47 protein-coding genes and 2 pseudogenes are annotated in these 57,671 nt (G+C 63.4%); 14 read left to right on the forward strand and 35 right to left on the reverse strand.

The features are described from left to right. Positions 1 to 253 precede the first annotated feature (253 nt). Positions 254 to 1,316 (forward strand): annotated as a pseudogene (locus ABEA12_RS06655) (integrase core domain-containing protein); the annotation flags it as partial. Between the two features lie 1,696 nt (positions 1,317 to 3,012). Here ABEA12_RS06655 and ABEA12_RS06660 read toward each other — a convergent pair. The 6 genes from ABEA12_RS06660 to ABEA12_RS06685 form a co-directional block, all read right to left on the reverse strand. Beyond that, a complete protein-coding gene (locus ABEA12_RS06660; RefSeq protein WP_210100791.1) occupies positions 3,013 to 3,798 on the reverse strand; it encodes a GntR family transcriptional regulator in 786 nt (261 codons plus the stop codon). 155 nt (positions 3,799 to 3,953) lie between these two features. Further along, the gene (locus tag ABEA12_RS06665; protein WP_210100792.1) at positions 3,954 to 4,355 is read right to left on the reverse strand and encodes a cytochrome c oxidase subunit 4; all 402 of its coding nucleotides are present in this window, start codon (positions 4,353 to 4,355) and stop codon (positions 3,954 to 3,956) included. A gap of 2 nt (positions 4,356 to 4,357) precedes the next feature. Beyond that, a complete protein-coding gene (gene ctaD / locus ABEA12_RS06670; protein WP_210100793.1) occupies positions 4,358 to 6,076 on the reverse strand; it encodes an aa3-type cytochrome oxidase subunit I in 1,719 nt (572 codons plus the stop codon). A gap of 6 nt (positions 6,077 to 6,082) precedes the next feature. Next, a complete protein-coding gene (gene ctaC / locus ABEA12_RS06675) occupies positions 6,083 to 6,958 on the reverse strand; it encodes an aa3-type cytochrome oxidase subunit II (protein ID WP_210102556.1) in 876 nt (291 codons plus the stop codon). Between the two features lie 205 nt (positions 6,959 to 7,163). Continuing rightward, on the reverse strand, positions 7,164 to 7,538 hold the full coding sequence (locus tag ABEA12_RS06680) for a HesB/IscA family protein (RefSeq protein ID WP_210100794.1): 375 nt from the start codon (positions 7,536 to 7,538) through the stop codon (positions 7,164 to 7,166). Between the two features lie 109 nt (positions 7,539 to 7,647). After that, positions 7,648 to 9,057 (reverse strand): dipeptidase, encoded by a 1,410-nt coding sequence (locus ABEA12_RS06685; protein ID WP_210100795.1) that lies wholly within the window; start codon positions 9,055 to 9,057, stop codon positions 7,648 to 7,650. A gap of 70 nt (positions 9,058 to 9,127) precedes the next feature. Here ABEA12_RS06685 and ABEA12_RS06690 point away from each other — a divergent pair, with 70 nt between their 5' ends. Beyond that, positions 9,128 to 9,709 carry a DUF3043 domain-containing protein gene (locus tag ABEA12_RS06690; RefSeq protein ID WP_210100796.1) on the forward strand — a complete coding sequence of 194 codons (582 nt, stop codon included), beginning with the start codon at positions 9,128 to 9,130 and terminating at the stop codon, positions 9,707 to 9,709. Between the two features lie 128 nt (positions 9,710 to 9,837). On the opposite strand, the gene ABEA12_RS06695 is transcribed toward ABEA12_RS06690, so the two are convergent. Next, entirely contained in the window at positions 9,838 to 10,929 is a 1,092-nt protein-coding gene (locus tag ABEA12_RS06695) for a quinone-dependent dihydroorotate dehydrogenase (protein ID WP_210100797.1), read from the reverse strand. Between the two features lie 381 nt (positions 10,930 to 11,310). On the opposite strand from ABEA12_RS06695, the gene ABEA12_RS06700 reads away from it, so the two are divergent. Next, a complete protein-coding gene (locus ABEA12_RS06700; RefSeq protein WP_210100798.1) occupies positions 11,311 to 12,192 on the forward strand; it encodes an alpha/beta hydrolase in 882 nt (293 codons plus the stop codon). Positions 12,193 to 12,201: 9 nt separating this feature from the next. On the opposite strand, the gene ABEA12_RS06705 is transcribed toward ABEA12_RS06700, so the two are convergent. From ABEA12_RS06705 to leuA, 3 genes are all read right to left on the reverse strand, one after another. Next, positions 12,202 to 13,014: an isoprenyl transferase gene (locus tag ABEA12_RS06705; RefSeq protein WP_210100799.1), complete on the reverse strand. Its 813-nt coding sequence runs from the start codon at positions 13,012 to 13,014 to the stop codon at positions 12,202 to 12,204. After that, positions 13,011 to 13,763 (reverse strand): DNA repair protein RecO, encoded by a 753-nt coding sequence (gene recO / locus ABEA12_RS06710; RefSeq protein ID WP_210100800.1) that lies wholly within the window; start codon positions 13,761 to 13,763, stop codon positions 13,011 to 13,013. Before recO ends, ABEA12_RS06705 begins: the two co-directional genes overlap by 4 nt. A gap of 86 nt (positions 13,764 to 13,849) precedes the next feature. Further along, positions 13,850 to 15,592 carry a 2-isopropylmalate synthase gene (gene leuA, locus ABEA12_RS06715; protein WP_210100801.1) on the reverse strand — a complete coding sequence of 581 codons (1,743 nt, stop codon included), beginning with the start codon at positions 15,590 to 15,592 and terminating at the stop codon, positions 13,850 to 13,852. A gap of 476 nt (positions 15,593 to 16,068) precedes the next feature. Between leuA and ABEA12_RS06720 the strand changes: the two genes are divergently transcribed. Next, entirely contained in the window at positions 16,069 to 16,854 is a 786-nt protein-coding gene (locus tag ABEA12_RS06720; RefSeq protein ID WP_210100802.1) for an isocitrate lyase/PEP mutase family protein, read from the forward strand. Positions 16,855 to 16,997: 143 nt separating this feature from the next. Here ABEA12_RS06720 and era read toward each other — a convergent pair whose 3' ends face one another. Genes era through ABEA12_RS06740 form a run of 4 tightly spaced genes read right to left on the reverse strand, consistent with a single transcriptional unit; the run spans position 16,998 to position 20,861 of the window. Then, on the reverse strand, positions 16,998 to 17,969 hold the full coding sequence (gene era, locus ABEA12_RS06725; RefSeq protein ID WP_210100803.1) for a GTPase Era: 972 nt from the start codon (positions 17,967 to 17,969) through the stop codon (positions 16,998 to 17,000). Then, complete coding sequence (locus tag ABEA12_RS06730) at positions 17,966 to 19,276, reverse strand: hemolysin family protein (RefSeq protein WP_210100804.1); 1,311 nt, start codon at positions 19,274 to 19,276, stop codon at positions 17,966 to 17,968. The genes era and ABEA12_RS06730 overlap by 4 nt, the downstream gene beginning before the upstream one ends. Further along, complete coding sequence (gene ybeY / locus ABEA12_RS06735) at positions 19,276 to 19,749, reverse strand: rRNA maturation RNase YbeY (RefSeq protein WP_210100805.1); 474 nt, start codon at positions 19,747 to 19,749, stop codon at positions 19,276 to 19,278. The genes ABEA12_RS06730 and ybeY overlap by 1 nt, the downstream gene beginning before the upstream one ends. Next, positions 19,746 to 20,861 (reverse strand): PhoH family protein, encoded by a 1,116-nt coding sequence (locus ABEA12_RS06740; protein ID WP_425571753.1) that lies wholly within the window; start codon positions 20,859 to 20,861, stop codon positions 19,746 to 19,748. Before ABEA12_RS06740 ends, ybeY begins: the two co-directional genes overlap by 4 nt. Positions 20,862 to 21,295: 434 nt before the next feature. On the opposite strand from ABEA12_RS06740, the gene ABEA12_RS06745 reads away from it, so the two are divergent. Continuing rightward, the gene (locus ABEA12_RS06745) at positions 21,296 to 22,183 is read left to right on the forward strand and encodes a GerMN domain-containing protein (RefSeq protein WP_210100806.1); all 888 of its coding nucleotides are present in this window, start codon (positions 21,296 to 21,298) and stop codon (positions 22,181 to 22,183) included. 174 nt (positions 22,184 to 22,357) lie between these two features. On the opposite strand, the gene ABEA12_RS06750 is transcribed toward ABEA12_RS06745, so the two are convergent. Genes ABEA12_RS06750 through hrcA form a run of 3 tightly spaced genes read right to left on the reverse strand, consistent with a single transcriptional unit; the run spans position 22,358 to position 25,345 of the window. Continuing rightward, a complete protein-coding gene (locus tag ABEA12_RS06750; RefSeq protein WP_210100807.1) occupies positions 22,358 to 23,161 on the reverse strand; it encodes a 16S rRNA (uracil(1498)-N(3))-methyltransferase in 804 nt (267 codons plus the stop codon). Further along, a complete protein-coding gene (gene dnaJ, locus ABEA12_RS06755) occupies positions 23,158 to 24,282 on the reverse strand; it encodes a molecular chaperone DnaJ (RefSeq protein WP_210100808.1) in 1,125 nt (374 codons plus the stop codon). The genes ABEA12_RS06750 and dnaJ overlap by 4 nt, the downstream gene beginning before the upstream one ends. A gap of 49 nt (positions 24,283 to 24,331) precedes the next feature. Next, the gene (hrcA, locus tag ABEA12_RS06760) at positions 24,332 to 25,345 is read right to left on the reverse strand and encodes a heat-inducible transcriptional repressor HrcA (protein WP_210100809.1); all 1,014 of its coding nucleotides are present in this window, start codon (positions 25,343 to 25,345) and stop codon (positions 24,332 to 24,334) included. 280 nt (positions 25,346 to 25,625) lie between these two features. Here hrcA and ABEA12_RS06765 point away from each other — a divergent pair, with 280 nt between their 5' ends. Together ABEA12_RS06765 and ABEA12_RS06770 are read left to right on the forward strand one after the other, a co-directional pair. After that, positions 25,626 to 26,483, forward strand: a complete 858-nt coding sequence (locus tag ABEA12_RS06765; protein ID WP_210100810.1) for a DUF3097 family protein — start codon at positions 25,626 to 25,628, stop codon at positions 26,481 to 26,483. 213 nt (positions 26,484 to 26,696) lie between these two features. Next, complete coding sequence (locus tag ABEA12_RS06770) at positions 26,697 to 27,110, forward strand: DUF4870 domain-containing protein (protein WP_210100811.1); 414 nt, start codon at positions 26,697 to 26,699, stop codon at positions 27,108 to 27,110. A gap of 77 nt (positions 27,111 to 27,187) precedes the next feature. Here the strand turns inward: ABEA12_RS06770 and hemW are convergent, their stop codons facing one another. After that, the gene (gene hemW / locus ABEA12_RS06775) at positions 27,188 to 28,417 is read right to left on the reverse strand and encodes a radical SAM family heme chaperone HemW (RefSeq protein ID WP_210100812.1); all 1,230 of its coding nucleotides are present in this window, start codon (positions 28,415 to 28,417) and stop codon (positions 27,188 to 27,190) included. A 2-nt stretch (positions 28,418 to 28,419) separates the two neighbouring features. Beyond that, complete coding sequence (gene lepA / locus ABEA12_RS06780; RefSeq protein ID WP_210100813.1) at positions 28,420 to 30,264, reverse strand: translation elongation factor 4; 1,845 nt, start codon at positions 30,262 to 30,264, stop codon at positions 28,420 to 28,422. 133 nt (positions 30,265 to 30,397) lie between these two features. Here lepA and ABEA12_RS06785 point away from each other — a divergent pair, with 133 nt between their 5' ends. Next, entirely contained in the window at positions 30,398 to 30,982 is a 585-nt protein-coding gene (locus ABEA12_RS06785) for a type II toxin-antitoxin system PemK/MazF family toxin (protein ID WP_210100814.1), read from the forward strand. Positions 30,983 to 31,007: 25 nt separating this feature from the next. Here ABEA12_RS06785 and ABEA12_RS06790 read toward each other — a convergent pair whose 3' ends face one another. Beyond that, on the reverse strand, positions 31,008 to 31,292 hold the full coding sequence (locus ABEA12_RS06790; RefSeq protein ID WP_345467146.1) for a helix-turn-helix transcriptional regulator: 285 nt from the start codon (positions 31,290 to 31,292) through the stop codon (positions 31,008 to 31,010). A gap of 254 nt (positions 31,293 to 31,546) precedes the next feature. Next, complete coding sequence (locus ABEA12_RS06795) at positions 31,547 to 31,879, reverse strand: hypothetical protein (protein ID WP_345467149.1); 333 nt, start codon at positions 31,877 to 31,879, stop codon at positions 31,547 to 31,549. A gap of 373 nt (positions 31,880 to 32,252) precedes the next feature. Here ABEA12_RS06795 and ABEA12_RS06800 point away from each other — a divergent pair. The 4 genes and pseudogenes from ABEA12_RS06800 to ABEA12_RS06815 form a co-directional block, all read left to right on the forward strand. Then, positions 32,253 to 33,386: pseudogene (locus tag ABEA12_RS06800) on the forward strand (FAD-dependent oxidoreductase); the annotation flags it as partial. A 273-nt stretch (positions 33,387 to 33,659) separates the two neighbouring features. Then, on the forward strand, positions 33,660 to 33,968 hold the full coding sequence (locus ABEA12_RS06805) for an aromatic-ring hydroxylase C-terminal domain-containing protein (protein WP_345467252.1): 309 nt from the start codon (positions 33,660 to 33,662) through the stop codon (positions 33,966 to 33,968). A 373-nt stretch (positions 33,969 to 34,341) separates the two neighbouring features. Next, entirely contained in the window at positions 34,342 to 34,602 is a 261-nt protein-coding gene (rpsT, locus tag ABEA12_RS06810; protein ID WP_210100815.1) for a 30S ribosomal protein S20, read from the forward strand. 217 nt (positions 34,603 to 34,819) lie between these two features. After that, positions 34,820 to 35,602: a phosphatase PAP2 family protein gene (locus ABEA12_RS06815; RefSeq protein ID WP_210100816.1), complete on the forward strand. Its 783-nt coding sequence runs from the start codon at positions 34,820 to 34,822 to the stop codon at positions 35,600 to 35,602. A gap of 25 nt (positions 35,603 to 35,627) precedes the next feature. Here ABEA12_RS06815 and holA read toward each other — a convergent pair whose 3' ends face one another. The 8 genes from holA to ABEA12_RS06855 form a co-directional block, all read right to left on the reverse strand. Continuing rightward, the gene (gene holA / locus ABEA12_RS06820) at positions 35,628 to 36,626 is read right to left on the reverse strand and encodes a DNA polymerase III subunit delta (RefSeq protein WP_210100817.1); all 999 of its coding nucleotides are present in this window, start codon (positions 36,624 to 36,626) and stop codon (positions 35,628 to 35,630) included. A 93-nt stretch (positions 36,627 to 36,719) separates the two neighbouring features. Beyond that, entirely contained in the window at positions 36,720 to 39,224 is a 2,505-nt protein-coding gene (locus ABEA12_RS06825) for a ComEC/Rec2 family competence protein (protein WP_210100818.1), read from the reverse strand. Further along, positions 39,221 to 40,027 (reverse strand): ComEA family DNA-binding protein, encoded by an 807-nt coding sequence (locus ABEA12_RS06830; RefSeq protein WP_210100819.1) that lies wholly within the window; start codon positions 40,025 to 40,027, stop codon positions 39,221 to 39,223. The genes ABEA12_RS06825 and ABEA12_RS06830 overlap by 4 nt, the downstream gene beginning before the upstream one ends. A 97-nt stretch (positions 40,028 to 40,124) precedes the next feature. Then, a complete protein-coding gene (locus tag ABEA12_RS06835) occupies positions 40,125 to 41,348 on the reverse strand; it encodes a DegV family protein (protein ID WP_210100820.1) in 1,224 nt (407 codons plus the stop codon). 25 nt (positions 41,349 to 41,373) lie between these two features. Further along, a complete protein-coding gene (leuS, locus tag ABEA12_RS06840; RefSeq protein ID WP_345467157.1) occupies positions 41,374 to 43,890 on the reverse strand; it encodes a leucine--tRNA ligase in 2,517 nt (838 codons plus the stop codon). Between the two features lie 877 nt (positions 43,891 to 44,767). Further along, positions 44,768 to 46,285 carry a glycerol kinase GlpK gene (gene glpK, locus ABEA12_RS06845; protein ID WP_210100821.1) on the reverse strand — a complete coding sequence of 506 codons (1,518 nt, stop codon included), beginning with the start codon at positions 46,283 to 46,285 and terminating at the stop codon, positions 44,768 to 44,770. Positions 46,286 to 46,671: 386 nt separating this feature from the next. Then, complete coding sequence (locus ABEA12_RS06850) at positions 46,672 to 46,815, reverse strand: hypothetical protein (protein ID WP_345467161.1); 144 nt, start codon at positions 46,813 to 46,815, stop codon at positions 46,672 to 46,674. Between the two features lie 236 nt (positions 46,816 to 47,051). Beyond that, positions 47,052 to 48,758, reverse strand: coding sequence for a glycerol-3-phosphate dehydrogenase/oxidase (locus tag ABEA12_RS06855; RefSeq protein ID WP_210100822.1), 1,707 nt, complete (start codon positions 48,756 to 48,758; stop codon positions 47,052 to 47,054). 232 nt (positions 48,759 to 48,990) lie between these two features. Between ABEA12_RS06855 and ABEA12_RS06860 the strand changes: the two genes are divergently transcribed. Both ABEA12_RS06860 and ABEA12_RS06865 read left to right on the forward strand, forming a co-directional pair. Then, positions 48,991 to 50,022: a sugar-binding transcriptional regulator gene (locus tag ABEA12_RS06860; RefSeq protein WP_210100823.1), complete on the forward strand. Its 1,032-nt coding sequence runs from the start codon at positions 48,991 to 48,993 to the stop codon at positions 50,020 to 50,022. Between the two features lie 9 nt (positions 50,023 to 50,031). Beyond that, positions 50,032 to 51,048 carry an alpha/beta fold hydrolase gene (locus ABEA12_RS06865; protein WP_210100824.1) on the forward strand — a complete coding sequence of 339 codons (1,017 nt, stop codon included), beginning with the start codon at positions 50,032 to 50,034 and terminating at the stop codon, positions 51,046 to 51,048. Positions 51,049 to 51,083: 35 nt separating this feature from the next. Here ABEA12_RS06865 and ABEA12_RS06870 read toward each other — a convergent pair whose 3' ends face one another. The 6 genes from ABEA12_RS06870 to mihF form a co-directional block, all read right to left on the reverse strand. Further along, positions 51,084 to 53,123, reverse strand: coding sequence for a primosomal protein N' family DNA-binding protein (locus tag ABEA12_RS06870; RefSeq protein WP_210100825.1), 2,040 nt, complete (start codon positions 53,121 to 53,123; stop codon positions 51,084 to 51,086). Between the two features lie 193 nt (positions 53,124 to 53,316). Further along, a complete protein-coding gene (gene metK, locus ABEA12_RS06875) occupies positions 53,317 to 54,522 on the reverse strand; it encodes a methionine adenosyltransferase (RefSeq protein WP_210100826.1) in 1,206 nt (401 codons plus the stop codon). A gap of 181 nt (positions 54,523 to 54,703) precedes the next feature. Further along, on the reverse strand, positions 54,704 to 55,993 hold the full coding sequence (gene coaBC, locus ABEA12_RS06880; RefSeq protein WP_210100827.1) for a bifunctional phosphopantothenoylcysteine decarboxylase/phosphopantothenate--cysteine ligase CoaBC: 1,290 nt from the start codon (positions 55,991 to 55,993) through the stop codon (positions 54,704 to 54,706). Between the two features lie 63 nt (positions 55,994 to 56,056). Beyond that, entirely contained in the window at positions 56,057 to 56,320 is a 264-nt protein-coding gene (gene rpoZ, locus ABEA12_RS06885; protein ID WP_210100828.1) for a DNA-directed RNA polymerase subunit omega, read from the reverse strand. A 108-nt stretch (positions 56,321 to 56,428) separates the two neighbouring features. After that, on the reverse strand, positions 56,429 to 57,007 hold the full coding sequence (gene gmk, locus ABEA12_RS06890; protein ID WP_210100829.1) for a guanylate kinase: 579 nt from the start codon (positions 57,005 to 57,007) through the stop codon (positions 56,429 to 56,431). An 11-nt stretch (positions 57,008 to 57,018) separates the two neighbouring features. Continuing rightward, positions 57,019 to 57,354 carry an integration host factor, actinobacterial type gene (mihF, locus tag ABEA12_RS06895; protein WP_210100830.1) on the reverse strand — a complete coding sequence of 112 codons (336 nt, stop codon included), beginning with the start codon at positions 57,352 to 57,354 and terminating at the stop codon, positions 57,019 to 57,021. Positions 57,355 to 57,671: the final 317 nt, after the last annotated feature.

The raw sequence follows: 57,671 nt of genomic DNA on the forward strand, positions 1-57,671 counted from the left end.
AGTAGCCGCATGATGACACGATGATCCGTCATCGTTTCTCCTCGAAGGGTCAAAGCGCAACACCGGGTGTGTTGCAGCTCAGACCAGAGAATCACGTCCAGGGTGCCGGTTCCCTGTTCGTGGCGATACAGTTCCACTTACGTGGACTGTCCTGTCTCAGCGCATCGTGGACACACGATCTTATGACATCGTGGACACCATGTCTCAATACACCGTAGACAGTTCTTGCAGGTTCCTCTGGCAGTTTCAAGGCATGAACAACCCACTGCCACCGCGCATACGCGCCATGATCATCAACTACGACCCCACCCAGCCCGACGCCCTGACGATCAGCGAATTCTGCAAAACCCAGAAGATCTCCCGCAGCATTTTCTATCGGATCCGCTCCCGGGCCTCCACCGAGTCCGCATCAGCCCTCCACCCGCGTTCCAGGGCACCTCACCACCCTGCACGGCGCTACGGGCCCGAGGTCATCAACGAGCTGGTCCGCATCCGCAAACAGCTCAAGAAAGATGGGTGGGACTACGGACCGAAAACGATCCACCACGAAGCGACCATCCAAGATGGTTTCCCCGGCGGACAGGCCCCCTCGATTGCCACGATTGCCCGGCTGCTCGCAGGTGTGGGCCATGTTGACCGGAACCCGCGCAAGCGACCGAAATCCTCGTATCTGCCCTTTGCCCGGTCCACGGCCATGGCCTTGTGGCAGCTGGACGCCTTCGAATATCGCACGGGCGACAGGAAGGTGGGCACCGTCTACCAGCTGATCGACGATGCGACACGTTACGACGTCGGGTCATGGGCGTACCGGCAGCACGAGAACAGCCATGACGCCCACGACCTGCTCGCCCGGGCCATCAAGTCCCATGGGGCACCTCAGGAGCTGCTCAGTGACAATTCAAAGGCATTCAACCAACTGCGCAGCGGCACGATCGGTGCGGTGGAGATCTTCCTTGCCTCCAAGGGGACCATGCCGATCAGCGGCCTTCCGGGCCGGCCCACGACCCAGGGCAAGAACGAACGCTCACATCAAACCCTGCGGCGCTTCCTGGACGCCAACAAGCCGAAGGACCTTGCCGACCTGCACAGGCTCATCACGCGCTATCGCGAGCATTACAACCGGCGCAGGCCGCACCAGTCGCTGAATCAGTCCACACCCGAAATCGCCTGGCAGACCCTGGAGCACACCCCGGCGAGCGAGCCGTTGCACTTGTCGGTGCTCGAAGCCAAGGCCGCAGAGTATCTGAGCAAGCGCAGGCTCAAGCAGGTCGCCCTCGGCACGGCGAGCGTTGCGGTCTCCAAGTCTGGCGAGATCATCGATGCCGGGTTGTTCCCGGAACCCGCCACGGGCCTGGCAGCGAATCAGGTCCTGATTGAGATCGTGAAAGACCAGCGCAAGGTCTTCTACCAGGGCCAGCAGATTTCCGTCCCCTCGACTTTGGCGGGTCGTCGGTATTGCCGCACCGTCACCGATGAGGAATTTCTGGTGTCGGATCCCGATACCGGCGAAGTGGTCATGTCCTTCCCGTTGCCGATGATGGCCATGCACAAGAACGGCAAGTTCATCGCCTCTTACTCGATCCGGGGAATCCAGATCATGAATGCGACGGTGCACTGGGAACGCAAGGCCGAGAAATACCGGTCAGAATACGCGCTTCGGGAAGCGCAAATGCCCGAAATCTTCACTCGAGATTGAACCTGGGCGTGGGGAACCCACGAACCATCGGGCCGGTGTTGGATGGCTTGTGGTATTTGTGCACAAAGTCATGAGATCGGTTGTCAACGAAGTGATGAGTTTCAGTGTCCACGATGTTGCGAGATTACACACCACTTACGTGGACTGGCAGTTTCAAATACCGCTATTTAACAAGTGCCGCAGATTTGGGTTGAAGCCGGTTCAGGACGCAGGAACGATAGATCCTCGCCAGCATTGGCCCCTCGAGCACCGACCCCAAAAGTGGATTCGCCTTGGAAAGCCGTCGACGCGCCCGGGGCACCTAGGCTGCCGTTGACAGCTGATCCCCACGAGCAGTGGGATGGCTATCACCCCCACGATTCACCACACGGAAGGGCCGCGCCATGGGACCGTCAGTCGTATCCTTCCGCAATCTGGGTGAACAGGAACGCTGCGGTGGAGGGTCCGGATACGTGCCTTGATGGGATGATGCCCGCTATTGCCTCGATTGAATATTTGACTGTTTGGGGGCCAGCAATATTGCGAGTGGGGACCACCGTGGGAAAACGCGGATATTCTCCGTGAGAGCCACCAGTGGCATTGTTGGGAGCCACTTTGCCGGAGCTGTGCTGGGTGCCACGACGTGACCAAGGCCGGTCCGGACCGGTCACCTCTGCATGGACGCAGAAGGGTCGGCTCCTGTGTCCATGCAGATGATGGTCATGGACCTTGACATCCACCACACCATCGGACCCTGAGCGGGAAAGCACACGTGAAGCAAGAGGATCAACTCCCACCCAAATCAAGTTGAACCCGCTCAAGGCCTGTGGCTCCCACGCAGGGAGGTGCCGGTCCCCAACGGCAATATCAGTGGCCCCGAACGGCAATAACAGGTGGTCCCCAAAGCATCGAATACTCACGATCGAAGGCTGGACCAGTAGTTCACTGATTCCGCTGGGCGAAAGCCACCATGGGCTCCTCTCCACGAAGACCCCCAAATGGTCCAGCACGAACGGAGCGGCCACCGGCCTGGGCCGAATCAAGCAAGTCGCTTTTGCCCTTCGTCCTCGCCAAGTGTCAACGAAGAAAGGAGCGATCGGGATTTCCTGGATCCGTGTCCGCACAGCACGAAGAATGCTATCTGGGTGGATACCCCGCTCCGAGAGTCGGATCTGAAACGTGGCTCAAGGCCCCGTTCGGCTGCAGATCAACATGCCCTTCGGTCCAGAACGATGTTGGCCGTGTTGGGATCTCGCGCGAAATTCGCGCCATGCAGGCACGGAGGATCCGCCCGATGCCGCGGAACCGGCCGCGGCAGGCCCCTGGGTGCCCGAGGACTACCGCATGGTGGTGTAGCGCGGACTGCGGCTTCCCTGGCGCTCCAGGGGCACAAAAAGCTTGTAACGGTCCGAACGGTAGAGCGAAACCGAATAGTCGACCAAGCCCTCGCCGACGAACGCGTACCGCGTAATGCGCAGCAGCGGGTAGCCCACATCGACGTGGAGCAGCCTGGCGTGCTCGCTGGTTGCCGCGGCGCTCTCGATCTGGTCCTCCCCCCACTCAAGGATCAGGTTGTAGCGCTCGTGGAGCGATTGGTAGAGGGAGGTCGGTGGCGGATCGTTGAGGAACCCCGGGACCAGCTCGCTGGGCAGGAAGTTCTCGTCCAGGCTCATGGGCTTTCCGTCGGCAAGCAGAAGACGGCTGAACCGGATCACCGGGGCCCCTTCGTCGATCTCCATGTGCCGCGAAAGGGAACCGGATGCCGGGACTTCCTCGAAGCGCAGCACGTGGGCGTCGGGAACCATACCGCGCCTGACCATTTCCTCGCTGTAGGAGTTCAACCGGACCTGCAGATCGACCTTGGGGTGGGCCACGAAGGTACCGACGCCAACGACGCGCTTGAGGACTTGGTCCTCGACCAGCGAATCAATCGCCTGGCGCAAGGTCTTGCGGGCTACGTTGAACCCCTCGGCCAGTTCGCGTTCAGGCGGCAGTCGGTATCCGGGCTGGCAGATGTTCCGAGCGTGGTTACGGAGGATCTCGCGTATCTGTCGATACTTGCTGACCTTGGACGTCGGATCGATCGTTCCCATGACAACCGGTTGGGGCGCATAGGGTTTCATCTCGTGCTCCGTAGTCGTTGGGGCCGCCTCATGCAGACCGGTGCTTTCATTCTCACGTATTCGGCAGTTGCCGCAACGCAGAAAGCGGCGTCTTGATCCCCGCGAGGGGAAAAAGACACCGCTTTCGATGCTTCACCTACTGGTGTGCGCCCGGATCAGTGGGCGTGGTTGCCGCGGCTGAACTCGTAAACCCAGCCAACCAGGCCGATGATCGCGAATCCGGTACCGATGTACAGGACCCAGAACCCGATTGCCAAACCGGCAAAGCCGATCGCCGCACCAGATCCCAAGATGAGCGGCCACCAACTCCACGGTGCGAACATGCCGATGGCGCCCGCATTTTCGTGGATGTCGCCGTCAACGCGATCCTCGGGCCGTAGCCCGACGCGCTTGGAGGTATGCAGCAGGTACCAGCCGACCATGAACGACATGCCTGCAAGCAAGAACATCGCCAGGAAGCCAACCGGCTCCTGCCACTCGACCATGAAACCGTAAACGATTCCCACCGGCGTGAAGAAGAACACTCCGCCGAGAAAGAGCCAGGATTCTACTTTCATCTCTACATATCCTTCTGGTCTGCCGGGCCGAAGATCTTGGCCACAGCGGTATCCGGGGTCGAGCGTGAGCTCAGTTCCGGGTGGTGAAGGTCAAGAGCCGGGCGTTCGGAGCGAATGCGCGGGATGGAATGGAAGTTGTGGCGTGGTGGTGGGCAAGAGGTTGCCCACTCCAGTGATGCGCCGAAGCCCCACGGGTCATCCACGGTGACCTTCTTGCCATGACGGTGCGTAATCCAGACGTTCCAGAAGAACGGGATCATCGAAACACCAAGGATGAAGGCGAAAACGGTGGAGAACTGGTTCATGGTGGTGAACCCGTCTTCAGGCAGGTAGTCCGCGTAACGACGCGGCATGCCGATGACGCCCAACCAGTGCTGGATCAGGAACGTGCCGTGGAAGCCCACGAACAACAACCAGAAGTGGATCTTGCCAAGGCGCTCGTTGAGCATCTTGCCCGTCCACTTGGGCCACCAGAAGTAGAAGCCGGCGAACATCGCGAAGACGACGGTTCCGAAGACCACGTAGTGGAAGTGTGCGACCACGAAATAGGTGTCGGTCACGTGGAAGTCCAATGGCGGTGCTGCCAGGATGATTCCGGTCAGGCCACCGAAAAGGAAGGTGACCATGAAGCCGATGCTCCACATCATCGGTGTCTCAAACGTGATCGAACCTCGCCAGAGCGTTCCGATCCAGTTGAAGAACTTCACGCCCGTCGGCACGGCGATCAACATCGTCATGAAGCCGAAGAACGGAAGCATGACCGTACCGGTAGCGTACATGTGGTGGGCCCACACCGATACTGACAACGCCGCAATCGAGATGGTCGCAAAGATCAGGCCCTTGTAGCCGAAGATCGGCTTGCGGGAGAAGACCGGGAAGATCTCGGAGACGATGCCGAAGAACGGCAGCGCAATGATATAGACCTCCGGGTGGCCGAAGAACCAGAACAGGTGCTGCCACAGGACCGGGCCACCTGCCTCGGGGTCAAACACATGAGCACCGAATCTTCGGTCTGCACCGAGTGCGAACAGTGCAGCAGCCAGCGGCGGGAACGCCATCAGGATGAGAATACCGGTGATCAGCGTGTTCCAGGTGAAGATCGACATGCGCCACATCGTCATGCCCGGTGCACGCAGACAGATGATGGTGGTGATGAAGTTGACGGCGCCCAGGATGGTGCCGAAGCCCGAAAGCGCCAAGCCGAAGACCCACAGGTCTCCACCCACGCCGGGGCTGAAGGTGGTGTTGGACAACGGTGCGTAGGCGAACCAGCCGAAAGAGGCTGCACCCTGCGGTGTCAGGTAGCCGGCCAGCGCGATGGTCGAACCGAAGGAGAAGAACCAGAATGCCAGTGCATTCAAACGCGGGAAGGCCACATCCGGTGCACCGATCTGCAACGGCATCATGACGTTGGCGAATCCGGCAAAAAGCGGGGTTGCGAACATCAACAGCATGATGGTGCCGTGCATGGTGAACAGCTGGTTGTACTGCTCCTTGGTCTGCAGGATCTGCATACCCGGTTCGAACAGCTCGGCGCGGATGACCAAGGCCATCACACCGCCGATGCAGAAGAACACGAAGGAGGAGATCAGGTACATGTACCCGATCGTCTTGTGGTCAGTTGAAGTGATCCAGTTGACGAACATCCGTCCCTTGGAGATCGGGACCACGCGCGGCGCGAGGGTTATTGCCTCGTCTGTGGCGTATTCATAGGTAGTCACGACGGATTAATTTCCTTCCGAGGTGTTGGCTGAAACCGAATTGACTTCGCCCGGCTTGCGGTCCTGGTCTTCACCGATCTGGCCGTCCTCAAGGGTGGTCAGGTGATTCAGGAATTCGCCTTCAGGAACTACCTTCACGTTGAAGAGCATTTCCGAGTGGTATTCGCCGCAAAGCTCTGCGCATTTACCGTCGAATTCACCTTCAACCTGTGGCGTCAGGTAGATGTAGTTGGTCTTGCCGGGGATCATGTCCAGCTTCTGCAAGAATGCAGGAACCCAGAAAGAGTGGATGACGTCGCGGCTGTTCAGCTCGAGCGTGACAGTCTTTCCAACCGGCAGGTACAGGGTCGGCAGGCCTTCTTCGAGGCCCTCCTCGCCGGTCAGGTGCGCCTGAACGGTGGCGTCGTACTTCTCCTGGCCCTTGTAGCTGTAGTTGTAGTCCCAGGCCCACTGCTTGGCGCGGATGTCAACGACAAGTTCGGAATCCACTGGCGTATTGATAGCCTTTTCGGTGCTGTCCGAGAACGTAAAGAACGTCAAGATCATGACCAAAGGCACTGCCGTGTAGAAAATCTCGATTGGCAAGTTGTAGCTGAGCTGGCGCGGGTAGCCAGTGTCGGTCTTGCGACGCCGGTAGGCAATGATGCACCAGAGCATCAGGCCCCACGTCAAGATACCGACGATAAGTACGGTGATCCATGTGTTGACCCAGAGATCCTGGATCATACCGGTGTGATTGGTGGTGTCACGAGCGACGTTAGGAAGCCAACCTCGCTGGACTTCCGCTGTACAACCCGTCAACAACAATGCACCGGAACCAGCAATAGCCACTACTTTGGCTACGCCTTTCCGGCGGCTGCTGGTTCGGTCTTGCGAACTCACAGACGGCCCTTCCTCTTTGTTGGTGCTGAATGAATCTTCGACGCCCAACGCCCGGACTCAAGTGAATCAACGGTGATGAGGTCGAAGAAAACCATAGTTTTACTACTTATCGTAGAGCTTACCCTCTTGGGTGCTCCAATCCCGACCAAAACACCGCCCAGGCACGAAGATGTGTCAACGTCTGGGCGGTGTATTTAGTTCCGGTTTAGTGGAAGGAATCTCCGCAGGCGCAAGAGCCGCCGGCTGCGGGATTGTCGATGGTGAAGCCCTGCTTGGAAATGGTGTCCTCGAAGTCGATCGAAGCACCGTCTAGGTAGGGGACACTCATCTTGTCCACAACGACCTCAACGCCGTCGTAGTCCTTCACTGCGTCGCCTTCCAGCAACCGCTCGTCGAAGTAAAGCTGGTAAATCAAGCCCGAGCATCCCCCTGGCTGAACAGCGACGCGCAACCGGAGATCGGTGCGTCCTTCCTGCTCAAGCAGTGAACGGACCTTCTCCGCGGCGACATCCGACAGGGCTACCTCATGGCTCGAAAGCTCTGGTGTATCTGCGACGGCCTCATTGGCTGCAGTTGTCATCTCTGATCCTCCATATGCTGCTCACTTGGGCTACGCCTCAAGCGTCGCCCCTCATTTGTCAATACTACGGCGTTTGCGCGAATACTGCCCAGCCGCCCTCCGGTGGACTCTAGAGCCCGTTGTTGTTCAAGCGTGACAAGAGCAACGCCTCGGCCAAAATCGCGTGTCGGAAGTCGCCCAGGTGCAGGGATTCGTTGGCCGAGTGCGCCCGAGAGTCGGGATCTTCGACCCCCGTGACCAGGATCTGCGCCGCAGGGAAGACTTCCAACAGATCTGAGATAAACGGAATTGAGCCGCCGATCCCTGTTTCCACCGCAGGGACCCCCCACGCTTCGCCCAAGGCCCAAAGGCTCGCCTGCGCGGCGGCAGCGGAAGTGTCGGTGGAGAAGGACTGCCCGGCCTCCTCGGCATGCAACGTGACCTCTGCACCACCGAGGTCCTGGCTCATGATGTGCGCACGGACGGCCTCGGCGGCGGCCTGCGGATCCTGGCCCGGTGCCACGCGCAGGCTGAACTTGAAGCGGGTGGAAGGCAACAAGGTATTGGAGGAGACCGCGACGGAAGGGATGTCCATGCCGATGATCGACAGTGCAGGCTTGTTCCAGAGCCGGTCGGCGATGTTGCCGCTGCCGGCAAGGCTCACCGAGTCCAACACCGAGGAGTCGGCGCGGAACGCCGACTCGGGATAGTCGACGGCGGCGCTTTCGTTGGAGACCAGGCCCTGGATCGCAACGTTGCCTTGGGCATCATGGAAAGTGGAGATCAGGCGTGCCGCTACGGTCGGCGCATCGAGCACCGGTCCTCCGAACATCCCGGAGTGCACTGCATGGCCTAGGGTCCGTACCTCCACCACTCCCCCGACCATTCCGCGCAGCGATGTGGTCAACGCCGGAACACCGACCTTCCAGTTGCTGGAATCGGCCACGACGATGACGTCGGCCTCAAGGCGGTCCCGGTGCGTCTCCAGGAAATTGCGGAAGCTTGGGGAACCGGCTTCCTCCTCCCCTTCGAGGAAGAACGTGACTCCGAGACCGAAGTCGGAAACTGTTTCGAGCACCGCACGCAGTGCGGCGATATGCACCATGATGCCGGCCTTGTCATCGGCGGCACCTCGCCCAAAGAGCCGGCCGTCGATCTCGGTGGCCTCAAAAGGCTTGGTGTTCCACAGCTCTTCGTCGCCCGGAGGCTGTACGTCATGGTGCGCGTAGAGCAGGATGGTGGGCTTGCCGTCCCGGGCCGGACGGTTGGCCACAATGGCAGGTCCACCCATGGTGCCGTCTTCGGCGGGCACGCGCAGGATATCAACCTGTTCCATTCCAGCCTCGCGCACCAGCTGCTCCACTGCTTCGGCACTGCGGTCCAGTTCGCTGGCATCGAAGGATTCCCAGGCGATTCCGGGAATCGCGACCAGCTTGCTCAGTTCCAAAACGATGCGGTCGAAGTCCCTATCGACGTGTGCGCTCAACTTATCGCGGTCCACGCCGAAAGACGCCGTGTTGGAGGTGTTATTGGTAGTCATGGTTGAAAGCCTACAACCGGCCCGTGTGCCCGATGCCAGCGGCTTGCCGCTCAACGGCTAGACTGGAGGGGTGTTTGGACGCAAGAAAGATCAGGCAGCTTCCACGGGAGCGCCCACAGAAGAGACCACAAAGCCCGTCGGCAAGAATGCCCCTACCCCGAAGCGCAGTGCGCAGCAGGCGCAAAACCAGCGCCCTTTGGTGCCCTCGGACCGCAAGGCCGCGCGCTCCGCTGAGCGTGCCCAGAGAGTCGAGGCGCAGAACCGCATGCGGCTGGCGAACGAGACCGGCGACGAGCGTTTCATGGCCGCCCGTGACCGCGGCCCGCAGAAACGCTTTGCCAGGGACTACGTCGACCGTCGGTTCATGGTCGGGGAGTATCTCATGTTCGCGGTGTTCGCGTTCCTGATCATCTCGTTGAGCCTCTCTAGGTTCCCGCAGGTCACGATGAACATCACCTATGCGTTATGGGTCCTGGTGGCAGCGGTGGCAATTGACTCCTTCATCATGTCCCGCGGACTGAAGAAGGCCTTGGTTGCTCGCCACGGTTCGGTGGATCGCGGCGTGATGTACTACGGGATAATGCGCGGACTGCAGTTCCGCAAGATGCGACTGCCCAAGCCCCAGGTTCGCCGCGGGGAAGACCCCCGATAGAAGCCATGCAAACGCGTTCACGATAACCACACCAAAGCGTGTGGCCCCGGATCCGGAATCATGTTCCAGGACCGGGGCCACACGCTTTTTTGTTGGTTGTCCCGGGCCGTCCGCAGCCAGGGGTCCTGCTACTTCCGGGCCAGGGAACCGCCCTGGGAGATGACCCGGGCCAGGGCCTTGTTGATCCGGCGGACCCAGAACGGTCCTTCATAGAGAAATGCGGTGTAGCCCTGGACCAGGTCTGCGCCGGCCTGCAGGCGTTCGATGACGTCTTCGGGGCTGTCGACCCCTCCCACGGAAATGATCGTCATCCCGGCGGGCACCTTTTCACGCAACACCTTGAGCACCGCCAGGGAGCGGGCTTTCAGCGGGGCACCGCTCAGTCCCCCGGCGCCCAGCTCGGCAACCTTGAAGGCATCGGTGCTCAGCGGCTCACGGGCAATGGTGGTGTTGGTGGCGATGATGCCGTCCAGGCCCAGTTCGGTGGCCAGCGTGGCCACCTCTTCGATGTCCTGATCGGCCAGGTCCGGTGCGATCTTCACCAGCAACGGGAGGTGTCCCCCGGCAACGCGGTCGGCCTCGGCCCGCACCGCTTGAAGCAGGGGGCGCAGCGTTTCCGCGCCTTGGAGCAGTCGCAGGCCCGGGGTGTTCGGCGAAGATACGTTGACTACCAGGTAGTCGGCATGGGCTGCCAGTTCGCGGGTGGAGACGAGGTAGTCCTCAACGGCATCGGCAAGTTCAACGGTCTTGGTCTTGCCGATGTTCACCCCGATGACCGGACGATGCGTGCCAAAGCGCTCGGACAAGGCCAGGCGCGCGGCACGGATCCTCGGGGCCACGGCCCGGGCCCCGTCGTTGTTGAATCCCATCCGGTTGATCACGGCTCCGTCTTGGACCAGGCGGAAGAGCCGGGGCTTGTCGTTGCCGGGCTGGGCCGAACCGGTGATCGTCCCGACCTCCACATGGCCGAAGCCAAGGTCGGCCAATGCCAGTATCCCTGCGCCTTCCTTGTCGAACCCCGCAGCCAGGCCGAAGGGTGAAGGGAACTCGATGCCCATCACGTTGCGGCGCAACGAAGCATCCGGGGCGCACATCCGCCGGGCAATTGCGGACACGCCGAACTTTTCCGCCAGCCGCAGGGCATCGAAGGATAAGTGGTGTGCCTTCTCGGGATCCATCTTCGTGAAAACGAGCCGGAAAATCGTGGGGTAGATGCGCATGAACCCCAGTCTTCCCGGTCTCCGGGCCCCAAACAACTTCAAGTTCGTTATGCTCAACACATGTCGTCTGCATCCTCGCTCGGAGCCCTCCCCGTGCCACTGCTGGAGAACGATCCAAGCGTCACATGGCCAGACTGCTCCAAGACCACGGTGCCCGGGGTTTGGGAACCGGACATCCTGGGCGAGGGATACACCTACACCACGCTGCCGCTCGGAGAGGACTACGAAGGAGAACTTTGTGCCACCTTGGTCCACTACCAGCCACCTTCCCGACGGCCGGCACATGTCAGGGAAACGCGACGGTCGCCGTTGCCCGATGTTCTTCACCGCCTCTTTAGTCCAGTCCGAGCGGGCGCACCGCACCCGGGAGGCCGAGAATCGATGAGATCCAGAGGCTCAGTTGGCTTCGTGCTGGCGCTGCACGGTTGGAGCGACTACTTCTACAACACCGAACTGGCAAAGTATTGGACAGATCACGGGTACAGTTTCTACGCACTGGATTTCCGGAGGTATGGTCGAAGCCTGCGGGCCCACCACCTCAACCCAGGTTTCACGTCCGACCTTGGGGAATACGACGCGGATCTCGAAGCAGCCTTGGCGATGATCCGTTCATTGGAAGCCCCAGACACCCCGGGAGTATGTGTGGCGCACTCCACCGGTGGGCTGGTGGCCAGCCTCTGGGTCAACAGGTTCCCCAAGGCATTCAACGCGCTGATCCTGAACAGCCCATGGCTGGAAATGCAGGGCAGCTACATGGTTCGGTACGCGGCGCAGGGAGTTGTCGAACCCCTGGCATGGTTGCGTCCACGCGCCAAGCTGCACCTGCCTGAATCGGACGGCTACTGGCGATCCCTCAGCGCCCTGGCGCATGGCTCCTGGGACCTGCATCCCCTATGGCGGCCGCCGTGCTCGTTTCCCGTCACCGCAGGGTGGATCGCTGCGGTGCTTGCCGGGCACCGGGAGGTCGCGCACGGTCTGGACATCAAGATCCCGGTCCTCGTGCTCACCTCCAAATCAACGCGCCTGGGTACGACATACGACGAGGCAATGCTGCACCACGACTCCGTCCTGGAGGTCAGGGTGGTGCGTGAGCGTTCGCTGGGACTCGGGGCAGAAGTCACCAACGCCGTGATCGACGGATCAATGCATGACGTGTTTTCGTCCCTGCCCAGGCCACGGGCGCTCGCCTATGCCGCGATCGACCGCTGGGGCATCGGATACCTTCCGGGACGCCGCGGACGCCGTAGAGCTGACAGACGGTAGACGCAGCTGCTACGCGTCGGCAGCAGGCTTATCAATCGCTCCGCCGTAGCGGCGATCCCGGCTGGCGTATTCCTGGACGGCGGCCCAGAGGGTCGTGCGGTCCACGTCGGGCCACAATTCATCGATGAAGACCATTTCAGCGTAGGCGGACTGCCACAGCAGGAAGTTCGAGGTGCGCTGTTCGCCGCTGGTGCGCAGGAACAGGTCGACATCGGGCATCTCGGGCTCGTCCAGGTGCTTAGCCACCGTTTTCTCGGTGACTTGGGACGGCTTCAGGGTCCCGGCGGCGACCTGCTCGGCAATCGCGCGTACCGCATCCGCGATTTCCGCCCGGCCCCCGTAGTTCACGCACATGGTCAGCTGGCAGCTTTGGTTCCCGGCAGTGAGCTCCTCGGCGGCTTTGAGCTCGTTGACCACCGAGCGCCAGAGCCGTGGCTCGCGCCCGGCCCAACGGATCCGCACGCCCCAGCCGTTGAGCGTGTCGCGTTGCCGGCGCAGCACGTCGCGTGAGAAGCCCATCAGGAAGCGCACCTCCTCGGGGCTGCGCTTCCAGTTCTCTGTGGAGAACGCGTAGACAGAGACGTACTTGATGCCCATCTGCACCGCGCCGGCCATCACATCCAGCAGCGCCGCCTCACCCGCCCGGTGGCCCTCGGTGCGGGCCAGTCCGCGCTGGTTGGCCCAGCGACCGTTGCCATCCATCACGATCGCCACGTGCTGTGGCACCAATAGGGGTTGGATGCGTGGCATCGGTGCATCCTGCGGACGAAGCGCGGGGACTCTTGGTCCTGGTTTGCCGGTGATCTTGGGGGTCTTGCTCATGTTCGCTCCACGAGTTTAAGGGATTTGACCACGCGTTCAAGGTGGAATTGCAGGTAATTGGCAACGATTGGCGCCGCCTGGGCGCGTGTTGCGCCATCGGCGCCATCAACGGTCTCCCAGTCTCCGGCAAGCAAGGCGGCCAGCAAGGTGACCGTCGCCGGTGACGGAGACATGGATCCGGGAGGACGGCAATCATGACAGACCACCCCGCCCAAGGGCACGTTGACCGCCCGGTGCGGTCCCGCTGCGCCGCACCGTACGCAATGGGTGAAGCTCGGGGCCCAACCGGCGGCCGCCAGGGCGCGCAAGAGGTAGGAGTCCAGCACCGTACCCGGTTCGTGGCCGCCGCGGGCAAGGGTGGCCAAGGCGCCATGCAGCAATCTGTATTGCGCACCGAGGGAATCGGCATCGGCATCGGTGAGCCGTTCGGCGGTTTCAAGCATCGCCGCCCCGGCGGTATAAGCGGGATAGTCGGCCACCAATGCCTGCCCGTACGGGTGGCGCAGCTGCGCCTGGATGATGGTGTGCAGGGAACGCCCGGCAACGATCTGCGCCTCGACCTCCATGAACGGCTCGAGCGTGGCACCCATCCTTGACCGGGTGCGCCGCACGCCCTTGGCCACGGCGCGCAGCACCCCGAACTCGGGACTCAGCAACGTGATGATCCGGTCCGCTTCCCCCAGTTTGTGGGTGCGCAGGACAATACCGCGGGTGCGGTAGCTTTTCGCTGCAAATGATGAACGTGGCACGTAACCAATGATCCCAGACAAAGCGCGGAGGTCGGTGCACGGGCGTACGCCCGTGCACCGACCTCCATGGCGTGGAACCCGAAGCCCTAGGCGATGTCGCGCACCGCACGGTTGACCGCGGAGATCACGGCCTTGAGCGAGGAGATGGTGGTGTTGGTGTCAACGCCCACTCCCCAGAGCACCCGCTCACCCACGGCGCATTCGACGTAGGCCGCCGCAGCGGCGTTTCCGCCCTCGGAAAGCGCATGTTCGGTGAAGTCCAGCACCCGCGCGTCAACGCCCTCGGCGCCGAGGATCTGCACCAACGCGTTGATCGGGCCGTTGCCGGTGGCCGATCGGCGATGCGGTACACCGTCGATGACCAAGGTTGCGGTGAGTTCGAAACTGCCGTCCTCGGCGGTGTCGGCGGTCACGGAGCCGAGCTTGAAGCGGCCCCACTCCTCGCCGTTGGATCCCTCGGTCACCGGCAGGTACTCGTCCTGGAAGGCTTCCCAGATCGCGGCCGAGGAAACCTCCCCGCCCTCGCCCTCGGTCTTGCGCTGGATGACGCCTGAGAACTCGATTTGTGCGCGGCGCGGCAAATCCAGGGAGTGCTCGCTCTTGAGCAGGTACGCGACCCCGCCCTTGCCGGACTGCGAGTTCACGCGGATCACTGCCTCGTAGGAGCGTCCGATGTCCTTGGGATCCACCGGCAGGTACGGGACCGCCCATTCGATTTCATCCACGGTCTTCCCGGCGGCCTTTGCATCGGCCTCCATGACCTCGAAGCCCTTCTTGATGGCATCCTGGTGGGAGCCGGAGAACGCGGTGAAGACCAGGTCCCCGCCGTAGGGGGAACGTTCGGGAACAGGCAGCTGGTTGCAGTATTCGACCGTCCGGCGGATCTCGTCCATGTCGGAGAAATCGATCTGCGGGTCGATGCCCTGGCCGAACAGGTTCATGCCCAGGGTGATCAGGTCGACGTTGCCGGTGCGCTCACCGTTGCCGAACAGGCATCCTTCGATGCGGTCGGCCCCGGCGAGGTAACCGAGCTCGGCGGCTGCAACCCCGGTGCCACGGTCGTTGTGCGGGTGCAGCGAGAGTACGATCGACTCGCGGTTTTGAAGGTTCCGGTGCATCCACTCGATCGAGTCTGCGTAGACGTTCGGGGTAGCCATTTCGACGGTCGCCGGCAGGTTCAGGATCATCTTGTTCTCCGGGGACGCCTCCAACACCTCAGCCACGGCGTCCGAGACGCGCTTTGCGTACTCCAGTTCGGTTCCGGTGAAGGACTCCGGGGAGTACTCGTAGGTGATCCTGGTGCCGACCATCTGTTCTTCGAACTTCTTGCACAGCCGTGCCCCGGTCAATGCAATGTCGAGGATCCCGTCCTGGTCCTGATTGAAAACCACGCGGCGCTGGAGCACCGAGGTGGAGTTGTAGAGGTGGACGATTGCCTGCTTGGCGCCCTCGAGTGATTCATAGGTGCGCTGGATCAGGTGTTCGCGGGCCTGGGTGAGGACCTGGATCGTGACGTCCCCGGGAATCCGGTCCTGCTCAATGAGCTGGCGGACGAAGTCAAAGTCCGTCTGCGAGGCGGAGGGGAAACCTACCTCGATCTCCTTGAAGCCCATCTTCACCAGCAGGTCGAACATCTTGTGCTTGCGCTCGGGACTCATAGGGTCGATGAGCGCCTGATTGCCGTCGCGCAGGTCAACAGCGCACCATCGAGGGGCGGAGGTGATGTAATTGTCCGGCCACGTGCGATCGGGCAGCGAGACGTTGATCTGGTCCTGGAAGGGCACATATTTGTGGATGGGCATTCCAGAGGGCTTTTGCATGTTTTGCATTTCAAGGGGCCTTTTCTGTGGTGGTGAGAAGGTAGGCCGTGACAATGGGTGACTCCGCAGCGAGGGGTCGGCCGAAGGACGCGTTAGAGTCCTGTGTGGTTCTCGCCGCGGCGGCTTAGGAGAAGTAGTCCGAAATGCATCTTCTCAACGTAGCACCGCAGCCGGGCTGCCCGTGATTTGTCGAACAATTATTGCGGGGCCTTGTCACAAAACCTCGAGTGTTCGGACCGCTGACGCAACAGGCACGCCGGGTCGGGACTAGCTTGCCGCCATGCATAGCTGTGGGGTGAGCCAAACACATGCATGGTCTCTGACGAGGACTTCCCTCAACACACAAACGGCGCTGCTTGGGTTGGACGGCAACGAGCGTGAGGATGGAAATATATATTTGCATGGACCTGCTCGAATCAACGGTGGGACTCGTAGAATTAGGAGCCCCAGGCCACCGGCCTGACTGGCATGGCTTGGGAAGTAACATGACAACGTTCCGGGAACTACACGATGCAAAAGAACCTTTTTTCCTGCCCAATGCCTGGGATGTCGGATCGGCACTGGCCTTCGTCGCAGAAGGTTTTGGTGCCGTAGGGACGTCAAGTTTCGGCGTCGCAGCCGCTGCTGGGTGGCCCGACGGCGGCCGGGCGAGTAAAGCGGCGACAAAGGCACTGCTTCAGCAGCTGAGCCGACTGCCGGTCCACATCACGGCGGACATTGAGGATGGCTATGCCGACGATGCCGAGGACGTCGCGTCATTCGTTGCTGAGCTTGCCGAAATGGGCGTTGCCGGAATAAACATCGAGGACAGCAGACTCGGGCATTTGGTTGCCCCGACGGTTGCAGCCGCCAAAATCATCTGTGTCAAGCGGCGGACCCCGGAAATCTTTGTCAACGCGCGGGTGGATAATTTGTGGTTTTCCGAAGAAGCTACCGTTGACGCGGTAGTGGAGCGTGCCCGGATCTACGCCGAGGCAGGGGCCGACGGGATCTTTGTCCCGGGAATCGCTGACCCGGAGCACATCGCCCGTCTCACGGCGGGCGTCGATCTGCCAGTCAATGTCTTGGCGCATCCAACTTTGACCGTACCCGAGCTAGGAGGACTTGGCGTCAGACGTGTGAGTTCAGGATCCCTGCCCTACCGTTGTTCAGTGGACGCCGCCGTGCGAGCGGCCACCAACTTGCGTGATGGCCATTCAACCCCTGTGGCCACCGGATACTGGGCGATGCAGTCGCGCTTGGCGGAATACCGCCAGGAACCCTCAGGGTGAGTTGACTTCTGTCCTTGGCCTCGCAAAGGAGAGGCTGACTTTGATGGGCCTAGGGGCGCCAAACGCTCCTGCAAGGACCGCAACGTCCGCGGCCCGGCGGCACCGAGGGTCCATTGGGTGCCGCCGTAGATCCACTTCCGTGCCTAGAAGCCGAGCTTGCCCAGCTGCTTGGGGTCGCGCTGCCATTCCTTGGCGATCTTCACGTGTAGGTCAAGATACACGCGGGTGCCCAGCAGCGCCTCGATGGCCTTGCGCGAGCGTGTTCCCACATCGCGAAGCCGCGCCCCGCCCTTGCCGATGATGATGGCTTTCTGGCTGGACCGCTCAACATAGAGGTTCACCCGCACATCCAGCAGCTGCTTGTCCTCCGGGCGTCCCTCGCGCGCAACAATCTCCTCCACGACCACCGCCAGGGAGTGCGGAAGTTCATCGCGCACCCCTTCGAGGGCGGCCTCGCGGATGAGCTCGGCGACCATGATGGCCTCGGGCTCGTCGGTCAGTTCGCCGTCGGGATACAGCGGCGGGGAGAGCGGCAACTGGGCCACCAGCACGTCGGCCACCTCGGAGACCTGGAAGTCGCCGGTCGCCGATACCGGCACCACGGCGGCCCAGCCGCCCTCACCGAGGGTTTCGACGCCCAATGCGGTCACGGCGAGCAGCTGGGCCATCAGGGCAGCCCGGTCCACGGTGTCGGCCTTGGTCACGATCGCAACGATCGGCTTCTTTTGCAATTGGGCCAGCTGGGCCGCGATGTACCTGTCGCCGGGACCGATCTTCTCATTGGCCGGAAGGCAGAAGCCGATGGCGTCGACCTCGGAGAGGGTGTCTGCGACCAGGTCATTGAGGCGCTGGCCCAGCAACGTGCGTGGACGGTGCAGGCCCGGGGTGTCCACGAGGATCAGCTGGGCGTCCTCGCGGTGCACGATCCCGCGGATGGTGTGCCGGGTGGTTTGCGGCTTGGCCGAGGTGATGGCGACCTTCTGTCCCACCAGCGCATTGGTGAGCGTCGACTTGCCCGCATTCGGGCGGCCCACGAAGGAGGTGAATCCGGCGCGGAAGTCCTCTGGCCAGCCTCCGGTGGGCAGCAGCTCTGGCTTCTTGATGTTCCGGCTCATGATTGCTCCTTGTGATGCCCTGCATCCTTGTTGGCGTGTTGTGCGCGTGTGTTGAATTTTTCTTCTGCCTTGCACACCAGGATCTTGCCGATCCGGTTGCTTCGTCCGCTCAATGAGAGGACCTTCAAATCGATGCCTTGGAAGGTGGCATGGGATCCGAGCACCGGCACCGATTCAAGCACCTTGCCCAGCAGCCCGCCGACCGAGTCGACCTCGTCCTCTTCGATCTCGATGTCGAAAAGCTCGGCCAGTTCGTCGATGGAGGTGTGCGCCCGGACCACGAAGTTCCCGTGTCCCAGGTCCTCGATGTCGGCCCTGGCCCTGTCGTACTCGTCGTCGATCTCCCCCACGATTTCCTCGATGAGGTCCTCGAGGGTGACAAGGCCCGCGGTGCCGCCGTACTCGTCGATGACGATGGCCATGTGCGTGGATTCCTGTTGTAGCTCGGGCAACAGCTCAGCCACCGATTTGGATTCCGGGACGTACCGGGCCGGTCGGGCCAGGGCATCGACGGTGCCGGTGGAATCCGGGCTCAGGTACAACTTGTAGGCCACGTCCTTGAGGTAGACGATACCGAAGATGTCATCGGCGTCCTCCCCGATGATCGGGACCCGCGAGCGGCCCGAGGCCAGGAACAGATCCATTGCCGCGTTCAGGGTCTCACCGCGCTCGATGGTCTTCATCTCGGTGCGCGGCACCATCACGGAGCGGACGTAGGTGTCTCCCATGTCGAAGACGGAGTTGATGATGTCCGCGGCCTCGTCCTCGAGCTCATCGCCCTCGGTGGCCCTGTCCACCAAGTCGCGCAGCCGTTCCTTGGAGAGGAACCCCTCCTCCTCGGAGACCGAAGCCGGGCTCATGGCCTTGCCGATTCCCACCAACCAGGTCGGGATCGGTCCCAGGACAACGCGCAGAAAACGGATCATCGGCGCGGTGTGGCGCACGAATGACTCTGCGTGGCTTCGACCGAAGCGCCGCGGGGATACCCCGACCAGCACGAAGCTGACGGCGGCCATCGTGATGGTCGCCAGCAGCCCGATCAGCCAAATGTTTTCCAGGCGGTCATAGAAGAGCAGTGCCACGGCAACCGCCGAGGCCGTCTCAAACCAGATGCGCCAAAAACGCACGGCATGCGTGTGGCTCAGGGTGTCAGCCAGGATGTTGCTCAGGTACCTCTTTTTCGATTCGCTGCGCAGGGCCTCGGCCTGTTGGCGCGAGAGATAAAGGTATGCCGACTCGGCAGCGGCAAGCATGGCAGCGCACAGGATGAAGGCCAGCGCACACAACGCGAGAATTGTCGCGGTCACTAATCCATCGTCTCCCGGGGAGCGGGGCGGCCCAGGAAGGCTTCGAGAAGCTGGCGCTGCAGGGCGAACATGAGCTCCTTCTCCTCGAGCTCGGCATGGTCGAAGCCCAACAGGTGCAGCATGCCGTGGGTGGCCAGCAGCAGGATCTCGTCCTGGACCGAATGCCCGCCGGTGTTCGCCTGGGTGGTGGCGACCTGCGGGCAGATCACGATGTCTCCGAGCATTCCGGCCTCGCTAGGGGAACCGGGGGCCCCGGGACGAAGCTCGTCCATCGGGAAGCTCATCACGTCGGTGGGTCCCTCGAGATCCATCCACTGGACGTGCAGCGTGCTCATCGGCTCCTCGTCGAGCAAGATGATGGACACGTCCGTTTCGGGATGGACATTCAGTTCGGCTAGGACGTGGCGCCCCAAGGCGCTGATCTGCTCCAACTGCGCCTCTATGGCGGATTCGTTGTTGACCTCTACGCTCATGGGGCCTGCTCCTGGTTTGGTGACCCGTTCTCACGGTGTTCTGCTTTGGCTGGTGTTCCGGGGTTCCGTGCGGCCGTGCCAAGTCGCCGGGCACGCGCCTTGGAACGGTTGAAGTTGGGGTCCTGTCGTTCTGTCCAGCGCTCGTAAGCGGTGACGATCGAGCCGACGAGCCGGTGGCGGACCACGTCGGTCGCGTCAAGTTCGCAGAAGGCGATGTCGTCCACGCCTTCGAGGATCTCGGCGACCACGCGCAGCCCGGACTTGGTGCCCCCGGGCAGGTCGACCTGGGTGATGTCCCCGGTGACCACGATCTTGGAGCCCAAGCCCAAGCGGGTCAGGAACATCTTCATTTGTTCCGGGGTGGTGTTCTGAGCCTCGTCAAGGATGATGAAGGCGTCGTTCAAGGTGCGTCCGCGCATGTAGGCCAAGGGAGCGACCTCGATGGTTCCGGCCGCCAGCAGCCGTGGCATCGAGTCAGGTTCGATCATGTCGTGCAGCGCATCGTAAAGGGGACGCAAGTAGGGATCGATCTTGTCTGTCAGGGTCCCGGGCAGGAACCCGAGCTTCTCCCCTGCCTCGACGGCGGGGCGGGTGAGGATGATGCGGCTGACTTCCTTGGCCTGCAGCGCAGCCACGGCCTTAGCCATCGCCAGGTAGGTCTTGCCGGTGCCGGCGGGACCGATGCCGAAGATCACGGTGTTCTCGTCGATCGCATCGACATATGATTTCTGGTTCACCGTCTTGGGACGGATCGCCCTGCCCCTGCCGGAGAGGATCTTCAGCCCCAGGGCAGACGAGCCGGATTCGGCACCGGTGTTCTCCAGCATCCGCACTAGCTGCTCGATGGTCTGGGCGGAGATCCTGGTGCCGTTTGTGGCCAGCGTGCGTGCCTCGGTGATGACCCGCAGTGCCTTGTGCGCCTGGGTTGGATCACCGTTGACCCGTAGTTCGTTGCCGCGTACGTGCAACTCCACCGACGGGTAGGCCCCGGTGATCACGCGCAGCAATTCATCGTGCGCTCCGAGCGTCGCAACCATTTGGTCCGAACTGTCGAACTGGACCAGCGCGTCGGTTCCCCGGCGCCTGCCCTCTTGGCTCACATGTTGGTCCATATAACTGTTGCTGCCTCCGCATTCCGTGCCGGCAAATGGCGCCACGGTACTTCCGCTGCCATGGTTCCCCACACGCCATCAATCCTATCGTGATATCCGCGCCCGGGGACCGGCGAATGGCTCGCTCTACCATGTGACGTCCGCAAGGGTGCGCGCTGGCGATTGCCCGGGAATTTCTGCCACTGGCACTGCACGGCACCAAGTGCAACGATTCGGGAACAACTTCGACGAAGATATATCAATCGGGCAACGGTCCTGCGAAATCATCGGATTCGGGCCCCTCCGCACATCGTGTTGTGCCAAGCTTGACTTGTCTTCGCCTGCGGCACTCCCCCCCCGCATTGGCGATCCTGCTAGTCCCCGTCTCACTTGAGAGAGCCTTTTCAATTCAGATGCATCGTTCCCGTCGTTCATCCCGAACCCGCATAGCTGTTTTGGGTCTCACCTTGGTTCTTGGCGCCTTGGCCGCTTGCGGCCTGGGTGCCCCGGGCGATAAATATTCGATGCCCACCGGTGCCACCAGTGCCAACACCAAATCCCCGCTGTCCAACGTGGGGATGGAGTCCTTGAGCGCGAGCAGGAACATCCCGGTCTACTGGTTGGGCAAGACCGACGGAACCGTATCGCTGTACCGCGAGTTTGTGCAGGTCGCCGGGGCCTCGGATCCTATCGCCGATTCAGTGCGCTACATCCTCGCGGAAAAACCCGAGGACCCGGATTATTTCAGCGTCTGGCACCCGAGTGAAACCGTTGGTGCATCGGTGAGCCCTGACAACGTGATTACGGTAGATATCTCGGCCAAGGCATTCAGCTCGAAGCTCGACCTGGGATTGGCGGAGCGCGCCATCGCCCAGTTGGTGTTCACGGCAACGGCCGCCGCCTCAAACGCCGGAATCCTCAGCGAAGGCCTCGAGCCCAGCGTACGCATCCTGGTTGACGGGCAGCCGGCCTACGATGCCTTTGGCCATGTCCCGCTGGACCACAATTTCGTGCGGGACCCCAAGCTCGCTGCGCCGCTGTGGGTCATCGACCCGCAGTACGGTACGACAAAGAAGGCCGGACGGGTTACTTTCCACGGTGTCAGCGCCAAGTTCTCCGGCGGTGAAAACTGGAAGATCACCCGTCGCGACAGCGAAGAGGACCCAAAGCCCGTCGTAGCCAGGGGAACCCTGGAAACAGGAGGCCAATCGCTGGACCACAACGAATTCTCCTTCAGCCACGTGCTTGCTCCCGGGGACTACACCTTCTCCCTGTGGGGCGTTGACGCCCAGAGCAAGAAGCCTCTCGCCAAGGAGACCAAAAACTTCACGGTCACCGAGTAACCCGGCCGCTAACGGTTATACCTGCAGCCAAGCCACCGGCGCAAGGACGGAATCCGGACATCGAACCCACGGGACCGCACCACTAAAAGAAAAAGATCCCGGGTACGGAGGGCGTAAACAGCCTTCCGGACCCGGGATCCGCGCTTTGCGAAAGCGACTGGCGCATCACTGGCCCTAGAGCTGGCCCAGCAAGTGCCGGGTCAGCACCACGGCGGCGGGGCCGGCGGTCGAGGCACGCAGCACATGGTGGCCCAGCAGAGCCACCTTGGCACCCGCCTCCACGAACTTTTCCAACTCGGAATCGCTGATCCCGCCTTCGGGGCCCACCACCAACTGGATTTCCGGGCGCTGGGCGTGCTCTGCCCCCTGGGCCGGCCCAAGTCCCGCGAACCATGTGGCCACCGTCGCGGAGAGTGGTTCGGTGCCGCGTTCATGCAGGACGATGACCAAGGCGGGCCCGGGGGCGCAATCACAGCGGGCAAACTCGCCAGCCAGCTCGGTGCTGCTGAGCATCCCGCGCACCTCGGGCAGGAAAGTGCGCCGGGATTGCTTCAGTGCCGCAAGCACCGTCGCTTCCCACTTGGCCAGTGCCTTGGCGGCCTTGGCCTCGTTCCAGCGCACGATGGAGCGCTCCGATTGCCAGGGACGCACGGCGTCTATGCCCAGCTCGACAGCGGATTCCACGGCTTGGAGGTCACGATCGCCCTTGGCCAGGGCCTGGACCAAGGTGATCGACACCGCTGCCGGCTGCTCGATATCCAAGTGGCGCACTATCCCGTCAAGCGCGGCCTTCTGCGTGCCGGTGACCTCGGTGACAGCACGCACCCCGCTTCCATCGACAAGGTTGATCATCTCCCCGGGGCGCACACGCTTGACCATCACCGCGTGGTGGCCTTCGGGCCCCTCCAAATGCAGTTCGGTGCCCGTGCGCGCCGATGAGAGCCCGCCGGCGGGAAGGACGAAGCATTGGTTGCTCATGCGCCCAGGTTGCCGAACTTCCCGCGCAGTCGTGAGAACATGCCTCCACTGTTTTCCATGCGTCCCTCGGCGAATTCCTCGCCGCGGAGCTTGGCGAGCTGTTCGAGCAGTTCGCGCTGCGCAGCATCGATCTTGTTGGGGGTCTCCACCTGAAGGTGGACGATGATGTCCCCGCGCTTGCCCCCGCGCAGGCGCGGGATGCCCAGACCGGCCAGCTGCACCGTGTCCCCGGACTGGGCACCGGATTCGACCTCCACGACCTGGACACCGTCGAAGGTTTCCAGCTCGAGGTCCGCTCCCAATGCCGCCGCGGTCATCGGCACTGACATGCGGGCGTGCAAATCAACGCCGTCGCGTTCGAAGATCTTGTGCCGTCGGACCTCAAGCTCGACGTACAAGTCGCCGTTAGGCCCGCCGCCGGGTCCTGCTTCGCCCTGGTTGGCAAGGTGGATCCGGGTTCCGCTGGCGACGCCGGCCGGAACGCGCAACTGCTTGGAGATGCGTTCGCGGATGCGGCCCTGGCCGTTGCACTCGGTGCAAGGCTCAGGGATGGTGGTGCCGAAACCGCGGCATGCAGCACAGGTCTCCACCGTCATCATTTGCCCCAGGAAGGAGCGCACCGGGCGCTGGACCTGGCCCGCGCCATGGCAAATGGTGCAGGTGACCGGAGCCGTGCCCGGGCGGCAGCAGGTGCCGTCGCACGTCGGGCAGGTGACGGCCGTTTCCATTTCAAGCGGGTAGACGGTGCCGGTGACGGCATCGGCCAGGTCGATGGTCGCGGTGATCAGCGCATCGCGTCCGCGTTGGGTACGCGATGCCGGGCCCTGGGCACCTCCGCCGCCGAAGAACTGCTCAAAGATGTCACCGAACCCGCCGCCACCGCCACCGCCAAAGCCGGCCTGACCGTTGCCGTTTTCATTTCCGGTGGCGTCGTAGTTCGCCCGCTTGCCGGAATCGGAAAGCACCTCGTAGGCGCGGGTGACCAGCTTGAAGGTCTCCGCGGAATCTTCCCCGGGATTCACGTCCGGGTGGTGCTTGCGGGCCAGCTTGCGGTAGGCCTTCTTGATTTCCTCGCCGGTGGCGTCCTTGCTGACGCCCAGGACTTCGTAATGGGTGCTCACAGTGCTCGCTGTGTCCTTTCGTACGCTAAAAAATGTGCATCAACCAGCATCAGCTGGCCAAGATTCGTGAAAGATACCGGGCCACGGCACGGACCGCGGCCATGGATGTCGGATAGTTCATACGGGTGGGCCCCAGCACGCCGATCATCGCTTGTTCACCGTGCCCGTATCCGGTGGCAACCACCGAGGCCTCGGTCAAGGCAATGTACTGGTTTTCGGTGCCGATGCCCACGGCGATGCCATGGGCATCCTGCTCGAGCTCGGAGAAGAGCCGCAGCAGCACCACCTGTTCCTCCAACGCCTCGAGCACCGGGGTGATGCTCAGCGGGAAATCCAGGTTGGAGCGTGCCAGGTTCGCCGTCCCGGCGGTGAGGATCCGGTCCACCGAGGAGTTGCGTGCCAGGGCCGAGAGGGCCTCGGCGATCGTGCGCACCGCCGGGGCCATGCCCGGGGACACCAGCTCCGGGATGCCCAGGGCAAGCCGGGCAACATCGGAAATGGGCTTTGCGTTAAGCACCGAGAGCAGCACCTGGCGCAATCCCGCCAGGACTTCATCCCCCACCGAGGTTGGCAACAGGATCACGCGTTGCTCGACCCGGCCGCTGGAAGCAATAAGCACCACCAGGGTCTGTCCGGCCCCCAAGGCGACAAGTTCGATGTGGCGGACCGTCGCGTTGGAGTATTGCGGAACCTGGATCAGCGCCACCTGTTGGGTGATGGTGGCCAGCAGCCGCACGGTGTTCTCCAGCACCTCGTTGACATCGTGGGATCCCTCGATGAGGGCGGCGATGGCCCTGCGCTCGGCCACCGAGAGCGGCTTGACATCGCCGATTTGGTCGACGAAGTGCCTGTAGCCCTTCTCGGTGGGGATGCGCCCCGAGGAGGTGTGCGGGGCGACAATCAGCCCCTCGTCCTCCAGAGACGCCATGTCGTTGCGGATAGTGGCGGCAGAGACGCCGAGGTTGTGGCGCTCGAGCAGCGCACGCGAACCGACGGGTTCACGGGACTGCACATAGTCTTCAACGATGGCTCGAAGGACCTCGAGCCGACGCGGGTCGGTCATTCTCACCTCTCCTGGCAAGCCGGTTCGCCATGGTCAAGCAAAATCCCTGCACACGCCCCGGCAAGGGCGCCGGAGTTTGCAGGGAGGCATTGGCACTCGACACGTTCAACTGCCAAGTCTAGTACCTTCGGCCCTTGTTGCTAGCATGGTTTGACCATTGTCACCGATGACACATTCGAAGCATCTGCCCTCCATGGCACCGCGCGGGCACGCCTCCGGTGTCCGGCATCCGGCAAACCACGGACCAAAGCTCCGGGGACCACGAACCGAAAGAGACCCCATGAACCTCCACGGCTGGGGCGCGCAAGACATCAGCGCGCCGAAGAAGCGCGTCTTGCGCAAGGTCCCCGTGGCCCTTGGCCTGCTCGTCGAGGACGTGGACAGCGGGTGGGTCGGAGAGGTCGTGCGCACCGAGAAATCAGGGGGCATGCAGGTGTTGGTGCTCGAGGACCGCCATGGCCGAACCAAGTCCTTCCGCGCCGGCTTCGGCTTCCTGATCGAGGGCGAACCGGTGGAGATCACCGAGCCGGCCCCTGCACCCGCCGCCGCCAGGGGAACCGCGCGCAGCGCCTCGGGTTCACGCTTGGTGGCAGATATGAAGGCACGCACGGCCCGCGCCAGTCGCATCTGGGTCGAGGGCAAGCACGATGCCCAGCTCGTGGAAAAGGTCTGGGGCCACGACCTGCGCGTCGAGGGAATCGTCGTGGAACCCCTGCACGGCGTCGACGACCTCGCCGGGGCCATCAAGGCTTTTGCCCCCTCGCCGCAGCGCAAACTAGGCATCCTGGTTGACCACCTGGTTTCCGGCACCAAGGAAGCGCGCATCGCGGCCGAGGCCATGCGGGTGCCGGGCGCCGCAGGAAACGTGCTGATCGTGGGCCACCCCTACGTGGATGTATGGCAGGCCATCAGGCCTTCGGCACTGAAGATCAAGGCCTGGCCGGTGGTGCCGCGCGGAACGGATTGGAAGACCGGCATCCTCAAGGGGCTTGGCTGGCCCCACCAGGAACAGGTCGACATCGCCCAAGGGTGGGAACGGATCCTGGGCCAGGTGCACTCCTACGCCGATCTTGAGCCCTCGCTGCTGGGCCGGATCGAAGAGGTCATCGACTTCCTCACGGCAGGCGAGTACACCTAGGACCCCTGGGACCGCCCCCACCGAACGAGGGGTGATTAACCTCTCCTCGCCGCGCAAAGGGGCAGGTCGCGCACGCCGGATGGTCACGAATCCACAACAAAGCGGCACGGTTAGGCCAAATGCCAGCCAAAAGGTGATTTGTGCTCCTCGAGCCAGCGGGTTTGAGGATAAACTGGCCGACGATTCACCCGACGCAACGAAGAGGAACCAGCAGTGGTAGAAGAGGCACGAAATGCAGCCGGCGACAGCAGCCAGCCGGATAGATTCGAGGGTTCCTCGGTCGCGCCCCTACCCCTGACCCCTGCCGAAGACCGGCAATGGGCCACCATCGCCCACTTCGGCGCCATCCTGGGCTGCGTCCCCTCGTTGATCATCTATGCCGTCTTTCGCCACCGCGGCCCGTTCACCGCACAGGAGTCCAAGGAAGCGTTGAACTTCACCTTCCCGCTGACAGTCCTGGCCATCGTGCTGCACCTTTTCTCGCTGATACCGGGAATCGGATGGATCTTCGCGGTGCTCGTGGTGGCCGTTTGGCTATTCCTGACCATCAGCGGTGTGCGCGCCGGCATCAACGTCAACAAGTCACGTCCCTACCGGTACGGACTTAACTTCAGGCTCTTCCACTAGAAACAAGCAGGCAAAAAATTGACGGTGTGGCAACCACATGCCACACCGTCTATTTATGCAACCAACGTGGTGTTGGTTCAGAAATCCAACAAACGCCGCAACACCGCGTCAGCCAGCAGCCGGCCCTGCAAGGTCAGCACGACCCGCTGGGCGAACGCCGCCTCGGGTACCACCAAGCCGTCGGCGATCAGCCCGGCCATTGCCTTGCGGCCCTCCGGCGCCAGCTCGGCGGTGTCCATCCCGTCGACAATGCGGGTGAGCAACATCGACTTCTCCAGGTATCGCGCCTCGGCGTCGGGACTCTCCCTCCCGGCGGCCGGGGATGTGCCGGCATCGATGCGTTGCTGGTAGGCCGCAGGGTGCTTCACGTTCCACCAGCGCAACCCGCCGACGTGCGAGTGGGCGCCGGGACCCGCGCCCCACCAGTCCTCGCCCCGCCAGTAAGCAAGGTTATGCAGGCAACGGGTTTCTTCGGTCTTGGACCAGTTGCTCACCTCGTACCACTGGTACCCCGCGGCGGCGAAGAGCTCGTCGGCGATCAGGTACTTGTCGGCGTGGTCATCATCGTCGATATTCTGCACTTCGCCGCGGCGGATCTGCCCGGCCAGGCGGGTGCCGTCCTCGATGATCAGCGCGTAGGCCGAAATATGGTCGGGGTCATATCCCAGCGCGGTGTGCACGCTGGTGCGCCAGTCCTCGATGGATTCGCCCGGGGTCCCGTAGATCAAATCGACACTGACCTGGAGTCCCGCTTCCTTCGCCCAATCCACGGCTAGGCCCACACGTTCGGGGTCATGGGTCCTGTCAAGGGTCGCCAACACGTGCGGGATGGCCGACTGCATGCCGATCGATACGCGGGTGAACCCGCCATCGGCCAGCACCGCCAGGGATTCGCGGGTCACCGAGTCGGGGTTCGCCTCCGTGGTGACCTCGGCATCGGGGGCCAGGTTCCATTGGGTGCGGATCTCGCCCAGCACCCGGACCAGGTCCTCGGCGGGCAGCAACGTCGGAGTGCCCCCGCCGAAGAACACCGTGGAAACCTCCCTAGGCGCGATCCCCGAATCGGTGAGCACCTTCGCACCAAAAGCGATCTCCGCGGAAACCGCCTCGGCGTAGGTGTCTTGGCTGGAACCGGACCCCAGTTCGTGCGCGGTGTAGGTGTTGAAGTCGCAATAGCCGCAGCGCACAGCACAAAACGGGATGTGCACGTACAGCGAAAAGCTTCGTTCCGCGGCACCGTCGGCACAGCTTGCCGGAAGCAGGCCGTCCGCAGGCGCCGGGTCCCCCAGTGGAAGGGCAGAGGGCATCGCTACTTCTTCTTGGGTTCGTCGGAGGACAGCGCGGCGATGAAGGCTTCCTGCGGCACCTCGACGCGGCCGACCATCTTCATGCGCTTCTTGCCTTCCTTCTGCTTTTCCAGCAACTTGCGCTTACGGCTGATGTCACCGCCGTAGCATTTGGCCAAGACGTCCTTGCGGATGGCGCGGATGGTTTCGCGGGCGATGATCCGTGAGCCGATTGCTGCTTGGATCGGCACCTCGAACTGCTGGCGGTTGATCAGCTCACGCAGCTTGACCGTCATCTTGGTGCCGTAGGCGTAGGCCTTGTCGCGGTGGGTAATGGCGCTGAAGGCATCGACCTGTTCGCCCTGGAGCAGGATATCGACCTTGACCAGGTCCGAAACCTGCTCGCCGTCTGCCTTCCAGTCAAGGGAGGCGTATCCGCGGGTCTTTGACTTGAGCACGTCGAAGAAGTCGAAGACGATCTCGGCCAGCGGCAACCAGTACCGCAGCTCCACGCGTTCCTCGGAGAGATAGTCCATGCCGCGCATGGTGCCGCGACGTGTCTGGCACAGTTCCATGATCGCGCCGACGAACTCGTTGGGCGCTAGGATCGTGGCAGCCACCATCGGCTCGTGGACTTCCAAGATCTTCCCGTCGGGGAATTCGCTCGGGTTGGTGACGGTGATCATCTGCTTGTCATCGGTCATCACCTCGTAGACCACGTTCGGCGCGGTGGAAATCAAGTCGAGGTTGAACTCCGCCTCGAGACGTTCTCGGGTGATTTCCAGGTGCAGCAGGCCCAGGAAGCCCACACGGAACCCGAAGCCCAAGGCCACGGAGGTCTCCGGCACATAGGTCAGTGCGGCGTCGTTGAGCTGGAGCTTGTCCAAGGCATCGCGCAGCGCCGGGTAGTCTGAGCCGTCGAGCGGGTAAAGCCCGGAAAAGACCATCGGCTTGGGGTCCTGGTAGCCACCCAGGGATTTCGTTGCAGGCTTGGCGAAGTTGGTGACGGTGTCGCCGACCTTGGACTGGCGCACGTCCTTCACGCCGGTGATCAGGTATCCGACCTCACCGACGCCCAGTCCCTTGCTGGGGGTGGGCTCGGGGGAGGAAACGCCGATCTCCAGGAGTTCGTAGGTCGTCTCCGTTGACATCATCTTGACCTTTTCGCGCGGCGAGAACTTGCCGTCAACCACACGGACATAGGTCACCACACCACGGTAGGTGTCGTAGACGGAGTCGAAGATCATCGCACGGGCCGGTGCATTCGCATCACCGGTCGGTGCGGGCAGGTCGCGAACGACCTTGTCCAGCAATGCCTCAACTCCCATGCCGGTCTTTCCCGAGACCTGCAGGATGTCCTCCGGTTCACAACCAATGAGCTTGGAGATCTCCGCGGCATACTTCTCCGGCTGCGCGGCCGGAAGATCGATCTTGTTCAGGACCGGGATGATCGTGAGATCATTTTCCATTGCCAGGTACAAGTTGGCCAACGTCTGGGCCTCGATGCCCTGGGCTGCGTCAACAAGCAGGATGGCGCCCTCGCAGGCCGCCAGCGAACGAGAGACCTCGTAGGTGAAGTCCACGTGGCCCGGGGTGTCGATCATGTTCAGTGCGTAGGACTGCCCATCGAGTTCCCAGGGCATGCGGACGGCCTGGGACTTGATGGTGATGCCGCGTTCGCGTTCGATGTCCATGCGGTCCAGGTACTGGGCCTTCATGTCGCGCGATGAGACGACTCCGGTGAGCTGCAACATCCGGTCGGCCAGGGTCGACTTGCCGTGGTCGATGTGGGCGATGATGCAGAAGTTTCTGATGATCGCCGGATCAGTCGCGGCAGGCACCGGTGCGGTGCGGGCCATGGGTGACACGTAAGGGACCTCGCTAAGGGAGACGAATAGGACATTGGGGTGCAGAATACTTCGCACAGGCCATTCTCCCATGATTGGAGCCACGGTGTCGCACTGCGACTCGGGGCTGGACTCCAACTGGTAGTTTGTCCCCATGAAGTTCAACTCCACATCGGTGATCAGGTTCCTGGGCCGCGCGCTTGAGTCGGCCCTGAAAGGGGCCACAAAGGACCAACGCGGCCCGGCACGGCCAATGCGTAAACGACAACAGGCTCCTTCGAGCATCAAGCGCCGCCCTGCTGCATCCCAAACGGCACCGGCTGACGGATCGGGGTCGTGGGAGTTCGGAGGTTACCCGGGCGACTTCAGCGGATTGGTCAAGACGAAGTATGCGCCCGAAGCCAACGGCCGCCCCGACCCGGGGGAGATCGTCTGGGCGTGGGTTCCCTATGAAGAGGACCATTCCCAAGGCAAGGACCGCCCGGTATTGCTGGTGGGGCGCGACTCGGGGTATTTGCTGGCACTGATGCTCACGTCCAAGGACCACAACGACGAGCGCAAGCTGGACCGCGACTACGTCGACATCGGAACCGGCTCATGGGACAGGCAGGGGCGTCCCAGCGAAGTCAAGGTCGATCGGGTGATCCGCTTGGACGAAAACGGGATCCGCCGCGAGGGCGCGATCCTGGACCGTCAACGCTTCGCCCTCGTCGCAAAGCAGCTGGCCAACGCCTCCTGAGCCGGCCTGCCGATACGGCCGTTGGCTACGTGGCGGAAGCGCGCACGGATTCTCGGCGCAGTGCCAACGGCGTGATGCCGAAGCGCGCCTTGAACACGCGGGGGAAACAGCTTTGCGAAGCGAACCCCAGCTCCCGGGAGATCCTTCCCACCGGCATTGATCCATGGGCGGGACCGGTAAGGATCTCGGTGGCCAGCTGCAAGCGCCGCTCCCTGAAATCACTGCCCAGCGACTCACCCGCCTCGGCGAAGATCCGCGAGAGATGGCGCTCACTGATGCCGACGGCTGCGGCAACCGCCGCGGCGCACAAGCCTAAATCGCGCAGGTTCCTTCGATGTAGCTACGCGCGGCGTCCAGGTGCCCGATGCCGCCCTGTTCCCGAGAGGCCAATAGACACATCATTTCCAATGCAGCACTTTCCGGACACGGCCCCTGGCCCCGGTCTGCGGCGTGCCCTGACAGAGTGGCGCTGACCAGCCTTGCCAGTGCCCCCATCTGCTGATTCGCTCCTGCTCCGTGCTGGAAATCCACGATCTTGGGTTGAAGCAATGGATTGCCACCGGACTATTCCAGGTAGTCCTCGCGCGAGACAGTAGAGGACCAACTCGTTAAAACCCTTGCTGAAGCCGCACATGAACGGCAGATCGGCATCGTAGATGACCGCTTGGCCGGGCTTGAGGGATTCATGTCCGTGTCGATGATAAAAAATTCCTCACCTTTAAGCGCAAAGAATATCGCCACCACGTCGGAGGGATTCGTCCGGATGAACAGTTCGTTGCGTTCCACGATCTGGGCGCTTCCGGTGACTGCCGCAAACCTCAACGACCCATAGCGCAGGTTCACTTCCTTGGCATGAAGCGGGGAATCGTCGATGGTACGGATCTCCAGTGGGATCAACGCCTTGGCGTTGCGGTTCTGCCACGGGATCCAGGCGGTTCACCGCCGGGATCCCGTGGGTGCTGAACCTATGGTGCCTGGCAGCCCTGAATCCAGGCAGCACCAATCCCGGTGCAGCAAAAGTTTCTTGGCGTATCGCGGGCGGGGACCCGGTGCCACGGTGGTTCGGGCCCATGGACACTGAAATGTAGCCCGAATCACATGGGGCCGGAAGTCCCGTCCGGATTCGTTGGCGCACAGCGGACGGCTTCGAGCACTGCGCGGCCATCGGCGGGGAAATCGCGCCGGAGCGTGGATGTGAGCTGCGGCACTCGTTCCATACCTGCTCCCCCGTCCGGGACGAGAGCGCCATCCCAAGCAAGAGAGGCACTAAATGGCTGTTTTCAATGACGGAATCGCCGAAACCGAGTCGCCGGAGAAGGCAAACGTGGTCTGCACCGATGTTCTGATCGTCGGATCCGCCGGCAGCTCCGCTGCACTCTTCCTGTCCAACCAGGGAATCCCCAACATCATGATCATCAAGCACCGGTGGACGGCCAATACCCCGCGTGCCCCCATCACCAACCAGCGCACGATGGAGGTGCTGAGGGACGCCGGAATAGAGGACCAGATCCTGGCCGAAGCGACGCCACACGAGCTGATAGGCGACACGGTTTACTGTGAGTCGATGGCCGGTGAGGAAATCGGACGGCGCCCCACCTGGGGAATGCTCCCGGACCGCCGCGCTGACTACGATCTCACCTCCCCTTCAATGCCGTGCGACATCCCGCAGCCGCTGCTGGAGCCGATCATGTTCAAAAACGCCACGATGCGCGGCACGCAGACACAGTTCTCCACCGAGTACCTCGGCCACACCCTGGACGAGGACGGTGTCAGCGTCCAGGTGCACAACCGGCACACCGGACACAAATACACGATAAGGGCCCAATACTTCATCGGTGCCGACGGGGCGCGCTCCAAGGTTGCAGCCGATATCGACCTGCCCATGGAAGGCGCCATGGACGTCGGAGGATCCATGAACATCACGTTCAAGGCTGACCTCTCACACCTGGCAGCACCCCGCCCCTCGGTGCTTTATTGGGTCTTCCACCCGGGAGCGAATATCGGCGGCATGGGCGCCGGCCTAGTGCGCATGGTGCGTCCGTGGAGCGAATGGCTGGTCTGCTGGGGCTTCGACATCAACTCGGAACCACCGGTCCTCGATGAGGCCGAGGCAACGCGAGTGGTCCGCAACCTGGTAGGCATTCCCGACTTGGACGTCGGGATCCTCGGCTACTCGCTATGGGGCAACAACGAGCAGTACGCCACACACCTGCAGTAAGGACGTGTGTTCTGTGCCGGAGATGCCGTGCACAAGCATCCGCCAAGCCACGGGCTAGGCTCGAACACCTCCATCCAGGATTCATACAACCTGGCGTGGAAGCTAGCAGCGGTGCTCAGGGGCCAAGCCGGCGAGGAGCTCTTGGAGAGCTCCTCGGTCGAGCGGGCACCGGTGGCCAAGCAGGTCGTCACCCGCGCCAACGACTCCGGGCGGGAATACAAACCGATCTTCGACGCCCTAGGGGTAACGAACGCCGTCGCCGACGAGGAATTCACCGAAAAACTCAAGTTGCGCAAGGAGAACTCCCCCGGAGGTGCTGCGCGACGTGGGGCCCTTCGTGCGGCCCTGGACAACAAGGACCACGAGTTCAACGCCCAAGGCACAGAGATCGGCCAGTTCTACGATTCCGGGGCAGTTATCCGCGATGGCGGCATCCGCCCCGAACAGGCCGACGACCCGATGCTGCACCATCACAAATCGACGTACCCGGGATTGCGGCTGCCGCACGCCTGGCTCGGGGATCGGGATCACAAGTTCTCGACCCATGACATCGCCAAGGGGACACAATTCACCCTCTTTACCGGCATCACCGGCCAGCGCTGGACCGAAGTCGCCGTGCGGGTCGGTGCCCGGCTGGGCATCGAGCTGGTGTCGGTTGTCATCGGGGAGGGCCTCGAAGTCCAGGACCTCTATGGAGACTGGTTCCGCCAACGTGAAGTCGACGAAGACGGGGTCATCCTGGTCCGCCCGGACAAGCACAAAGGCTGACGTGCGCATCGCATGGCCCAAGACCTGCAAGCCGCACTCTTCGATGTGCTCTCTTGGCTACTGGGTCGCTCCGGAAACGGTTCCAACGCCAAACTCGGGGAACTGCTCGAGCTGGCACGCTAGATTAGGGCTTCGGGCCACCACAGCGGTACCCAAATCCCCGGTTGCAACACGACTTGCCGGGCCCATGGCCGGCAAGGTTGCCTCGAGTCGATATGAAGACCCGAACCTGCTAGGATTAACGCTTGTGTGTCCGCGCAGGTCGACGGGCACTACTCCCGGGTCGCCATAGGTATCCCCACGCCGCTCAGTCGATGGCCCGGAAGATATCCCTCACCGACCATATAAGCGATGAGCAAGAGAGTTTAAAACAGTGGCAAATATCAAGTCCCAGAAGAAGCGCATTCTCACCAACGAGAAGGCACGCCAGATCAACGCTGCCGTCAAGTCCGAGCTTCGCACCGCGATCCGTGCAGTGAACACTGCCGTCGTAGCCGAAGACAAGGATGCAGCAGCAGCAGCACTGGTCAACGCCGGCCGCAAGATCGACAAGGCCGCAACGAAGGGTGTGCTGCACAGGAACAACGCAGCAAACCACAAGTCTGCCATCTCCAAGAAGGTTAACGCCCTCTAAGGATTGCTTCACTGAAGCGACGGGCTTCCTTTCCTCCATATCTAGGGGAAAGGGAGCCTTTCGTGTTTAACCCGTTTTCCGGTTCTTCAGCCACGACCCCAGCTTATGCGCATGCTTCGTGCGGGAAACCCCTCAGAAGCCCGGCTAGGCTCAACCCCGGCTCCGCACGTACGTCCAAGCGCGCCAGCACCCGGTCAGAAATGGAACCATCGCGCACATGGGCGACATCCCTATACGGCGTCAGGAACCCACGTTCGTGCGCTCAGCGACACGTCTGCAGGCATTGCCCGAAATCCGCTCGTGGATCATGCAGCCGGGAGTGCTACTGGCCCTGGTGGTGGCCTTGGGATTCAGCGCACGCTTCATCCCCGGCTACGCGAGCACGGAACTAGTGATCGACCAAGAACTGAGCCGCAACCACGACGGCGTGCTTAACGCGGTGGCCATGGCCCTGTACGAACTTTTCGGACCACCGGGCGGAGCGATCTTGCTCGCTGTAATCTGCTTGTCCCTGCTTGTCGTGCGCCGTTCCCCGATCAACGCGCTGGCTTTCGGGTCTGTTACGGCGGTGGGATGGCTCTCCGCGCAGCTGATCAAGGTGATCGTGGAAAGGCCGCGGCCGAATCCCGCGCTGCTGGCTGATCCTCTGGCACCGGAAACGGGGTTCGACAGTTTTCCCTCGGGACATGTGTGCCTGGCCGTGGGAATGGCCTTTGCGATTTACTTCCTGGCCCGCGAGACCAGCAGCAAGAGACCGGCAGTCGCGTTTGGCATCGCGATCGTAGTTCTCGTGGCGCTCTCACGCCTGTATGTCGGCGTTCACTACCCTACCGATGTGGCTGCAGCCGTGGTGACATCAAGTGCAGCCGTGTTGTTCTATTGCGGGCTCTGGAACCGCTACCTAAGCGGTGTTGTCGTCCGCATGCGTTTCCTCGAAGCCTTTGGCCCGCTACCAACACAGCAGCCCGGTGAAATCCATGGGACCGGACACTCCGACTAGATCGCTAGCGGCCGGATCGGGCTGCCTAGCGTCGGGCCGCCAACGAAATCTGGGTCACGGCACGCTCCACCGCGTACTCTGGATCCCGCGATGCACCCTTGACCTGAGCATCTGCCTCGGCGACCAGTTGGATGCACATTGCTAGGTCATCGACCTTCCAATGCCGGGCTTGCTCCTGGGCTTGCTGGACTTGCCATGGCGCCATGCCCAGTTCGCTGGCTAATTGCCCCGATGACTTGCGCACCCCGGCCACCTTGGCGACCTGGCGCAGCTTCATGGCCAAAGTGGCAACGATCGGGACCGGATCGGTCCCGGTGGCCAGCGCGTGGCGCAGCGTGCTCAGGGCGATGTCGGCGCGGCCTGCCAGTGCGGCATCGGCAACCTTGAACCCGGTTGCCTCCACGCGACCTCCGTAGTACTTGTCAACCATGTCCTGGTCAATGGCACCGGTGGTGTCTTGCATGAGTTGCGAGCAGGCAGAGGCGAGCTCGGCGAGGTCGCTGCCCAACGCAGCCACGAGAGCCCGGGCCCCCTCGGCGCTCAGCTTGCGCTTGGCTGCCCGGAATTCCTGGCTGACGAAGTCGATCTTCTCGGTATCCTTCTTCAGCGGCTGGCAGTCGACCTGGATCGCACCGCTGGCCTTGAGCGCGTCGAGCAGTTTCTTTCCACGTACTCCCCCGCCGTGATGCATGACCAAGGTTGTGTCTGGTGCCGGGGACTTTGCGTAGGCCAGCGTGTCATTGAGGAAGTCCTCGTTCATGGTCGCCAGCCCCCGGACCTCGATGAGCTTGGTTTCGCTGAACAGCGAGGGGCTGGAAGCCAACAGCAATTCCCCGCGCTCATAGGAGTTGGCTTCGAAGCGGATCATTTCGAATTCGGAGCCCGCGCGCAGGGCGGTGCGCACCGTTTCGAACGCACGACTGGCCAGCAATTCCTCCGAGCCCTGCAACAGGATCATGGGAGCCGGTGTAAGAGACCGCCAAGATATCCCGGTTTGCTTTGACGTGCCTCGTGGCGCTGCCATGAACGAACCCTCCCTAGTGTTGAACGAACCCCATTGATACTATCGCCAACCCGAAAATGCACCACCACCACGGGCCGGTGCCCTCCGTGTCGGCTAGGGTTCCGGGGACGGGCCTAGCGAGGAAACATGCAGCGCAGCTCCGTCCCACCCGATGATGATGGTCCCGCGGATGTCGGTGCGCAACGGCACCGCATGGTTGGCCTCCAACGGTTCAAGCGCCACCTCGGAGGGATGTCCGTAGGTGTTCTTGGCTCCAACGCTGACCAAGGCGATCAGCGGAAGCACAGCCGGAGCGGTGCGCACCCCTCCGTTGGCCGCCCCGTGATGCGCCACCTTCAAGATATCCGCTTGCCCGATAAGCCCCTTGTCGATCAACTCTCCCATGGCTTCCTCCTGCATGTCGCCGGTAGCCAGCAACGAAACCGGCCGTGGCGCATGCGGGACCTTGATTTCGAACCTGATGACCAAGGACGCATCGTTTTCATCGGTGAACACTCCTCCGGGGATCGGGCCAAGAACCTGCCAAGTGACGGTTCCGGCGCTCCCGGTGGCCCCGGAGCCCAGTTGTTGGGCCACCGGCGCGGTGCCCTGTACATCCCCGAGTTCCGGCGGGTCCTTGGCCTCGTCAGCAACCGAATAGAAGAGCCCACCCACGCTGCGTCCCTTTCCAACCGCCTCCAGTCCGCCGTCGTGGTCGGCATGCCGATGCGTGATGAAGACAGCGGCAACAGTCTTGACCTTCATCCTTTTAAGGCAGGCGGCCATGGGCTCGGGGGTACGCCCGGTGTCCACCAGCAATGCCCCGGCATCCCCGGCGTTGATCAGCATCCCGTCTCCCTGCCCCACGTCGCAGGCGACAACGAGCCAGTCCAGTGCCGGGGCGGGGACCATGGCCGTAATTGGCAGAACCAACCCCAGCAGCAACCCCGTGACGATTCCCTGTACACCGAACCGCATCCTTGATATCCAGCTCCCGGTCACCGGTCTTACCTGCCCCACCGCGATCAGCGTCCCAAGCGTAATTGCCCACGCTAGCAGGATTCCCACCACGCCTATCGGCCACGGACGCAACGCACCGGGGAGGGAAGCGATCCACACTCCCGTGATCCCGACAAGCATGGAGGGCATCCCGGCCAACCACACCAATACGGTGGCGAGTGCAGGAAGCGCCAGCACCACCACCACGCCAAGCGTCCCTGCCACGGTGATCCACGAAATCAACGGAGCGACGAGCAGGTTCGCCGGGACCGAGTACAACGAAAATGCCGGGTTGAGCGTCACCAGCACCGGCAAACAGGCCACCTGCGCCGAAAACGCGATCGCCATGCCCTCGGCCAGGATCATCGGCATCCAGCGATTCAGCCGTTTGGCCATTCTCCGCCCGATCAACACGATCCCCGCTGTGGCCACTACCGAAAGCTGAAAAGCGGGCTCCCCTGCCAACCATGGGTCAACTGCCAACAGCAGGACCACGGCAAGCATCAACGCAGCCAAAGCGTTTTTGCCGCGGGAGGAGTGCAGGCCCACCGCCGCAATGGATCCCATCATCGCAGCCCGCAGGACACTGGGTTCGTACCCGACCAGAAGCACGAATCCGGCAAGCACACCAAGACCCAACAGCAACGTCGGCAGCCTCCCGAATCCCAGCATCCGGCACAGGGCAACAGCGAAACCGAGCACCATGGCGCAGTTCGCGCCGCTCACCGCGCTGAGGTGGGAGAGCCCTGCGACCTTCATCGCCTCATTCAGCTCATCACTGGCACCGCTGCGATCCCCAAACACCATTCCGGGAAGCAGTGCCCGCGCCGGCTGGGGAAGCGTTGCACATGCGCCAACGAATCCCTCGCGCATATCCTGGAACACCGAGGTCTTCGGCTGGCTTCCCACGGGAACCAGATTCGCTGCGGCGTTGAGCCAGAACCGCTGCCTGTCCCCCGGCTCGGATGGCGATACCTTAGCCAGGACCTCCACGGTGCTGGATTCCGAGAGCCGGATTTCCGGGGCACGTGACTCGGGATAACTCAACCGCACCGGCACGCCGGAAATGTGCCAGATCCCTCTGTGCGCCGTGGAGAGGACCCGTGCCTCCACCGTGAATCGCTTCGTCTGCCCCGTCTCAGGATCGAACGTATTGCTCGTGGTTCCGGCCCGGAGCGTGGCGTGGAAGGAGAGCTGGACACGCACGAGTGATCCATCCGCAGCGGCCCGCTCAAGTGCCTCCGGGTTGGTTCCGGCCCCGGAGAGCACCAGTTGGGTCAGGACCAGGGCAGCTGCCGCACAAGCGAGTGCCGGTGCCGCGAAGCTGGGGGTGGAGGACTGCCCATAGCGTCCGTGCCGCGGGCGCAGCAAAGCCAGCATTCCGGTGACCGCGACCAGCCACAGGCCGATGGCCCAGGACACCTGGTGCGAGTGCCCGAGCTGAACCCCGGCACTTGCTGCTGCCCAAGCCCCGGCCAGCGCCCAGCATCCGCGGAAATCGATCGGTCCCGGGGCGGCCTCGGGATCGTTCTTTGCTGCCCGCGCCAAGGGTCCGTCGGCCAGCCGCTCCCGCTGGAGCGCCGCCCATCCCCGCAGCCCGGTGGAGTGCTGGCTTCTCATTCGAAGACCACCCGTTCGCGCAGGTTCCCCAGCAATGCTGGCCCGATCCCGCTAACTGCGTCGAGCTCGCTAAGGTTGGTGATTGGTCCGTTTGCCGCCCGAAACTCGATGATCCGTCCCGCCAGGGTCGGACCGATACCCGGCAGCTGCTCCAACTGGTCTTGGGTGGCGGTATTGACGTTTAGGGCTCCGCCCGGGGCCCCCGGGCCGTTGCTGGCATCTACGGCGGTATCCGGGGTTGCTTCGGAGGGCGTGCCTTTGTTGGTTTCGCCGCGGTGGGGAATGCGGATCTGCTCCCCGTCACGGATTTCAGCCGCCAAGTTGATCGCTTCGGCTGATGCGTCCTTGGCCAGTCCGCCGGCCAGGTTCACCGCGTCCAGCACTCGTGAGCCCAAGGGCAGGGAATACACCCCGGGTTTCTTCACCGCTCCGATCATATGGATCACCGCCGTGGCCCCTCGGCTTTGCGGGGTTCCGCCGGGCAAATCCACAGGAGCACTTTTACCAGGTGCCTCTCCTGGCTTTACGGCGGGGTTTAGAACAGGTGCCGCACCGGATTCGCTAGCTGCAGGGTTCTCAGTGGCTTGCTGCGTGGCGGCGGAATCAGAAACTTCCAGGGGGAATCTCTCGATGCTTTCAGGGCTACGTGGCGCCGGGTTGAACAGCAGTGACACGGTGACCCACGTCAGGGCGCCGAGAATCAGCACTATCGCCGCCGACCTGCCAACAAGCACGCGCAGGCGCCCGGGAGTCGGACCCAGGGCGGCCTTAGGCGTGCTGTCGGCCCATTCGTGTGAGCCCATGCCATTCATTCCAGCGGAACCAGATGGTTGCCGATGCCGGAAACCGACGAACTGTGGAGAAACACGATCCGCGGGGGCACCTCCCTCCTAACGGTGGTTAGCGGGTATCGCCTTCCGCGGGATCGGCAGGTGAGGGCGCGGGGACTGCTTCGGAAGCTCCACCGGTGGAGGTCGGAGGGACGGGTATACGACGCAGTGGTTCACGGTGCGGCTCCACGTTGCCGGGTTTTGGCACGCCCTTGGACCCTGAGGCGGGATTGGGTCCAGCCTTGGGCCTGGGCGCCGGCCTGGGTTTCGGTTCCGGCTTGGGCTTGGGCTCCGGACGAAGGGGACCCGGGGCAACCGGCTCGATACCGCCGGCAATCGCCACGGCCAGGACCCCCACACCGGTGTGGGCCCCGAGCACCGCAGGAACAGGGACGGCCAGAACCTCGAAGGCGGAAGCTCCGGCCAGTTCCTGCACGATTTCCTCGGCTGCTTCCTGGTTGCCGAAGTAGTGCACCGCCAAGCGCACCTCCGGACCGCGTTCGGCTGCCTCCTGGCGGGCAATGGCCACCAGGCGTGCCAGCGTGCGCGAGTGGGTGCGCACCTTTTCGTGGGCGATGATGTGCCCGTCGCACATCGAAAGGATCGGCTTGACGTTCAGCAGCGTGCCGAGCATCGAGGCCAATGCCCCGATGCGTCCACCGCGGCGCAACTGCTCAAGGGAGGGCACGGCGAAGTACACATGGTTCTGCGCCGCCTTGGCAGCGACCTCCCGGAGCTGCGCCATGGGGGCGCCGGCGCCGGCCAGCTCCACCACGTCCATCACCGCAAAGCCCTCAGCCAATGCCACGGTGAGCGAATCGATGACCGTGACGGGAACCGGGGCGGATTCGGCGGCCAGCCGTGCGGCATCCACCGTCCCGGAGAGCGAGCCGGAGAGGTGGATAGAGATGATCTCCTTCACGCCCGCCTCCGCGAGTTCCTGGTAGGCACGCAGCAATTGCCCGGGGGCCGGGCGCGAGGTGCGCACCGCCTTTCCGGTAGCAAAGCCCAGGGCAAGTTCGGTTTGTACATCGTCGGTGCCCTCGGAGAAGATCTGGTCATCGACCATCACCGGCATCGGCACCACGCGCAGGTACCTCCCGTGGCTTTCGGCCCATGGCCCAGGCAGCGCGGCGGCCGAATCCGTCACCACGCCGACGGGAACATTTTTATGGTGTGAACCGCCTGCAGCGGGCTCCGCACCGGTACGCGGCAGGCGCCCGCGCAGCCAGCCGATGAAGCCTCCGGGGCTTGCATGCCCCGGCGGTGTCCGGGCTGGCTGGGAGTCATCCATATCGCTAGGCTACCTTGGCGGGCAACTAGGAGGCGGGTACGAGGTTGACGAGTTTCGGTGCCCGCACGATCACCTTGGAGACCGCCGCGCCGTCGAGGTAGCGGATCACGGACTCGTCGGCCAGTGCCAGTGCCTCGAGCTCCTGGGCACCGATATCGGCAGGGACCTCAAGGCGGGCACGGACCTTGCCCTTGATCTGTACGACGGCGGTGACGGTGTCCTCGATGAGCAACGCCTTCTCGACCACAGGCCATCCGGCATTGGCCACCGAGGGCTCGTGGCCCAGTGCCGCCCACATGTCCTCGGCAGTGTAGGGAGCGAAGAGCGAGAGGATGATCGACACGGCCTCCGCCGCCTCGCGCACCGCTGGATCCGCGGCACCGGGCCCCGAATCGATGGCCTTGCGGGTCGCGTTGACAAGCTCCATGGCCTTGGCGATGACGACGTTGAACTTGCCGGTGTCCAGCAAGGACGCCGATTCGTGGACCGCCTTGTGCGTGAGGCTGCGCAGGGCTTTGTCCCCGTTGGCCGGATCGGCGCCCGGTGAGCTGGTGACCTCCTGTCCGACGCGCCAAGCGCGGGCCAGGAATTTGGCCGACCCGCCTGGGGAGACATCGGCCCAGTCCACGTCGTCCTCCGGCGGGGAAGCAAAGATCATGGTCAGGCGCACGGCGTCGACGCCGTATTTGTCCAGCTGTTCGCCCAGGTCAACACCGTTGCCCAGCGACTTGCTCATGGCTTTGCCGCCGTTGAGGACCTGGCCCTGGTTCAGCAGCGCGGAGAACGGCTCGGTCACGTCGATCAGTCCCAAGTCAAAGATGACCTTGGTGAAGAAGCGCGAGTACAGCAGGTGCAAGATCGCGTGCTCGACTCCGCCCACGTACTGTCCCACGGGCATCCAGTCGCGCACTGCCTGCGGATCGAAGGGCCCGTGGGTGTAGTTCGGGGAAACGAAGCGCAGGAAGTACCAGGAGGAGTCCACGAAGGTGTCCATGGTGTCGGTGTCGCGCTTGGCATCCGCCCCGCAGCGCGGGCAGGGCACGTTGACCCAGTCGCTGGCCGCAGCCAGCGGGGAGGTGCCCTTGGGGGCCAGGTCCTCGCCGCGCAGGTCATCGGGCAGGCGCACCGGAAGCTGGTCGTCGGGCACCGGGACCTCGCCGCAGTGAACGCAATGGATGATCGGGATCGGGGTGCCCCAGAAACGCTGGCGGGACAGCAGCCAGTCGCGCAGGCGGAAGTTCACGAACTTCTCCCCTGTGCCGGCAGCCTCGACGATTTCGATGGCGCGGGCGATGCCCGCATCCTTGGGCAGCCCGTCGAGCTCGCCGGAATTCACCAGCGTGCCTTCCCCGGCGGTTGCCACCCCGCTTGTCGCGGGGTCCTCGGCGCCGGTGTCCACTACGACGCGCACGGGCAAATCGAAGGCACGGGCGAAGTCGAGGTCGCGCTGGTCGTGGGCGGGAACGGCCATGATCGCGCCGGTGCCGTATTCTGCCAGCACGTAGTCCGCGGCCCACACCTGAAGCTTCTCCCCGTTGAGCGGGTTGATCGCGTAACGGCCGGTGAACACGCCTGTCTTCTCGCGTTCGGTGGCCTGGCGTTCGATCTCCGAGAGGTTCTTGACCTTGTCTTGGTAGTCGGCAAGTGCCTGGCGGTGCTCATCGGTGACCAGCTCCCCGGCCAGCGCGGAGTCGGCCGCCACCACGAAGAAAGTCGCCCCGTGCAGGGTGTCCGGACGGGTGGTGAAGACCGTTGTCTTGTGCGCTTCATGGGTGTCGGTGGCTTCGATGACGAAGTCCACGTGTGCGCCCTCGGAGCGTCCGATCCAGTTTTTCTGCATGGCCAGTACGCGCTCGGGCCAGTGCCCGTGCAGCGCATCCATGTCATCAAGCAGGCGGTCCGCATAGTCGGTGATCTTGAAGTACCACTGGTTCAGCGACTTCTTGGTCACCTGAGTGCCGCAGCGTTCGCAGGCCCCGTTGACGACCTGTTCGTTGGCCAGCACAGTCTGGTCGGTCGGGCACCAGTTCACCGGATGGTCCTTGCGGTAGGCCAGGCCCTTGTCGTAGAAGCGGGTGAACAGCCACTGCGTCCAGCGGTAGTATTCCGGGTCCGAGGTGTGGATCCGGCGGGACCAGTCGGCGGAAATGGCGTAGCGCTTGAAGCTTGCCGCCTGGGTGTCGATGTTCGCGTAGGTCCACTCGGAAGGGTGGGCGTTGCGCTTGATCGCCGCGTTTTCCGCCGGCAGGCCGAAAGAGTCCCATCCGATCGGGTGCATGACGTCGTAACCCTGCTGGCGCCAGTATCGCGCCACCACATCTCCCATGGCGAAGGCCTCGGCGTGACCCATGTGCAGATCCCCGGAGGGGTAGGGAAACATGTCAAGCACGTAGCGCCGCTCGGCACTGGAATCGTCCTTGGGCGTGAAGACGCCTAGTTCGTCCCAGACCGGAGCCCACTTCGCTTCCATCTCCTGGAAGCTGTAGGCCGCTGCGGTGGAATCGTTGTCCGCGGTTTCGGTGCCGGTGGGCTGGGTGCTCACTATCGTGTTTCGCCTTCTTCGTGTTGTGCGCCTATGGGGAACGTCTCTGGCTGACTGGGCAATGTGGAGCCTCTGGGGCACAAGATGCCTAAGACACACAAAAGCCCCTTGCAGGCAAGGGGCGGCCGTTCGGGGAAAACCCCGTACGGCTAGGTTAGCAAGAGCGCAACGTTCATGTTTTGAATTCTACCGCACGAACCCGCCCGCCATCGGATCGGCGGCCGTGCTCCGTCGAAACCACCGATTCCTTCGCTGGTCCGGGCACGGCGCGCTTGTGCAACAGCGAAACGGCACCCAGGACACCGATCAACACATAGCTGGCAGTGGAGGAGGTAGCCTGCCACAACATCTGTACCATAAGCAACGGCGGGGTCGCATGCGTGGGATCGGGCCGGATTGCCCCTAGCCTGCCCTGCGTGCGGAAAAGGACAACGGATACGGCCAACACCGCCATGGCGGCAACGGTTCCGGTCCGCCCCGGGTTGGATTGGACCTGGAGCGCAGGTGCATCACGGCGCCGAGCACGCAAAAGCTTCGTGGTGACACCACTGCTTGGGCAACCCCGGTCCACTCCGGCTACGGGCCCGGCCTGGGAACCTCCGCATGCATGCAGAGATAGCCCGGCGGCATGAACACCGCCATTCCCAGCCTCGCACCGACAAGGATCCGTAGAGCCATCGCCAGGTTTCTGTTCCCCTCTTCCGCCGGACTTCCATCCCGGCGCGGGAAGGAAGCATCGATCCGGCCTGCTCCACGCACGGGCTCCGGCTTTCATCCGGCCTAGGCAAGGGCGGTGGCCTTGGGGGAAGCGACAACGCACAGCTGGACATCGTTATCGCAGCCGGATCCAGCTGCCGGCATTGGGGCCGGCGTTGCCCTACAGGACGTCCTCGTCGACCCAGTCAAAGGTGCGCGTGACGGCCTTCTTCCACAAACGCATCTGGCGATCGCGCTCCGCCTGCTCCATGGCCGGCTCCCATCGCTTGTCCTCGCTCCAATTTGATTCGAGCTCGCCCAGGTCCTTCCAGAAGCCGACGGCGAGACCGGCGGCGTAAGCGGCGCCCAATGCGGTGGTTTCGGTGACCTCAGGACGGATTACCGGCACCCCGAGCAGGTCCGCCTGGAACTGCATGAGGGCGTCGTTGGCGACCATCCCGCCGTCTACCTTCAGCTCGGTCAGCGGAACATCCGCGTCCGCGTTCACCGCATCGAGCACCTCACGGGTCTGGAAAGCCGTGGCTTCCAACGCCGCACGGGCGATGTGGGACTTGTTCGCGAAACGGGTCAGCCCCACGATGGCCCCGCGGGCGTCGGAGCGCCAGTACGGGGCGAACAGCCCGGAGAACGCCGGGACGATGTAGACCCCGCCGTTGTCCTTGACACCCGCGGCCAAGGTTTCGACCTCCGCGGCACTGGAGATCATGCCGATGTTGTCGCGCAGCCATTGGATGAGCGATCCGGCCACAGCTATCGAGCCCTCCAGTGCGTAGACCGGCCTAGCGTCCCCCAGCTTGTAGCCGACGGTGCTCAGGAGCCCGTTGCTGGAGCGGACGATCTCGTTTCCGGTGTTGAAGATCAGGAAGCAGCCGGTGCCGTAGGTGTTCTTTGCATCCCCGGCGCCGAACGCCGCTTGGCCAAAGGTCGCCGCCTGCTGGTCCCCCAGGATCCCGGCCACCGGCACCTCGCGCAAGAGCTGTGAGGAATGCACATGGCCATAGGTCTCCGAGGACGACTTGATCGCGGGCATCATCGAGACCGGCACCCCAAAGTCCGCGAGGATCGACTCGTCCCAGTCCAGCGTTTCCAGGTCCATGAACATGGTGCGCGATGCATTGGTGACGTCGGTGACGTGCACCCCGCCCGCCGGCCCGCCGGTCAGGTTCCAGGTGACCCAGGAATCCATGTTGCCAAAGAATAGCTCCCCGGCCTCGGCACGCTCGCGCGCCCCCTTCACGTTGTCCAGGATCCATTTGATCTTGGTGCCAGAGAAGTAGGGCGCCAACGGCAGGCCGACGCGTTGCTTGTAGCGGTCAAGCCCATGATCGCCCGCAAGTTCCTTCACGATCTCCTGGGTGCGGGTGTCCTGCCAGACGATCGCGTTGCATACCGGTTTCCCGGTGTTTTTGTCCCACACCACGGTGGTTTCACGCTGGTTGGTGATGCCCACCGCGGCAATGTCATGCCGGGTGAAGTTTCCCCCGGCCAGCGCGATCGCGATGACCTCCCGGACGTTGTTCCAGATTTCGCTGGCGTCGTGCTCGACCCAACCTGCCTGCGGGAAGATCTGTGCGTGCTCCATCTGCCCGGTGGAAACGATGGTGCCCGCATGGTCAAAGACGATGGCGCGGGAGCTGGTGGTGCCCTGGTCTATGGCGATGATGTAGCCGGTGCTCATGGGATTCGACCTTTCAACGTTGTGTTGCGGTGGCGGTAAACGGGGCGCGCTTTCGCGGGTTGCAGCAGGGACTGTCCACCTGACCCATTAGAACAAGACCCCTGCGCCAAGGCCACCAACGACACCGCCGGCCAGCGGGCCCAAACCGTGCGGGGTGGTTGCGAACGCGTCGATGACCACCACCGGGACTGAAGTGACAATCGCCTCGGTGAGCAGGTTCCAGCCGCGGTAGCGCAGTGCCAGGGACGTGGCGAAGACAGCTAGATTGGCGGTGTGGCGTCTTCCTCGGCATCGAAGTGCTGCCTGCAGACCAGGAGACAGGGCACAGCAGCGAGTACCGCGCCAAACAGCTGTACGGAAAAGTGGACTGCGGCCATCGCCAGTGCCTACTGGGCCCCGGGGGACGAACTTGGCAACATCGCCGTCGGCCCGCAGGACCAGGTGACGGCCGGGTTCGGGTGGGTCTTGGAAACCACCGATACCCAGGACCCTGCAAGGACCGCAAGGCTCCATCCGATGTTGATCATCATCGCCGGTCCGTGTTGGCCTTTGGTCCTGGGCAGCAGCACGTTGGCGACTACGCCCACCCCGAGCAGCAGCAACAACGTGTTGGCGTGGAAAAATCAGCGGCGAAGAGTGTGGCTGACATCGTTGTTCCTTGCGTGGTGAAGCTGGTTTCGGCCACGGTCACGGGCACTCCTGGCTCGGTGGCGTGATTTCACCAAGCCGGAGGGGTGGTTAAGGGGTCCTGTGCGCGGCGTTGTCCCTAGGCATGCGAGAGGGCAAGGTTCGCCCCGTGGTCTTCAGTGAGCACGCGGCGGCATTCATCGATCTGCGCCTCGGTTTGATCCGGGCTCCATCCAAGCACCGGGGCCAGTGCCTCTGCGACCTGACGCAGCAACTCCTCGGTGACCAGTCCGCGGAAGGCCAGCGAGGTGCGCCGGATGAACACGTCGTTCAGGGATCCGATGTGCTCGTGGGTTCCCAGGTAGGCAAGTTCGGCCAGCGAGAGCTCGTCGAAGGCGCTCAGCGTCGGGTCGTTGGGGCCGATGAAGTCCAGGACCTCGTCGGCACGGGTACCGTAGCGTTCCAGCAGCACCTCGAGGCGCCGGCGTGGAGCCAGCGGGGAGCGAACGGCAAACCATGCCGCCAGGTCGGCCGGGGTCTTGGGGTAGTTCTTGCCCCCGCCGATTGCTAGGTCCTTGGTGGTTGGCCCCGGTGCCACCCCGAGCTCGGTGAGCACCTTGCGGCCAAGGGTCTCGCCCAGGGCGCGGAAGGTTGTCCACTTGCCGCCGATGAGCGAGAGCATCGTGGTGTCGCGCGGCAGCTCGGTGATCTCGATGCGGTAGTCGCGGGAGACGAAGCCCGGGGCCGTATCGTCGTGGCGCGGCAGCGGGCGCACGCCGGAGAACTTGTAGACGATGTTGCCCGGACCGACCTCGATGGAAGGGAAGACGTGTTGGATCAATTCGAAGAAGTACTCGACCTCTTCATCGGTGCAGCGTGCAGGGACGGAAAGGTCCGCATCGATGTCAGTGGTTCCCACCAGCACCCGCTCCCCCATGGGGTAGATCAGCACGATGCGCCCGTCGGAGTGCTCGAAAAAGATCTCCCGCCCGGCGCAGGCCTCCAGCAGGCCCCGGTGATCCAGCACGATGTGGCTGCCCTTGGTGCCGCCCATGAAGCGGCTGGGCTCGCCGATCGACTCATTGGTCAGATCCACCCAGGCACCGGTGGCGTTGACGATCACCTCGGCGTCGAAGTCGAATTCGGTCCCGGTCAGCTCATCACGCAACCTCGCCCCTTGTTCGCCGAACCCGGCCAGGGAGACGTAGTTGCTGGCCCGGGCATGTGGGTTTGCTTCCAGCCCGTCGCGCAGCACGTCCAGGGTGAGCCGCTCGGGGTTGTGCACCGAGGCATCAAAGTAGGTGGCGGTGTACTTCACGTCGGTGCGAAGCAGCGGCAGCTCGGCCAGCGAGGCCTTGGCGCCGTGGAACCTGTGCCACGGGGTGTTGCGGGTCCCTGCCCCGGCGAAGAAGTCATAGAGCACCAGCCCTGCCTTGATCAGCACCGCGCCACGCTCGGTGGGCTTGGTGCTGCGGTGTGTCAGGAAACGGATCGGCGCCGAGAGGATCCCGGAAAAAGTGGAGAAGATCGGGATCGTGGTGCGCAGCGGCTTGACGTAGTGCGGTGCGATCTCCAGCAGCGAGTTGCGTTCCTGCACGGATTCGTGGACGAGGCGGAACTCGCCGTTTTCCAGGTAGCGGATGCCGCCGTGGATCATGTGCGAGGAGGCACCCGAGGCACCCTGGCAGTAGTCCCCGCGCTCCACCAGAGCAACGTCGACGCCCTGCATTGCCAGGTAGCGGAAGGTTGCCACGCCGTTGATGCCACCTCCGATGACCAGCACCTTGGCGCCGGGGCGATCAACCAGCTTGGCTAGTTGTGAACGGCGGGAGGCTGCGGCTGCCACGGTGGGACCATCCTTGAAAATCGGTGCTTCGTTGAATAAAACGGTGTTCACATGGTCCAACCGAGGTTACCCGCGTTCCGGGGCGGCTGCCTAGGGAGGAGAAACGACCGGGCGGTGAACAACCAGCACCGGTTCGAAAGCATGTCCATGTACCAGCTAGTCTGGGCAGTACGGCACAGAAGAGTCAATCCATTTGCACATATGTGCACGAAAGGGTCTTTCCGGTACCCATATGCCCCTGAATACCGTTCCTCTACCTTGCGGCCCTGCATCATCCGTTCAACCCGGCGCCCCCGGCCACGGCCGGCCCCGCGAACGCGATGCACTGCGCGCTGCCCAGCTCTACTACCTGCAACACCTCACGATGGCCTCGATCTCACGTGAACTTGGCATCTCGCGCTCGACCGTCTCCCGCCTTCTGGCGCATGCCCGTCGCACCGGACTGGTCAATATCGAAATCAACGCCTCAGCGGACAGAACCCCCATGCTGGTGCGCGAGCTCGAACAGGCCCATGGCATCAACGTCTTCATCGTGCCCACCGATGGTTCGCTCTCCGAGACCGCGATCCTCGAACGTGTCGCCTCCCATGCGGCGCATGTGCTTAACACGCTGGTCTCCTCGGACATGACCGTTGGGGTGGCCTGGGGCTCTACGATGCAGGCGATCTCCCTTGCCCTGACCCGCAAACCGACCCATGACACCGTCATCGTCCAGCTCAACGGAGCCGCGAACCCGCAAACGACGGGACTGACCTACGCCTCGGAGATCCTCGAGAGCTTTGGCGCCGCATTCACCGCGAGGATCGAGCAGTTCCCCGTTCCAGCGTTCTTCGACCGGGCATCCACCCGTGATGCGATGTGGCGCGAAGGCTCGGTGAACCGGGTGCTGCGCATCCAGGAAGGGATGGGCCTTGCGGTCTTCGGTCTCGGAGCCACCCAGGGAACGGTTCCCAGCCAGGTCTATCGCGGCGGCTACCTCAACGCCGAGGAATCAGCCGCCTTGCACGCCCAGGGTGTGGTGGGCGATGTCGCGACAGTGTTCTTTGACGGAACCGGCAGCGATGAAGGAATCGAAATCAATTCCCGTGCCACCGGGCCCACCCTCGCCGCATTGCGCAAGGTACCGCGCCGGCTCTGCGTGGTCAGCGGCAGCGGGAAGCTTCCGGCACTGCGCGGGGCCCTTGAGGGGGGCCTGGTCACCGACCTGGTGCTCGATGAGGGAAGTGCGCTGCAGCTGCTAAATTCCGCACTGAAGAACCACTAGGCTGGAAACATGTCCGATGACACCCCTTCTGCCACCTCGCCGGTACGGCATCCAGATCCGCGCACCGCGTTGAAGAGCACCCACCGCATCCATGGATCGCTGACCCGCACCTGGACCTATCGGGCGCGGGGAACCTGCCGCGGTGTGATCCTGGCCATCCACGGTTTCCGCGGCGACCATCACGGACTGAACCGGATCATCGAGGCAATGCCCAGCTATACGGTGGTCGTCCCGGATTTGCCCGGATTTGGGGTCTCCACACCGTTTTTGTCCGTTCCTGCCCGCGGCGCAGGCGCTGAAGGGCCCGCACCGCACGGACCTTGGCATGACGTCGCCGGCTACGGGGACGTCATCGGTGCATTGCGCGAGCAACTGGGGCTGGGGACCGATACCATCTTGCTGGGCCATTCCTTCGGATCCATCGTTGCTGCCGCCTACCTCTCCCGGAACCCCGGGTCATTCGCGCAGCTGGTACTCATCAACCCGATTTGCGAACCGGCACTCCAAGGATCCCAAGCGCTGATGTCCCGAGCGGCCGGTCTCTACTACGCGGCCGGGGAGAAGTTGCCTGGCCCGGTGGGCGAGGCGCTGCTGCGTTCGCGGCTTATTACCGATGCGACCTCACTGGCCATGCTCACTTCCAAGGATCGCGGGATGCGCGCCTACGTCTTTGACCAGCATCGGCGCTACTTCTCCGGTTTCGCGTCCCGCGCCACGCTGCGTGAGGCATATGCGGCATCGGTCGCCGAGACCGTGCGCAAGTATGCGGCCCGCATCAACGAACCGACGCTGCTGGTCATCGGAGCGGACGACGTCCTGGGTTCGATTCCCTCCCAGCATTCACTGGCGCGCACCTTCCCGCGCGCCAGGATGCGGATCATCGCCGATGTCGGACACCTGATCCACTACGAAAAGGCGATCGAGGCAGCGGCGCTCATTGAGGAGTTCCTGGCCTGCGAACCCCCGTGGGTTGCGCGCGGCATGCCGCGCACCCTCTACCCCGGCCGCGGCAGGGCGAACCAGTAGGGCCCACCGGGCCAAAGGATCGGTGAGCGGAGGTCTTAGAGGATTCCGTCCGGGTCGATGCGGATCGAGACGATCGGTTCCTTGGCCGCACTGAACCTTGCCCGAAGCGCACGCAGCGCCGCGGTCACCGCAGGACCCTGGGCGTAGGAGAAGAACAGCAGCCAGCGGTGCTCGCCCTCATCGAGCAGCACCGGTCCGTGCCGACGCACCTCCTGGTCGATCTCCAGGGCGGAGATGAACTTATCGGTGGTGGCCGCCGGACCCTTGACCATCGCGGTGCGCACCGCCGGAGGCAATCCCAGTGCGCGTCGCTCGTCGAGTTCGCTCTGCGCGTAGGCGGCCGCGTCGAATCGCACCAGCGCGCGCATCGATTCACTGGGGTCCCCGGCCACCACCACGGTGCCACCGCCAGGACGGTCCTTGGTTCCGTCGCGGCCCCGGGCCAGGCAGGCAGCCCCCATCCACCGGTTGAGCACTTCCTCCCCGGTGCGCAGGCCTTCGCGGGCCATCATCCGATCCCCGTCCAACAGCAGTACCGCGGCGTAGCCGTTGGCGGCCACCGGTTCCGCGCCGGGGGTAGCAACCACCAGTGCCGGGGTGTCGGGGACCGAATGCAGCGGCTTGGCCCCGGTGGCGGCAACAACGTTGATGTTCGGGAAGGCTCGTCCGAGTTCCTCGGCCGTGCGGTCGGCACCGATCGATGCTGCACGCAAGCGCATGAACCCGCACTCCACGCAGCTCCAGTCGTGGGCCACCAGACCGCACCAGCTGCATGCAGGGGCTCCGCGGGCGTCGCCCAGGGCCAAGGGCCCGTTGCATGCGGTGCAACGGGCCGGGGTGCGGCAACGTTCGCAGCGCAGCGCGGGCATAAACCCGGTGCGGGCCACCTGCACCAGCACCGGGCCGTGCGCCAGTGCGGCCTTGGCCTCGCGCCAGGCGGCAGCGGGAAGCCTGGCGGCGTGCAGCAGCGGATCGCGCTCGGCCTCGAACTCATCCGAGGCCGCAATCACCCGTGGCGCGTGGGCCCGCAGCAACCTGCGTTCGGCCTCCAGTTCCTGGGCCCAGCCGCTGCGGATCAGCCTTTGGGCCTCGGCGCTGCGTCCCGGGGCGGCGAGCAGCAACCCGGCGTCCTCGATGCCGCAGCGCAGCAGCAGCACCTCGCGGGCGTGGTGGTAGGGGGCACGCGGTTCAGCGTGCGAGGAATCCGCGTCGTCCCAGATGATCGCCAGCCCAAGGTCCTTGACCGGGGCGAAGGCGGCATTGCGGGTGCCCACGACCAGCCGTGCCTGTCCGCGGGCGACGCGCAGGAAGTTGCGGTAGCGCGGGGTGGCGCCGTCCTCGGCACTCAGCCGGGCATACCCCTTCGAGCCCAGGTGGTCATCCAGGGTTAGGCAAAGCCGTGCAAGATCCCGGGCATCGGGAACCACGATCAGCACCCCCCGCCCGGAGGCAAGCACCAGTTCGGCGGCCTCGAGCAGCAATGCTGGCCAGTCCCCGGGACGGTTGGGAACCGCGGAGAGCACGGCACGCGGGGATTTGCCGGCCCTCAGCGCGCGGGCGTATTCGGTGCCGCCGTGGTATTCGGCCAGGAGGTGGTCCCCCGGTTCCCCGGGAGGATTGTCGGCCGCTGCAGGCCCGGATTCGGAGGGCTTCTCGGTTTCCATCCGGGCCATGCGCGCGGGAACGGCTGCGCGCAGCACATCCCACACGCCTCCGGCGTAGCGTTCGGCAACGGCCCGGGCAGTGGCCAGCACGGGCGCGCTGAGCACCACCTCGGGGGAAACCACCGCGCGCAGTGGTTGCAGCTTGATCCCCGGGTCCGAGTGCCCGAGGCGTTCGGTGAGGAATCCGCCAAGTTCCTGTCCTCCGAAGCGCACCTTCACCCGAACCCCTGGTTGTGCCGCCGCGTCAAGATCGGCAGGCACCAAGTAGTCGAAGGGGCGGTCCAGGTGCGGGACGGCCGAATCGATCACCACCCGGGCCACCGGCAACTCCCGTGCCATGTTCGCGATGCCCGGCAGGGGCGCGGACAAGTCAAAACCCGCCAGCAACGATGGCTGAAGCGACTCCCCCATGCACTCCACCTCCCCTTGAACGGATCCAGCAAACACACTGTCCTTGGAACCAAGCCAACCACGGGCCTCCGACAAGTGCACGCCCCTCCGGACGCGGCATTACGAGCCCATCGGGTGCTGTGGCGCCCTATGGGCGGAAGACCCCGATGGTGTTTGGGCCGCCTCGGCGGACAGCAGAGATACAGGTGCGCGGCTAGGCGCCGAAGTACGCCTTCAGCGCATCCACCCGATCCAGCTTCTCCCAGGTGAAGTCTGGATCCTCGCGGCCGAAGTGGCCGTGTGCGGCGGTCTTCTGGTAGATCGGGCGCAACAGGTCAAGGTCCTCGATGATGCCCAGCGGGCGCAGGTCGAAAACCTCGTTGATGGCCGCAGTGATCTTCACCGGGTCAACTCTCTCGGTGCCGAAGGTCTCCACGTACAGGCCAACAGGGCGTGCAACGCCGATGGCGTAGGCGATCTGGACTTCGACGCGGCGGGCCAGTCCGGCAGCCACCACGTTCTTTGCGACCCAGCGCATGGCATAGGCAGCCGAACGGTCGACCTTTGAGGGATCCTTGCCGGAGAAGGCGCCGCCCCCGTGGCGGGCGAAGCCGCCGTAGGTGTCAACGATGATCTTTCGACCGGTCAGCCCGGCATCGCCCACCGGTCCTCCGATGATGAACGGTCCCGAGGGGTTCAGGATGATGCGGGTCTCGGAGGTGTCCAGGCCGGTGCCTTCAAGCACCGGGTTAACGACCTCGGCCAGCAGTCCGTCCTTGAGGTCCTCGAGGGAGTATTCACAGGCGTGCTGGGAGGAAACCACGACGGTTTCCACCGAGACCGGGGTGTCCCCGTCGTAGCCGATGGTGACTTGGGTTTTCCCGTCGGGACGCAGCAACGACAGTGTGCCGTCCTTGCGCACCTGGGTGAGCCGCTCGGAGAGGCGGTGTGCCAGGTGGATCGGCGTCGGCATCAGTGTCGGCGTCTCATCGGAGGCGTAACCGAACATCAGACCCTGGTCCCCGGCGCCTTGGGCATCGCGCGGGTCTATGGCGGTGCCTTCGCGGACCTCGAGTGATTCAAAGACGCCCTTGGAGATTTCCTGGGACTGCTGCCCGATCGACACCGAGACCCCGCAACGCGCTCCGTCGAAGCCGTTGGCCGAGGAATCGTAGCCGATGTCAAGGATCGTGCGGCGCACGATCTCCGGGATCTCGACGTAGCCGTTGGTCGTCACCTCGCCAGCCACATGCACCAGGCCAGTGGTGGTCAAGGTCTCCACGGCGACCCGGGAGTTGGGATCCTTGGCCAACATGGCATCGAGGATGGCGTCGGAGATCTGGTCACAGATCTTGTCGGGGTGGCCCTCCGTAACCGATTCGGAGGTGAAGAGGCGTAGCTGCGGGGTTTCTAAAGTCACCACGCCACTCTACCGGTAACCCCGCTCGCGGACAGATTCCCCGATCCGGCCCGTCATCTGAATCGAGGTTCCCGTCAGATGACGCATCCATGACGAATTGCGGCAACAGGTTCACCGTCCATGAAGTAACGCATGGAGGCAAGTTCGGCCTCCATGCTAATGAGGGCCCGGGCCCGGTCATCTAACCGGCGTCGGTTTCCAGCGCCACGGCGACGGCATCTATCACCGAGGCGGCGACCTGGTCCTTCGAGCCTGCGGCGTGCACCGCTTCGGTCCCGTCGGCGAAGAGTATGGTGACCGTGTTTTCATCGGTTCCGAAGGTCAGGTTCTCCCCCACCTCGTTGACGACCAACATCTCGCAGCCCTTGCGTGCCAACTTAGCCGCGCCGTATTCCAGCACGCTTGATTCCGCGTCCCCGGTCTCGGCAGCGAAGCCGACGACCAGCGGGGCCAAGCCACCGGCCGGGCCCTCGGCGGCGCGTTCGGCGATCAGTGTTGCCAAGATGTCGGGATTGCGCACCAAGGTGATCACCGGATCAGCGCGATCATCGGACTTCTTGATCTTTGCGCCTAGGTATTCGGCCGGCCTGAAGTCAGCTACGGCAGCGCTCATGATCAGCACGTCGGCACCCCGTGCAGCGCGGGTGACGGCAACATGGAGCTGCTCGGCTGTGGAGGCCGTGCTCAGTTCCACACCCGCCGGTGCCGGCAAATCCATATGCGCGGCGATGAAACGCACGCTCGCACCGGCGGCCAGTGCTGCCTTGGCCAACGCGATGCCCTGGCGGCCCGAGGACCTGTTGCCCAAAAAGCGCACCGGATCCAGCGGCTCGCGGGTTCCTCCGGCGGAAATCGCAATGACCTTTCCGGCCAGGGCAGCGGATACAGGGGGCGCCGTTTCGCCCAGGTAGCCGGCGACGACGGCGAAGATCTCCTCGGGATCCGGAAGGCGGCCGGCACCGGAGTCCTTGCCGGTGAGCCGTCCCACTGCAGGTTCGATCACGTTCACGCCGCGGCTTCGCAGCAATGCGACATTGGCGATGGTTGCCGGGTGTTCCCACATCTCGGTGTGCATGGCCGGGGCCATCACCACCTGGGCGCCGGTGGCTAGAAGGGTGCCGGTGAGCAGGTCGTTGGCCATGCCCGCGGCGGCCCGGGCCAACACATCCGCGGTGGCCGGTGCCACGATGACCAGATCGGCCTCCTGTCCCAAACGCACGTGGTTCACGGTGTCCACGGCCTCGAACACGGAGGTGTGCACCGGGTTCCCGCTCAACGCTTCCCATGTCGCGGCCCCGACGAAGTCCAGGGATGCGGGCGTCGGGATGACATCGACGTGGTGCCCGGCCTCCTTAAACAGCCGTAGCAGCGAAGCTGCCTTGTAGGCGGCGATCCCCGCGGATACACCTAGGACAATGCGCTTCACTGCTACCACCGATGCGTTAGTGCGCGGCGCCGGGCCCTTCCACATCCACAAGGACGGGGATCGGTGCGCGCCGGCGCCTACGCGTCGTAGTCGTTTGAGGCCGAGTGGCTACTCGGCGACTTCCTCAATCTTTGTGACGTTGAGCAGGCCCTCGTTAATTTCGCGCAGTGCGATGGAGAGCGGCTTTTCGTTCAAGCGGGTGTCGACCAGCGGGCCGACGTACTCGAAGAGGCCCTCGTGCAGCTGGGCGTAGTACGCGTTAATCTGGCGTGCGCGCTTGGCTGAGTTGATCACCAAGGCGTACTTCGAATCGGTGGTGGTCATCAGGGAGTCGATCGACGGGCTGATGATGCCTTCAAGGTTCGTGTTCACGAAGCCTCCAAATAACTAGTTGGTTGATCAAGACGTAAAAGGCGAGCACCGGCGGTTCTCGCAGCTACCGGGCGGCGGCGGCGTAACAACTGGTCTAGTCTAAGGGTTTTAACGATCGTTCGGTGTCAATCCCATAAGGGTCACCAATTCGTCGGAAGCACGCGAAATATCGTCGTTGACGATGGTGACGTCGAATTCGGATTCCGCAGCTAGTTCCAGTTTAGCTGTTTCCAGCCGCCGCTGCTGCTCCTCGGGCGCTTCCGTGCCGCGGCCCACAAGTCGACGCACCAATTCATCCCAGCTCGGAGGCGCCAGGAACACAAATTTGGCCTCCGGAAGGTTCTCCTTGACCTGTCGCGCACCCTGCAAATCGATCTCAAGCAGCACTCGCTTGCCCGCCGCGACGGCCTCTTCGACCTTCGAACGGATGGTTCCGTAGCTGTTCTGCCCGTGCACGATGGCCCACTCGAGCATTTCCCCGTCCTGGACCAATTCCCCGAACTTCTCCGGACCCACGAAGAAGTAGTGCACACCGTCAGCTTCCCCGGGGCGCGGGTTGCGCGTCGTGGCGGAAACCGAAAGCCACACTTGGGGGTAGTTGTCGCGAATGTAGGTGGAGATGGTTCCCTTGCCTACGGCCGTGGGACCGGCTAGGACTGTGACCGCTGGGTGGGGGCTTACCGTCATGGTGTGAGTCGTTAGTCTTTCGTTTTGGGCGGCGATTGCTGGAAGTGTTCCACCAATGCGATGCGCTGTTTGCGCCCCAACCCGCGTAGTCGCCGGCTGGGTGAGATGCCTAGTCTATCGATAAGCGTATGCGCCCGGATCTCGCCAACGCCCGGAACCGACTCAAGCAGGTCCATGACCCGCAGTCGTCCGATGGCCTCGTCGTCGGGAACCAGCTCCAACAGCTCGGTGATGCTCAGCTTTCCTGCGCCGAATTGGTTCTTGATTTCAGCCCGGCGCGTCCGAGCCGCCAACGCCTTGGCCCGAGCGCGAATACGGTCCTCGTCTGAGAGTTCTCGCAGTACCATGCCTTTTGCCGCCAATCCATCTATAGGGTCCAGCATCAGGGCAAGTAGCCCTGAACCGAAGATAACCAATCATGGCACTTGATGCAATGGTTAATCGTGCTGTGGCTACCACGAATGCGTGAATATAGGTGAAACTGCCGACTTTGGGCGCAACACCGGCCCCGGGATGTAACCAAGATCATGCCAGCTTGGTGACGGGTGCCGGTTTCCAGTCCCACCTGACCCGATGCATGGTTCGGACCGGGTCAGGGCGCAGCGTGAACGAAGGTGCCCTTGGTTTGACCGTCTCCTCACGCGCCAAGGGTACCTTCGTGTTG

Source organism: Paeniglutamicibacter antarcticus, assembly GCF_039544305.1.
GTDB lineage: Bacteria > Actinomycetota > Actinomycetes > Actinomycetales > Micrococcaceae > Paeniglutamicibacter > Paeniglutamicibacter antarcticus_C.

Bases quoted from the DNA above. Each gene is read 5' to 3' on its own strand.
- ABEA12_RS06660 (WP_210100791.1), bottom strand. From the start codon at position 3,798: ATGAAACCCTATGCGCCCCAACCGGTTGTCATGGGAACGATCGATCCG.
- ABEA12_RS06805 (WP_345467252.1), top strand. From the start codon at position 33,660: ATGCTGCACCATCACAAATCGACGTACCCGGGATTGCGGCTGCCGCAC.
- ABEA12_RS06815 (WP_210100816.1), top strand. From the start codon at position 34,820: ATGGGCGACATCCCTATACGGCGTCAGGAACCCACGTTCGTGCGCTCA.
- holA (WP_210100817.1), bottom strand. From the start codon at position 36,626: ATGGCAGCGCCACGAGGCACGTCAAAGCAAACCGGGATATCTTGGCGG.
- ABEA12_RS06750 (WP_210100807.1), bottom strand. From the start codon at position 23,161: ATGAGCAACCAATGCTTCGTCCTTCCCGCCGGCGGGCTCTCATCGGCG.
- ABEA12_RS06740 (WP_425571753.1), bottom strand. From the start codon at position 20,861: ATGGACCAACATGTGAGCCAAGAGGGCAGGCGCCGGGGAACCGACGCG.
- ABEA12_RS06700 (WP_210100798.1), top strand. From the start codon at position 11,311: ATGAGATCCAGAGGCTCAGTTGGCTTCGTGCTGGCGCTGCACGGTTGG.
- ABEA12_RS06850 (WP_345467161.1), bottom strand. From the start codon at position 46,815: ATGATGATCAACATCGGATGGAGCCTTGCGGTCCTTGCAGGGTCCTGG.
- ABEA12_RS06765 (WP_210100810.1), top strand. From the start codon at position 25,626: ATGAACCTCCACGGCTGGGGCGCGCAAGACATCAGCGCGCCGAAGAAG.
- hrcA (WP_210100809.1), bottom strand. From the start codon at position 25,345: ATGACCGACCCGCGTCGGCTCGAGGTCCTTCGAGCCATCGTTGAAGAC.
- ABEA12_RS06785 (WP_210100814.1), top strand. From the start codon at position 30,398: ATGAAGTTCAACTCCACATCGGTGATCAGGTTCCTGGGCCGCGCGCTT.
- ABEA12_RS06665 (WP_210100792.1), bottom strand. From the start codon at position 4,355: ATGAAAGTAGAATCCTGGCTCTTTCTCGGCGGAGTGTTCTTCTTCACG.
- ABEA12_RS06860 (WP_210100823.1), top strand. From the start codon at position 48,991: ATGCCCCTGAATACCGTTCCTCTACCTTGCGGCCCTGCATCATCCGTT.
- ABEA12_RS06835 (WP_210100820.1), bottom strand. From the start codon at position 41,348: ATGGATGACTCCCAGCCAGCCCGGACACCGCCGGGGCATGCAAGCCCC.
- ABEA12_RS06830 (WP_210100819.1), bottom strand. From the start codon at position 40,027: ATGGGCTCACACGAATGGGCCGACAGCACGCCTAAGGCCGCCCTGGGT.
- ABEA12_RS06865 (WP_210100824.1), top strand. From the start codon at position 50,032: ATGTCCGATGACACCCCTTCTGCCACCTCGCCGGTACGGCATCCAGAT.
- hemW (WP_210100812.1), bottom strand. From the start codon at position 28,417: ATGCCCTCTGCCCTTCCACTGGGGGACCCGGCGCCTGCGGACGGCCTG.
- ABEA12_RS06705 (WP_210100799.1), bottom strand. From the start codon at position 13,014: ATGAGCAAGACCCCCAAGATCACCGGCAAACCAGGACCAAGAGTCCCC.
- ABEA12_RS06680 (WP_210100794.1), bottom strand. From the start codon at position 7,538: ATGACAACTGCAGCCAATGAGGCCGTCGCAGATACACCAGAGCTTTCG.
- leuA (WP_210100801.1), bottom strand. From the start codon at position 15,592: ATGCAAAACATGCAAAAGCCCTCTGGAATGCCCATCCACAAATATGTG.
- mihF (WP_210100830.1), bottom strand. From the start codon at position 57,354: ATGGTACTGCGAGAACTCTCAGACGAGGACCGTATTCGCGCTCGGGCC.
- ABEA12_RS06825 (WP_210100818.1), bottom strand. From the start codon at position 39,224: ATGAGAAGCCAGCACTCCACCGGGCTGCGGGGATGGGCGGCGCTCCAG.
- ybeY (WP_210100805.1), bottom strand. From the start codon at position 19,749: ATGAGCGTAGAGGTCAACAACGAATCCGCCATAGAGGCGCAGTTGGAG.
- ABEA12_RS06685 (WP_210100795.1), bottom strand. From the start codon at position 9,057: ATGACTACCAATAACACCTCCAACACGGCGTCTTTCGGCGTGGACCGC.
- glpK (WP_210100821.1), bottom strand. From the start codon at position 46,285: ATGAGCACCGGCTACATCATCGCCATAGACCAGGGCACCACCAGCTCC.
- ABEA12_RS06695 (WP_210100797.1), bottom strand. From the start codon at position 10,929: ATGCGCATCTACCCCACGATTTTCCGGCTCGTTTTCACGAAGATGGAT.
- ABEA12_RS06720 (WP_210100802.1), top strand. From the start codon at position 16,069: ATGACAACGTTCCGGGAACTACACGATGCAAAAGAACCTTTTTTCCTG.
- gmk (WP_210100829.1), bottom strand. From the start codon at position 57,007: ATGACGGTAAGCCCCCACCCAGCGGTCACAGTCCTAGCCGGTCCCACG.
- ABEA12_RS06870 (WP_210100825.1), bottom strand. From the start codon at position 53,123: ATGGGGGAGTCGCTTCAGCCATCGTTGCTGGCGGGTTTTGACTTGTCC.
- coaBC (WP_210100827.1), bottom strand. From the start codon at position 55,993: ATGTGGAAGGGCCCGGCGCCGCGCACTAACGCATCGGTGGTAGCAGTG.
- era (WP_210100803.1), bottom strand. From the start codon at position 17,969: ATGAGCCGGAACATCAAGAAGCCAGAGCTGCTGCCCACCGGAGGCTGG.